This is a genomic window from Actinoplanes derwentensis (assembly GCF_900104725.1).
GTDB lineage: Bacteria > Actinomycetota > Actinomycetes > Mycobacteriales > Micromonosporaceae > Actinoplanes > Actinoplanes derwentensis.
Window position 1 is genome coordinate 7,040,001 of the sequence record NZ_LT629758.1, and the last position, 57,671, is coordinate 7,097,671.

Here is a 57,671-nt window from a genome sequence, read left to right on the forward strand (position 1 = left end):
TTTACCCGAGCTATTCCGTCTCGCCAAATCCGGGGTTTCCCTCGAATTCGGTGAGCGAGGAATTCGCTCAAGTCCCGCAGAAGATTACACGATGCTTCGTGGTGCTCTTCGTTGGGGTTCAGCAGGACGGCCGCTGCGAGTCTGTGTTGCTTGACCCGCTTGCCTCGCCCGTTTCCCTGCTGCTCCCAAAACATTACCCGGTGGTTCCCGCAACGCCAAATCGGCCCCCCTCCCTCTCACGCGGCAGTTGCGGCTGGTGCCGGCGAGCCGGATGAGGCCGATGACCATACGAAGTGGATCGCGTACGGAATGAACATGTCTCGCATCAGCCCGTGCCGTCACAAGGGCACCAGAATTGCTCCGGCCCGTGATTAACGCCCGTAGGCCGGCCCTCAGAGAGCAAGCCGCCGAAGGCCTGCCCCAAAGAGCAGGACACCGGAGGCCGGCGCCACCCCAGCGCAGGACAGTAGGAACGCGCGGGTGAACACGGCGACTCAAGACCCAAGAGAAGCCGAGTGGACAGGGAGGCTCAAGAGAACGCAGCTAGCGGGGACCGCCCAGAAGAAGCCGCGGGAGGCGGAGTGCCGGAAGGAACGCCACCGAGCGCGCGAATCTACCCCCGTACAAGATCGAATGTTGCCCAGATGTGTTTGGTCTTGGCCGTGCGATGCCAGCCGAACCCGTTGGCGAACGTCTTGACCAGCCGCAGACCGAGGCCGCCCAGTCCGACGGGCCGGGACAGGTCGAGAAGCGGCTCACCGGCGAGGTCGTGGTCGGCGACGTCGAGGATCAGAAGGCCGGGCTCGCGTAGTAGACGGATGACCGTGGGCGGGCGGCCGTGCCGGAGGGCATTGGTGGCCAGCTCGGTGGCGACGACGGTGAGGCGGTCAAGGCCGTCTTCGGTGTCGAGCGGGGTTCCGGCTACTGCTTCCCGAAGCCCGGCTCGCAGGTGGCGCAGTCCGCCGACGTCGTCGAGATTCCAGCGGCGGACCTCGGTCGCCTCCGGGTGCGGAACCGGCGTGGGAGGCGACGTCATCCGCCCATCTTGCCCACTCCGGCGGGGGAATCGGAGACCCGTAAGAGTCGTCTTCTCCGACCCGAGAGGCCTAGGTCACGGCCGCCTGAGCAGGTTTTCTACCGATTTGTCCCGCTATACACCTCATACTTTCGGCTAGTGTTCTCTAGACCTGTCGTATAGAGTCTGCATAACCGAACGGCCAAGTGCGCTCTGAAAGGCGCGTTCTACACGCCGCCTGAACGAGCTATGGATACCCACCCGACCCGGGCCCCAATCATGGGGCCGGCTCTCCGGAACGGTGCCAGGGAGGACCACGACATGACCGTCACCGAGTCCAAGACAACGGTGTCGACCGAGACCACGGCCAGCGCCAAGGCTCCCGTCGACAGTGCCGCCGAACTACTCGCCGCGATGGCCGCCATGCCGGCTGGTCACCCGTCACGCCCCGCGCTGCGGGATCGGGCGATCGAGGCCTGGCTGCCTCTCGCCCGGCACCTCGCGCACCGCTACTCCGGCCGCGGCGAGCCCACCGACGACCTGATCCAGACCGCGAACGTCGGCCTGATCAAGGCCGTCGACAAGTTCGACCCCGAGCGCGGTGTCGACTTCGCCGGTTACGCGATTCCCACGATCATCGGCGAGATCAAGCGGCACTTCCGTGACCGCACCTGGTCGATCCGGGTGCCGCGCCGCCTCCAGGAGCTGCGGCTCGCCATCACCGAAGCCAACGCCACACTGACCCACTCGCTGGGCCGGTCGCCGCTGGTCTCGGACATCGCCGTCCACCTAGGCATCACCGAGGAAGAGGTGCTGGAGGGCCTGGAGGGTGCCCGGGCGTACAACGCGACGTCCCTCTCCACCCCGATCAGCGCCGACGGCACCACCGAGCTGGGCGACACCCTCGGCGGTGAGGACCACGAGTTCGAGGTCGCCGAGACCCGCGTCGCGCTCGGACCGGCGCTCGCCACTCTCGACGAGCGCGAGCAGAAGATCCTGACGCTGCGCTTCTACGGGAACCTGACCCAGTCGCAGATCGCCGACCAGATCGGGATCTCCCAGATGCACGTCTCCCGCCTGCTCACCAAGGCGCTGACGAAGCTGCGCGGCCAGCTCGCCGCGGACTCCATCTGACTCTCTGTATGAACAGCGGCGCCGGCCTGTGGTCGGCGCCGCTTTCGTCATGAAGAAGATGCCCGTGTGACACAGGTCCGTGCGGCCGGGGATGCCGGGTGCGGCTACCGTGTAGCGGATGCCACCTTCTGCTGACCTTCCCGGGTTCCTGCACTCCGTGGCCCCGATCCTGGACCGCTGGGGTTATCTGGCGATCGGCGGCGTGATCGTGGTGGAGAGCTTCGGCGTTCCCGCCCCCGGCCAGACGATCATGGTGGCCGGGTCGATCTATGCGGGCTACGGCCGGATGAACATCTTTCTGGTCGCGCTGATCTCGTTCGCCACGGCGGTGATCGGCGACAACATCGGTTACTGGATCGGGCTGCGCGGCGGCCGCAGGATCGTGCACCGGTGGGGGAAATACATTTTCGTGACCCCGGCCCGGCTGGCGAAAGCCGAGGAGTTCTTCGCCCGGCGCGGTAACCGGATCATCGTGGTGGCCCGGTTCATCGACGGGTTGCGGCAGCTCAACGGCGTGATCGCCGGCATCACCCGAATGCCCTGGCGAACGTTCCTGCTCTACAACGCGATCGGAGCGGCGCTGTGGGTGGGGTTCTGGTGCACACTTGCCTACTTCCTCGGTTCCAACCTCGTGATGATCATGGGCCAGGTCCACAAGTACCAGTGGCCGGCCATCGGGCTGGTGGTCGTCGCCATCGCCACCTACGTGACACTGCATGTGCGGCACGTCCGGCGGCGCCGGGCCCGGTCCGAAGAGGTCGAGGAGACCCAGGCCTGACAGCTCCGGCCGACGCGCTGATCTGATGACGAAGACGGTTCCCGCCGCCCACAGCGGGAACCGTCTCCGCTTTCATCCCCCGAGCAAAGTCGATTCCGAGCCTTCTCAGGTGCCCTGCGAAGCCTGAGCGGTGGGCGCGGCCTGTCCGCCGGGTGGTGCCTGCCCGCCGGGTGCGCCCCCGGACGGAGCGGTGGGCGCGGTCGACGCGGCTCCCCCACCGACGTAGGCCACGATCCCGGCGCCCACTCCACCACCGGCCAGTGCAGCGGCGATCAGGGCCGCGACCAGGGTCAGCTTGGGGCTGCGACGGGTTCCGGGCGTGGGCGCGACACCGGGTGCGGCGGCCGGTTCCGGTTGCCCGGCGGCAGAAGACCCGGCTTCGGTACGTGGGACCTGCGCACTCCGGGCCGCCACCGACCGGGACGCACCGTTCCACGCCTGGCCCGGCGCTTCAGCGGCCTCCCACGAGCCCGGTCGGCTGTCGGGCGCCGCGCTCCAGGCGTCGGCCGGAGTCACGACCGGGCCGTTCCACGTTCCGTTCGCGGGTTCACCCGGCCCGGCGCCCCAGCCGGTGGTCGCGGGTTCACCGGGAGCCGCATGCCATCCGGTGGTCGCGGGTTCAGCCGGAGCCGCGGTCCAGCTGGCGGTGGCGGGTTCAGCCGACGCTGTATGCCAGCCGGTGGTGGCGGGTTCGGGCAGCGCACCATGCCAGCCGGTGGTCTCCTGGTCGGCTGGTGTCGCGTTCCAGGACCGGGTCGCGGGCTCGGCCGGAGCTCCCGCCCGGGGCGAGTCCCCACGGGGCGTGTGTCCACGGGGTGAGTGCCACTGTTCGGTGGCAGCCTCGGATTCCGTCGACTGCCATTCCCCGTTTGTGGATCTGCCCTGGCCGGACGGGGTGTTCCAGGTGGCGGTCGGTGGTTCGGACCGGTGCCTGGCGTCCTCGGTCCATGACTGCGGGATCGAGTCCGGGACAGCGGTGTCGTCCCACTCGGCCGGGACACGATCGGGGATCGGGGTGACGACCCAGGGGTTCCGGTCCCGGTCGGAGGTGGTGCGTTCGGCACCCATCGTGGTGTTGCCGTTCCAGGAGGCGGCCGGGTCGTAGTCGGCGCTTCGACCGGATCGCCCCGAGGTGTACCCCGTCTCGCCCGGAACATCGGCCCAGCCCTCGCCGGGACGGCTCGCGCTGACTCGGCCCTCGGAGGCGTACTCGGAGGGGGACCGCCCGAACGCCGGAGCGGGCGATCCCGGTGCGGGCGATCCCGGTGCGGCGGGAGCGTGACCGGACTGTCGCGGGGAGACGACAGCGTTGTAGCCGGTGGACTCGACCGAGGTGAAGCCGGTCGGTGCTCCGGGGGTGTAGGCGGAGACGGGTGCGTTGGCCGGTGTCCGGTAACCGTGGTCGGTGTGGCTGGAGCCGGCGTGGGCGGTCCCGGACGGGGACCAGTCGGCCGGCAGCGAGTTGGGGTCGGGCACTCCGGGTTCACCGTGGGGGGTGCGCGGACGGGACGCCGGGGCTTCCCAGTGGTCCTCGGGCCGTCTCGGAATCGCCCCGGTGTGGGCGGTCGGATCGTGCTGAGTCATCGGCGCTCCTCGGTCCGCTCGGGTGCTGACGCCGAGAAGACTGCCGAGCGTGGCTATGTGGATCCTGTGCGGTCCTTAGGCACGGGTTATCAGAAGCGGGCGAAGCGAGGGCGGATCCGGCCGCCGATGGTGGTGAAGTCGCCGCCGGCGTCGAGGGCTCCGGTGGCCGGGTCGGTGCCCAGAACGCGGACTCCGATCACGCCGTTGGCCTGGGGGTTCCACTCGGTCAGCCGGCCGGCGGCGGTGATCGCGGCCAGTTTGACGCGCGGTACCGAGCCGTCCAGGCAGCTGCCGTGCGGGCCGTTGCGGGCGGTGAGGCAGACCCGGTCGAAGTGGCCGCCGACGTAGGCGGTGCCACCGGCGAGGGTGACGGCGGTGGTGTCCCCGTCGAAGACGCGCTGCCAGCGGGTCCGGCCGTCGAGGCCATAAGCGATGGCACGTCCGCCCTGGCCACCGGTGGCGGCGTAGACCCCGGTGCCGTCGACGGCGATGTCGTTGACCTCGGCGGTGACGGTGGGCCGGAAGTGGCGGTCGAGTGTGCCGGAGCCGGCGTCGACGGCGGCCAGCCGGGCTGCGCTCCGGTCACCGTTGACGGTGGTGAAGGCGCCGCCGAGGAAGATTCGGCCACCGACGGCGGCGAGGGTGTGCACCCGGCCGTCGGTGGCGGGGTGCCAGCGGGCGTCGAGGCGACCGGTGGCCAGGGAGAACGCGGCGAGGTTGGTCTGCCGGTGGCCGCTGACGGAGGTGAAGGCGCCACCGAGGTAGAGACGGCCGTTGCCGATGACGAGGGCGTGCGGGGTACCGGTCAGGTACTGCCGGAACGGGCTGATGGTGTTGCCGGTGGGGTGCAGCCGGGCGATCGAGTCGCGTCGTTTGCCGGCGACGCGGTGGAAGTCACCGGCGACGTAGACCGCTCCGGGGGCGGTGGCCAGGGCCCGGACCGTGCCGTCGGCGGTGGGTGACCACCTCAGCAGGGCGCCGGTGCGGGAGTCGAACGCCGCGAGCCGTTCCCGTGGCCAGTTGCGCCCGCCCCAGCTCGCTCGGGTGAACGATCCGCCGACGTAGACCGTGGTGCCCAGGTAGGCGACGGCGTGGACGGTGCCGTTGAAGGTGGGGGCGGTTCGGGCGGTGTTGGTGACGGCTCGTGCCGGGGCCGCGGTGGACAGAACCAAAAGGAGAATCAGGACAAACAGGCGCACATGACGTCAACTCTCCCTGATGGGCGAAAGTCGCGCATTAGCTATTTTTTCCTGGCTTTCTGGGTGTAGCGGTGCGGACGAGTCGAGGGCCACCGTCTCCGGAGCGCGCAGGCCCAGCATGACCAGCCAGTCGATCAGTTGCCGGTGCAGCGCGTCCGGGTTGTCCAGCTCGTGGGTGACCGGCCAGGACGACGGGTGGACCAGCATCGCGTCGGTCTGCCAGCCGCCCAGGCCACCGTGCGAGCCGACCAGCTCCTCGAACGCGGACACCTCCTGCGTCTCCGGGTCCACCGAACTGATCACCACGAGGTCCCCGACGTGTGCGGCGCTCTGGTGACGGAGCAGGTCGGCGCGGGCGTGTTCGCCGTACTGCGCGAGCGGGTCGAGGCCGACGACCACCCCGTCCCGCAGATGATGCGAGCCTCCGGACCCGTATGCCATCGGCCCCTCTTCGCCCTGGACCACGACGACACCGACACCGGGATGGATGGCGAGCCCGCTGATCAGGTGTGGGTGGGCGTGCTCGATGGCGCCCTGCTTGAGCCGGGCCGGGAACCGGGTCAGGTAGATCATCGACAGGTTGCCCGAGGAGACCGTGAGCGCGTCGGCGGCGAGCCGGTTCACCACCTCGTCGAGCCCTTCACCGTGGCGCTGGCGGAACGTCGGGCCCTGACTCTGCCCGTGGTCGGAGAGCACGACCAGGTGGTAGTCGCGGGCCGCCTCCGGAGCCAGCCTCTGGAGCACGCCAAGCATCCGGTCCAGGCTCTCCAGCTGGCGCATCGACTCCGGGCGGGCCGGGCCGGCGTGGTGCGCCACCTCGTCGTAGTCGACCAGGTCGCAGTAGATCGCCGGCACTCCCCGGGCCATCTGCTCGGCCATCAGCGAGACGTTCACATCGCGCAGCAGCATCGAGGCCGGGCGCAGTGCCAGGAACGCGCCGGAGCGGCTGACCCGGGGCTGGACGTTGCGGCGGCGCTGCAGGCGGGCCTGATGCAGTTCGGTGAAGACTTCGGCGACGCCGAGCACCAGGGCGCGGGTGAATCCGTACGGAGAGGCCATGAACGCCGCCCAACCCCGGGCCGACCGGCCGGGCAGCGCCGCGTGGCTGACCGTGATCAGGCTGGTGACCGCGTCGCCGCTGAACGCGTTGCTGATGCTCACCCCGCCGTCCCGGAGCAGGCCGCGGCCGTCGCTGAGCCGGGTCTCGATGACCGCGGCGTCGCGGGGCCGGTTGGCGACCATGATTTTGCCGGTCTCCTTCTCGTACCAGCGGAAACCCGGGATCTGCCGGCTCGCCCCGTGCAGGATGCCGGCCTGCGAGGCGGGGGTGGTCGACGGCAGTCCGGTGTGCCAGCCGCGGGCGGTGTGGGTGCCGGTCCGCAGCCAGTGGCCCAGAGTCGGCAGGTTGCCGGCCCGGATCGCCCAGCGCAGCACCGGCTCGGCCACTCCGTCGAGTTGCACCATGAGCAGGCCCGGTTCGGTGCCGGGCGGCTGCCTGCGGAAGTTCAGGAGACGGCCGGCGGAGCGGCGGCGGACCGCCCGCATCAGACGCCGGGCCTCCCGCACGAACATGTCGTCGGTGCCGCTGTCGGCCATCCAGTCGATCAGCGCCGCCACGATCACCGCCAGGACCGCGGCGGTGAGCAGGCTGGGCAGGCCGCTGATCCGGTTGCCCGGGTCCAGGCGCAGCGCCACCACCATGACCACCACCTGCGCGACCACGCCGAGCAGCATGGCCGCCCAGCCGCCGAGCGCGGTGATGCCGAGCAACAGCAGCGGGCGCAGCACCGCGCCGACCAGGGCGACCAGCACCACGAGGCCGAGGGTGTCGACGATGTCGGTGCTCGCGACGCCGGGCATCAGCCACAGGGTCAGCGTCAGCACCACGAAGGTGGTCAATGCGCTGCGTAGCACGGCCCGAACCCGGGTGAGCAGGGTATGAAGGGGCACCCTTCGACGATGGCACATCGGGGCGCCGGAACCCGAACGGGTCTCAGCGGTCGATCCGCACCCAGACGTTGTCGAGGACCCCGTTGAACTGGTCGTTGTCGCGGTAGAAGCCCTTGCCGCCGATGCTCAGCGGCAGGCCGTTGGCGACGCTCAGCTTCGCCGGGACGGTGCTGCGGCCGCGGAGCACCTCGTCGACGTAGATCTCCCAGCGGGTGCCGTGGCGCTGGCAGCGCACCCGGTGCCAGCGGTTGTCGGCGACGGCGATCACACTGCGGACCACCCGTATCTTGGGCTTGCGCACGTCGACGAGCACACAGCTCGGGTGACCGGCGGCGCCGTCGATCTGGAGTTTGTACTGGCTGCTGATGGTCGAGTAGCCCTTCTGCAGCACGTTCTGGCCGGAGCTGGTCTGGCCCGGCCCGAGCAGCACGTCGGCGCCGAACGCGATGTCCCGGGTGCCCGGGTTCAGGTCGGCCGAGTCGTCGCTCTGCAACGCCACCTGCGGGCAGATCCGGTCGCTGCACTTGCCGGGGAAGGCGAGGGCGGTGCCGGGGCCGTGCACGACCGGGCGGACCCGGCCGCCCTGGAACGAGATCACCCGCAGGGTGTGCCCGTTGCCGGACTCGTCGATGATGCTGCTGGAACGGCCGTTGAAGCCGTAGTGCGCGGTCATCGTCGCCGGTTGGGGTGGCACGCCGGCCGCCGCCGGAACGCCGGAGACCAGGGTTCCCGGAACCACGGCGATGAGAACCACGGCGATGCCCGAAGTCACTGCGGACAGACACGATCTCATGCCCGAATTATGACTCGCCATGGCTTTATGTCGGTTATTTCAGGGGCGGAACTCCTCGGGGCGTACCGGCTTGCTCTCGTTCTTACGCCCGAACAGCCGCCACCCGCGCTTCTTCTTCTCCGGCACCGGGGCCGCCGTACCGTTCAGGACGTCCAGCCGATGCCGGGCCACCGGGTTCTCCGGTTCCAGCCGCAACGACGTCATCAGCGCCTGCCGGGCCTGGTCCACGTGCCCGAGAGCCGCGAGCGTCACCCCGTGCGTGAAATAGAAGTGCGCCTCGTTCGGGTCCAGCCCCACCGCGGTCCGGGCCGCCTGCTCGGCATCGCCCAACTGCCGGTCCGCGGCCATCAGCGCCCACGCCACCCGGTCGTGCCACAGTGGGTTCTTCGGCTCCACGATCACCGCCCGGTAAGCCATGCTCATCGCCTCGTCATGCCGCCCCAACAGGGTCAGCGCCCGGCTCGCGATCGCCGGTGGCCGCGGATCCTCCGGCGCCAGCTCCACCGCCCGGCTCGCCGCCTCCAACGCCGGCGGCACCTGATCCAGCGCCAACCGGATCCGCGCCATCAGAATCCACCCCGCCGCCGAATCCGGCCGGCTCGCCAACACCGGAGCCAGCATCTCCGCGGCCTTGTCCGGCTGCATGTCCTCGAACAACGCGGCAGCCCTGGCCACACCGGCGTCACTCGGATCAGCGAACGATCGTCCGGCGGGGTCGTGCGAGGCGGTCAGGTTCAGGTTCATGCCCGGCGAGGCGGCGAGTTCGGTCATCGAGCGGCTCCGGAAACACTGCGGGACTCCACACGATGCACGTCGGCAGAGACAAAAGATTTCTGAGCATTTCCGGTACGAGCTACGAACAGTCCCCTGGCGGCCCCGCGAGGTCGACGCCGGTCCGGGCCGACCCGCGACCGCCGGGCCGAATGCGGTGGCCGCGGTCCAACCAGCGTGGTCACTTACGGTGCGATCCGCACCCCAACTTGCCACACTGACCGCCGTCCGGCCCGGCGTGGACACTTACGCACACCGACTTGCCACGCGGAAACCGGGCGGGCGGTGGGAGTCTCGGGACGGCCTTGGCGGGTGGGCCGTGCCGGGACGCTTCCGCCCGGCGGTCGCGAGGCGGCCAGGCGGGAACGCCTGCCGCGCGGGGCCGCCAGAGGGCTGTTCGTCGCTCGTACCAGAAAGGGTCTAGGAAACTCGCTGGCGGCGGCGCGCGATCAGGACCAGGACCACCGCGGTGATCGCGAAGGCGAAGCCGGCTGTGGGCAGGCGCCATGGGTGCGACAGGGCGTCGGTGAAGGTGAAACCGGTGCCCAGTGCCGCGCTGACCACCACGATCCGCCACAGGGACGCGGTGCTGAGGCCTCGGCCGGAGCCGCCGGGTTCGTCGGCGGGAGCGGTGAGCAGGCGGACCGCGAAGCCGGCGAACGTCGCGGTGCCGAGCAGGACCGGAAGCCACGCAGCGGGGGCGATCAGGGCCAGGAGCAGTGGGAGGACCGCGATCGCGGTGGCGGCCAGGGCCAGACGCTGGCGGCCCTGGGTGAGCAGGCCGCGGACGTAGTGGCGCAGGCCGGGGTCGAGACGGTGCAGGAAGTAGCCGGCGTAAGCGGCGGGGGCCAGTACCGCGACGGCGGCGAAGGTGCGGGCGGTGCCGGTGGACGTCTCGGTGAAACGCCAGCCGAGGTAGGCCAGGAAAGCCAGGATGATCGCGGTCCAGACCAGGAACTGGCGCAGTGCCAGATCGAGCAGGTAGCGGCTGGCCTCCTGTTTCGGGTCGGCGCGCAGTGCGCCGACCAGGCCGGCGGCGCCCCGGGCGAGCCGGGTCAGGGCGAACGGGTTGTGGTGCACGACGTCGAAGGCGGCCAGTTCGTGCCGGGCGACCGCGTTGTCCGGTTCCAGGGCCAGTGCGTCCCGCAGTGCCTGGCGGGCCCGGTCGTGCAGGGTGAGCTGCTTCATCACCATCGCGTAGGTGATCCGGAAGTCGGCCTCCTGCGGGTCGAGCCGAATCGCCTCGCGAGCCGCGTGTTCGGCTTCGACGGAGCGCCGGCCGTCCTCCAGCAGGGCCCAGGCCAGCCGGTTGTGCCGGAACGGGTTCTCCGGCTGCCGGTCGGCGGCGGCTCGCGCGGTGGCGATCGCCTGGTCGTGCCGGCCCATCTCGGTGTGTACCCGGCTGAGGGCGGACAGGGCGTCGGGCCATTCGGGGGCGTGTTCGACGGCGCGGCGGGCCAGTTCGTCGGCGAGTTCGGGTTTCTGCAACGCGAGCTGCGCATGGGTCATCAGGACCAGGGCGGGCACGTGGTCGGGTTCGGCGGCCAGGATCGGGCCGAGCAGTGCGGCGGCCGCTGCCGGTTCGCCGCGGCCGAGCTGAAGTCTGGCCAGGTCCAGGTTCTGCGTCATGCTCCGTGTTCCCTAGAAGGTCCGGAGGTCCGGCTCCGTCTTCCCTAGCAGGTTTCCTCGACCGGCACGGTGGCGTAGGCGCGGACCGGGAACGTGCCGAATCCGGCGATCCGGGGTGGGACGGCGGTGAACCGGGCTCCGCGCGGGGGCAGTTCGCGCAGGTTGGTGAGGTGTTCGACGACCGGTATACCGGCTGCCAGCAGGAGCGTATGCGCCGGGCGTTCCCCGGCGGCGGCCGGGGAGATGTCGTCGATGTTGACGGCGTCGATGCCGACCAGGACGGCGCCTCGTTCGGCGAGCAGTCCGGCGGCGTCCCGGGTCAGGTAGGGGGCGTCGGTGCCGTAGTCCGGGGTGGCCCAGTGCCGGTCGCCGCCGGTGTGCAGCAGTACCGCGTGCCCGGTGACCACGACGTGGGCCAGCATCTCGGCGGTGACGCCGCGTTCCCGCCCGACCGCGCGGACCACCACGGCAGGCAGTCCGGCGAGCCGTTCCAGGGGCAGTCCGGCCAGGTCGGCGCCGTCGGGGTAGCGGTGGAACGGGCTGTCCAGGTAGGTGCCGGTGTTGCCGAGCATGCTGATCCGGTCGATTGCGAATTCGGTGCCGGGCGCGTAGACGGCCCGGGAGGCGTCCCGGGTCAGGTGAGCGGTGATCTCCGGGCCGGGCAGGCCCGGGTAGGTGACCAGCCCGTCGGTGATGACGTGACTGAGCTCGACGAACCGGACCCGCTCGGCCGGGGAGTCCCCGGCCGGCGAGCGCGGTTCGGCGAGGATCCGGACGTCGCTGACCTTGGCCCGTTCGACCCGCTGCGGGGCGAGCGAGGCGATCAGCATGTCGGCGATCTCGCCCTCGGTGACGTCGGCGTGCGGGATGACCAACCGGAAGCCCCGCGCCGTCAGCTCGCCCCCACCGTCGAGGGCTACTTCGGCGTCGAACTCGGCCCGGTACTCCAGCACGGTTGGCTCCCTTTTATCGCACTTCGATCACACCTTCGGTGATCAACCAGATGCCGAAGATAGCGAAGAGTGCGGCGGCTCCGTACTTGATGACCTTTTCGGGTAGATGACGCCCGAGATAGCGGCCGACCAGAATGGCGAGCGCGTCGGCGGCGACCATGCCGACCGTGGAGCCGACCCAGACACCGAACCAGCCGTGCTGAGTAGCCAGCGTGATGGTCGCCAGCATCGTCTTGTCACCCAGTTCGGCCAGGAAGAACGCGCCGCCGACGGCCCAGATCGCGGAGCCGGTGGAGCGTTCGGCCTTGGTCTTCTCGTCGTCGGTGAGCTTGTCACCGCGTAGCGTCCAGGCGCCGAAAGCGAGGAAGGCGATACCGGCGATCAGTGCGATCCAGCCGGTCGGGAGGGTGGCGCCCAGGCCGTAGCCGATGCCGACCGACACCAGGTGAACCACGGCGGTGGCCACGGTGATGCCGATCAGCACCGGAACGGTCTTGAAGCGGGTGGCGAACGTCATCGCCATGAGCTGTGATTTGTCGCCCAGCTCGGCGACGAAGATGACCGCGAAGCTGATGCCCAGCGCGGCGAGGAAACCTTCCACGAGAACTCCCGGTGAAACACGACCGGGCGTTGGGCGCAGGGCGACCTCGACCCGGCCGAAACGAATACGGCCTGGTCGAAGGTCTCGCTCGCCTCGGGATCGAGGCCGCGCGGCCGGAGCCCGGAGAACCGGGATCAGTATGTCGACCGCGACATTGGGAGCTACTCCCCTTCGCAGGACCGAGCATAACTCACGTGCTGGTCAACGGCCCGGTGACGGATGCCACCGGGCCGTCGGCGTCAACGTCCGTCGATCAGCCGGCGCAGTTCCTCGCGCGCACCGGCAGGCTTCTTGGCGTCCGGCGCCAACGGGGTCGGTTTGGCGATCGGCTCGCACTGTTTGTCGGAGCGGTCCGCCTTGACCCGGCCGGGCAGCGCGCCGGTGGCCAGGTAGTCGGCGATGGTGTTGTCGACGCAGGCGTGGCCGTAGAGCGAGCCGGCGTGGGTGGTGCCGCCGACACCTTCGACCAGCACCGACCGCGGGAAGCGCCGGCGGGTCTCCAGGGCACCGGCGTACGGGGTGGCCGCGTCGAGCGTCTCGCTGATCAGCAGGATCGGCGGGGCCTTGGCGCCGTCCACCTCGATCGGGGTGCCGGGGTCGGCGGCCCAGTGCCGGCAGGGCGCGTTGTACCAGGCGTTGCCCCAGGTCTCGAACGGCGCTTTCCGGTGCGTCCGCCAGTTGTCCCGCGCCCACTTCTTCCAGCTCGCCGGCCACGGCGCGTCGGTGCACTGAACGGCCAGGTAGACGGCGTAGCCGTTGTCGGAGCCCTCGGCCTTCGGGCGGTTCCCGTCGTAGAGCCGCCGCAGCGGCACCGCGTCCTTCCGGTTGACCAGGGCGGAGAAGGCCCTGGCGATCTCCTCCCAGTCGAAGACGTAGTAGCCGGCCTGCAGGAAGACGTCGGTCAGCTCGGCCGGCCCGATCTTCCCCCCGGCCGGTTTCCCGGCGAGGGCGGCGAGCTGCCGGTAGTAGGTCTTCGACACGGCGGCCGGGGTGCGGCCCAGGTGGTAGACGGAGTCGTACTTGGCGACCCACTTGAAGTAGACCTTGATCGCCTTCTCGAACGCGACGTCCTGGTCGAGGTTCGCCCGGTACCAGACCCGGCCCGGGTTGACCACGCCGTCCAGAACCATCCGGTGCACCCGTTCCGGGTTGCGGGTGGCGTAGGCCTGGGCGAGGTAGGTGCCGTACGAGAAGCCGTAGAAGCTGATCTTCTCCTCGGCGAGGGCCTGCCGGATGCTGTCGATGTCCCGGACGGTGTCCTCGGTGCGCATGTGGTCCAGCAGGGCGCCGCCGGCTTTGGCGCAGGCGGCCGCGTACCCGGTGGTCCGAGCGTGCCACTGCTTCTCGATCTCCGCGCTGTCCGGCACGTACGGTGGCCGCTGGTAGCCGGTGTACGTGCTGTCGCAGGTGAGCTTGGGTTTGCTGGCGCCCACCCCACGGGGGTCGAAGCCGATCCAGTCGTACGCCGCTCCGGCCTTCTTCGGCACGTTCTGGCCGAGGGTCGCCAGGTTGCGCCCGGCCCCGCCGGGACCGCCGGGGTTGACCAGGATGACACCCTGGCGTTCGGCGGCCGGCGCGGTGGCCTTGATCCGGGACACCGCGATCTGGATCTTGGTTCCGCCCGGTTCGGCGTAGTCCATCGGTACGGAGAGAAACCCGCACTCGGCACTGTGCGACTTCAGCGTGCCCTCGGTGCAAGCGCTCCAAGCGATCGGAGCCGGTCCTCCGCGCGCCGTCTCGGCTCGGGCACCGGTGACACCGGCGCCGGCCGTGCAGAGCGCGACCGCTGCGGCGGCCGCCCAGAATCTTCTCATTCCCCCATGCTGTGGTTCCCGCGGTCAGGTATCACCCGTACACGCCGGGTTACCCCCTCAAAAGGTGGTTTTTGAGGACATCACATCTCCTGACTCAGCCGGTTCAGGGCGGGCAGTGCCGCCCGGATCGCGGCCTGGTCCGCCTCGGACAGCCGCTGCAGTCGCTCCCCGAGCGCCGCGGCCCGGATCGCCCGGCGGCGAACCACCGCGAATCGGCCCGCGTCGGTGGCGGTGACCACCACGCCCCGGCCGTCCACCGGATCGGAACTACGGATGGCCAGACCGTCCCGTTCCAGCCGGGTGACCAATTGGGTCATCGCCGGTTGTGTCACTCCTTCGGGGCGGTACAGGTCGGTGAGTCGCTGCGGGCCGCGTCGATGCAGCCGTGCCAGGGTCGAGGCCGCCGCCAGGCTCAACTCGTCGCGAGGCATGATCCGGCGCAGTCCGGAGTTGAGCCGGTCGAGGGTCAGGACGATGTCCATGACCGATACTTATCATTCGAGCCGGGTAACCCACTCGGACGCGCCACCCCGGAATCCGCACCCCGAGCCGTCCGATTTGCGACCATTGCGAACCATGGACGAGTTCTGGCTCCGCCCGCGGCTGGGGACGGCAACTCGGGACGGCCGGGCGCCTCAGCACTACCTGCTGGCGCTGCGACACGCCGTACAGGCCCTGGACGCGGACCCGCGATGGCAGCAGTGGTGGCACGCGTCCGGATTCCAGGGCTGCGAACTCGGCATCGTCACCGAAGGCCGGCTCGACCATCTGCGGCCCAGTGCCGACCTGCACCGCGTCGACGACCGGTTGCGCGCCAACTTCACCTGCGCACTGCCGCCCGCCGGGACCGGCCCCGACGACCTCGCCCGGTGGGCTGCCGTCGAGGTACGCACCATGTTCGAGGTGATCCGGGAGGCGATGGCCCTCGCCGGCCTGCCGCCCACCCCGGCGTCGTCACCGCTGCCGGACGACGCTGACGAGGTCCAGGTCACCGCCAAGAGCTTGCCGTCGATCCCGCGGGAGCTGGAGACGCAGGGCTATCTGACCCTCACTCAGGTCCGGGACTTCTTTGGCTGACCCGGTCGGGCCGATGGGCACCGGGGTCACGCTGCCGGGGGATCCGGGCCGGCTCCGGGCCGGCCACCGGCTCGGCGTGCACGCCACCGGGCGGCGTGACCACCACCGCCATCCCGGCCAGGCCGACACCCGCATAGCGGACCGGTGCGAACCGGCGCAGCAACAGCGCGTGCGCCACGGCCAGCAGGACACACGACGCCAGGCAGCCCGGAATGGCCCGGACCAATGGGTACCCGGACGGCATGTCCAGCAGGGCGGGCAGGTCCCGGAACGCCAGGAAGACCAGGCTGCCCAGTGACACCGTGGACAGCACGGGCGCGACGAAGCGTCCCCAGGCCCCCTCCCGCCCGGGGACACGGTTCAGGTGCAGCAGGGCCGCCACCGAGACGAGCAGCAGCACCACCAGGATGCTCAGGGCGCCGCCGACGATCAGCCAGCGGGCGGTCCGCGGCCCGGGGTCGGCGCCGGCCAGGTAGGCGCCGGTCATCGTGGCGCCGGCGATCAGCGACTGGGTCACCGACGCGGCGCGCGGCGCGGCGGTCCGGTGGGCGGCCGCCCCCAGCACCCCCGGCAGCACCCGCTCCCGCCCGAGCGCGAACAGTTGCCGGGCGATCATCTGGTGCAGCGCCAGGATCGCCACCATCACCCCGGCGAGCAGCATGAACCGGCCGAGTGTCACGGCCCACGGGGAGAGCCGGTCGGCGGCCAGGTCGAAGAGCAGCTCGGAGCCCCGGGCCCCGGCGAGTGCGGCGACCCGGTCCGGGCCGGCCGCCACGATCAGGCTCCAGGTCAGGCCACCGAGCAGCAGGGTGATCAGCAGGACCGCCCCGTGCGCCCCGTAGCCGGCGCTGCGGCGGGGCTGGAAGCCCTCCTCGGCGTAGGCCGCGGTGGACTCGAATCCGGCGAAGGTGAGCACTGCGACGGCGAGCAGCAGGCCGAGAGCGGGCCGGTCCAGGACGATCGGGTCGGCGATCAGGATCGAGTCGGCGGTGACCCGGTCGCCGGCCGGCTGGAGCACGTTCGCGGCGCCGATGCCGGCGAGCACGGCGGCCTGCGCGACCGCGAAGAGACCGATCACTCCGGCGGCGATCTCGATCCGCATCGTGCCGCAGATCGCGACCAGCGCCCAGCCGGCGGCGGCCACCGCCCACCAGGGCAGAGTCAGTCCGAGGAAGCTGCTCAGCAGTGGGGCGGCGGCGAGACCGGCGAGCGCGTAGAGACCGAACTGGATCGCGTGATAGCCGGCCACCGACAACCAGGCGACGGCCAGCCCGGCGGGCCGGCCGAGGCCGCGGGCGACGAGTGAGTACGCCGCGCCGGTGCTGGGGAAACGACGGGACATCGACGCCAGCCCGGCGCAGAGCAGCAGCAGGGTCAGCCCGGCCGCGGCGAACGCCCAGGGCACGAGTTGCCCGGCTCCGTCGGCGAGCACCGCCGGGATCACGGTGACCAGGGTGACGATCGGGGCGGCCGCGGCCACTCCGAGGAAGGCGATCGAAGCGGCACCGACCCGGCCAGCCGCCAACCCGTGCATCTCCACGGATCTATTCAGTCGGAAACCGGCCGCCTTTGACAACCGTACGTATCGGCCCAATGACCGTTCGTGACCAGATTGGCACGAACCTCGAACTGCTTGCGGGTTTCCCTCAGGTGCACCCCACAACCGCCGACTGCAACCTCGTGCTCGCCACCCAGCAACTGACGGAGTTCCTCGCCGTCGTGGCCGACAGGCCCGACGAATCCGCCGCGCAGCACGCCGCCGTGGAGTGCGCCTTACGCGCACTCGATGCCGACCTGGCAGTTCTCATGGTCGACGGTGGCGTGGCTGCGGCTGTCGGGCTACCGGTGAACCGGATTCCCGCATACGCCCTGACCACCAGTTATCTGGCCGGCAGGCCGGCCACCCTACGAGTCGGTGACGTGACCTACACGCTCGCGGTCGCGCCGCTCGGCGGCGCGTCCTCCGGCATGCTGGTGATCGGCCGTGAGTCCGGCGACTCAAGCGACCTCAGCGACTTCACCGACGAGGAGATCTGTCTGCTCCGTGGCATGGCCCGGGTCCTCGAACTGAGTCTGCAGGCGCTGCACCTGGTCGAGGCGGAACGTCGCCAGGCCAGCGAGAACAGCCGCCTGATCGACTCGCTGCGGCGCCGGCAGCGGCTCTTCGACGAGCTGAGCCAGATCCAGCGGGCGATCGCGCGGCGGGAACCGCTGCCCGAGATCCTGAACCGGGTCACCGCCGGGGTCGCCGAACTGCTCGACGTCGACATCGCCGGGCTTACCGTGCTGGAGAACGACGACCCGGACCGGATGAGTCTGGTCTCGGCGGCCGGTGTCCCGGACGACGTTCCGGCGAAGATGCAGCGGATCCCGGTGGCCGCCCTCGGCGTGGTCGGGCTGTCGATCATGGGCGACGAGCTGGTCGCGGTGGACGACTACAGCAACTCGCCGATCGCGGTGCCGGAGCTGGTGCAGCACCGGGTCAAGAGCGTGATGGCGGTGCCGGTGCACGAGAACGGTGTGGTGGTCGGCGCGATGTTCGCCGGGATGCACACCGTCCGCCGCGACTGGGACAAGGCGTCGCAGGAGATGCTGCTGGCCTTCGCCGAGCACGCCAGCCTGGCGGTCACCGACGCCCGGACGCTGACCGAGATGAACGCGTCGTTCCACGACTCGCTGACCGGGCTGGCCAGCCGGTCGCTGTTCGTCACCCGTACCGAGAACGCTCTGGGTAATGTCCGCAACGGCGGCGCCGCCGCGCTGCTGGTCGGCCTGGACCGGTTCAAGATGATCAACGACGCGCTCGGGCACGGCAGTGGCGACCAGCTGCTCGCCGCGGTCGCCGACCGGCTACGGGAGTGCCTGCGCACCGACGACACCGCGGCCCGGTTGGGCGGCGACGAGTTCGCCGTGCTGCTACCGGAGGCCAACAACGTGGAGGCCGCCGTCCCGGTGGCCCGGCGGATCGTGACCGCGATGCGCGAGCCGTTCGACCTGGACGGCCGGGAGACGTTCGTGACCTGCAGCATCGGGGTCGCCTTCGGGGAGGCCGGCCAGCACGACGCCCAGGAGCTACTGGTCCGGGCCGACCTGGCGCTGTTCGAGGCCAAGAAGGGCAAGGACCAGTACGCGGTCTTCGAGCCGTCGATGCGCGAGTCCTTCCAGAGGCACCTGGAGATGGAGGCCGACCTGCGCCGGGCGGTGCTGCGGCACGAGTTCCAGCTCCGGTTCCAGCCGATCGTGCGGCTGGCCACCAACGAGATCTCCGGTCTGGAGGCGCTGGTCCGCTGGCAGCACCCGGAACGCGGGATGATCCCGCCGCTGGACTTCATCCCGCTGGCCGAGGAGACCGGGATGATCGTCCCGATCGGCGAGTGGGTGCTGCGCGAGGCCTGTCGCCAGGCCGCCGGCTGGAACGCGCAGCGGGAGCCGGGCAATCCGCTGTCGGTGAGTGTCAACCTGTCCGCGGTGCAGTTGGAGCGGGTCGAGCTGACCGAGCTGGTCAGCTCGGCGCTGGCCGAGAGCGGCCTGCCGGCGCAGTGCCTGGTGATCGAGTTGACCGAGTCGCTGCTGGTGGATCACCGGCAGGAGACGCTGGACCGGCTGGCGGCGGTCAAGGCCCTGGGCGTACGCCTGGCCATCGACGACTTCGGCACCGGCTATTCGTCACTCGCGTACCTGCGGCGGTTCCCGGTGGACATCATCAAGATCGACAAGTCTTTCGTGGACGACGTCGGTGACGTGCCCGCCGCGGCGGCGCTGACCCTCGGCATCATCCAGCTCGGTCAGGCCCTGCAACTCTCCACGGTCGCCGAGGGGATCGAGGACGCCGGTCAGCTCAGCGAACTGACCGACGGCAACTGTGAGCTGGGCCAGGGCTACTTCTTCGCCGAGCCGCTGACCCCCGAGGCGATGCAGGATCTGCTGTTCCCGCCGACCGCCGCGTGAAAGAGGAGTTTGTTGATTAGACCGGTAGAGTTGCCTGTGATGTAGATCCCCGACAACTTCGGTTCCCCTCGACTTCATCCAGGGGGCCGACGGTTGTGGCATGGATGTTCTGCTGACCGTCGTAGTGCCGGTCTACGCGGTCGAGGGCTACCTCTACCAGTGTCTCGAGTCGATCCGCTCCGGATTGACTCCGGAGGAGAACGCCCGGGTCGAGGTGATCGCCGTCGACGACGCCTCACCGGACTCCTGCGGCACGATGCTCGACGACTACGCAGCCCGGCACGGTGACCTGCGGGTTCTGCACCTGGACGGCAACGTCGGACTGGGGCTGGCCCGCAACGCCGGGCTGGCCGAGGCCCGCGGCGCGTACGTCTGGTTCGTCGACAGCGACGACTGGCTGCCCCGCGGTTCGGTCCGGGCCGTGCTGGACCGGCTGCGCGAGACCGAACCCGACGTGCTGCTCATCGACCACCTGCGCGTGCACGAGAGCGGCCGTCTGCAGTCCGACCCGAGTTCACCGCTGCTGGCCGGGCCGCCCGAACTGGGACACCTGATCGGCCTGCAGCACACCGCCTGGAACCGGGTGCTGCGCCGGGACTTCCTGACCAAGCACGAGCTGCGGTTCCCGGCCGGCTGGTACGAGGACGTCCCGTTCAGCAACCCGGTCCTGATCGCCGCCGAGCGTCTCGACGTGCTGAACCGGGTCTGCTACCACTACCGGGTCGGCCGGTTCGGGGCGATCACCGCGACCCGCAGCGACCGGCACTTCGAGGCCTTCGAGCAGTGGGACCGCTTCTACGCCTGGCTTGACGGGCAGGACGCCGATCCCGCGCTGCGCGTACGCGTGTTCACCTTGATGATCAGCCATCTGCTGGTGGTCGCGGGCAACGAGAGCCGGGTGCATCCGCGACGCCGCCGCGCGTTCTTCCGGGAGATCGCCGCGCTCTACCGACGGCACCGCCCGGACGGCTATCTGCCGCCCACCGGCACCCCCGGTCTCAAGCACCGGCTGGTCGCGGCGAACAGCTACGCGATGTACGCGGCACTGCGCACCGGTTACCGGGTCGCGGGTATCCGGCGCCGGTCCACCCAACGGACACCTGCGGTTTCCCGGGACATCCCGTCACCGCCACAACGGGTCAAGACCACCTCCCTACGTTGACGGCGTGCTCCGACCCGCCCGTGACTCCGATCGTGACCTGGTCCTCCCCTGGCGCAACCATCCTTCGGTACGTGCCGTCAGCCTGACCACGCACGAGATCCAACCCGCCGAGCACGCCGCTTGGTGGGCCAAGCGCAGCGACAACGTCCTGATCTACGAAGAGGACGGCGTCCCGGCCGGTGTGGTGATCTTCGATGGCACCACCTGGTCGTTCTACCTCGACCTCGAAGGGCTCGGCCCGCGCCTCCTGCCCGCCTGGATGCGACTGGAGAAGGCGGCCGTCGAGTACGCCTTCGGCACCCTCGGCCTCGACACCCTCGGCGGCGAGACACTCGCCGACAACAAGCAGGTCCTCGCACTGCACCGGCGATTCGGGTTCCGCGAGACACGCAGATACGAACGGCTGATCGACGGCGTGCCGAAGACGGTCGTCTGGACGGAGAGAAACAGATGAGCAGCAAGAAGCCGTACATCGTCGCGGAGATGTCGGGCAACCACAACGGTTCGCTCGACCGGGCGCTGGCCCTGGTGGACGCCGCGGCCGATGCCGGCGCCGACGCCATCAAGATCCAGACGTACACCGCGGACACCATGACCGTGGACGTCAAGCACCCGCGGTTCCAGATCTCCGCCGGGCACGACCTGTGGGGCGGCGACTACCTCTACCAGCTCTTCGAGCGTGCGCACACCCCGTGGGACTGGCACGCGCCGATCTTCGAACGGGCCCGCGAGCGGGGCATCACCCCGTTCTCCAGCCCGTTCGACCGGACCGCGGTCGAGCTGCTGGAGAAGCTGGACGCGCCGATGTACAAGATCGCGTCCTCGGAGATCACCGACCTGCCGCTGGTCCGGCTCGCCGCCTCGACCGGCAAACCGATCATCATCTCCACCGGCATGGCCACGCTGCACGAGATCACCGCCGCGGTCGAGGCCGCCAAGGGGGTCGGGGCCACCGACATCACCGTGCTCAGCTGCACCGCGTCCTACCCGGCTCCGCCGGAACAGACCAACCTGCGGCGCATCCCGGTGCTCGCCGAGGCGCTGCGGCTGCCGATCGGCCTGAGCGACCACACGATGGGCATCGGAGTACCGATCGCCGCGGTGGCGTACGGCGCGGTCCTGATCGAGAAGCACTTCACCCTGGACCGGGCCGACGGCGGCGTGGACTCGGCGTTCTCCCTCGACCAGGCCGAACTGAATCTGCTGGTCACCGAGTCGGAGCGGGCCTGGCAGGCGCTCGGCACCACGGCGATCGGGCCGACCGAGGCGGAGAAGGAGAGCCTGCGGTTCCGGCGGTCGCTCTACGTCGTGACCGATGTGAAAGCGGGCGACCCGGTGACCGAGGAGAACGTTCGTTCCATCCGGCCGACCGGCGGGCTCGAACCGGACGCGATCGGCACCGTGCTGGGACGTACCTTCGCCGTCGACGCGGCCAAGGGCACGCCGCTGACCTGGGATCTGATCTAGCGTTTCAGGGGGCCCGCGGGCCCCCTGAAACCTACTTCCGAACCTTCTTGTACGCCCGTTTCGCCAGCATCAGACTCCGGCCGCTCCAGCTTCGCCGCAGCAGCTGGAGTTCGAAGTCCATCTTGCTGAGCGCCGAGTCGCGCGAGCGGATCATCTGCTCGTTCCACTCCATCATCGCCAGCAGATGACTGGCCTGGTAACGCTGTCGCCACAGGGCCTCGGCCAACTCGTGATACCCAGCCACGTCCAGCGGCGCGGTACCCGGCTGCACGGCCAGCAGGGCCAGCCGGTGGGCCTGCCGTTCGGCCGGGCTGAGCCCGAACTCGGCACTGTCGATCACCATCTGGAGATCGATCGCGGCCCGCAGCTCGTCGTCGGCGAGACTGCGCCCGGCCATCCCGGCCAGGATCGCGGCCAGATCGGCGGCGCTCGCGGTGATCGGCCACGGGTGCGGACGGCCCCAGGTGATCAGCCGGACCGCGAACTGCCACAACGCCCGGACCAGCACGATCTGGGCGGGCAGCGGCTCGGCCGGCGTCCAGCGGGCGGACATCACCACCGGTCCGTCCGCGGTGATCCCGATGTCGGAGAGGTCGGCGAGCGCCTGCGGCCCACTGACCGGGCCGATGCCGAGCCACGACTCGTACTGGGTGATCTCCTGCCGCAGCCGCCGCACGTCGCCGGCCGCGCACAGTTCGAGCAGCCGGTCCTCCAGCCGGTCGGCGGCGTCCGGGTGCACGACCCGCTCGCGGCGCAGACCGTCGACGGCGCCCGGAGCCAGCGACTCGCCGGAACCCGGCACGTAGACCCCGTGCACGTCGCTGACCAGCACCTCGGGCCATTCCCGGGCCGGAGCGACGTCGCCGGGCGCGCGGGCGACGACCAGCCAGCCGCCGGCCACGGTGTCCTCGGCGCCGGCCCGCAGCGCCCGGGTGACCAGGCGGCGGGGGTCGCTGAGGACCGGCCGGCCGCGGTAGGCCGTGGTGTAGGCCTGCGCGAGGACGGTCCGCAGCCAGGGCCGCAGCGGCGACGCGACGTCACCGAGCGCCGCACCTCCGAGGAGTACGGACGGGTCGGCCGGTTCCGGGAACGCGGCGTACGCGGCATCCACCACCAGCCCCGCATCGGTCAGGTGCGCGGTCAGCTGGGCTCGGGCGGCCGGGCCCTCGGTGGCCTCGGCCGGATGCCAGGCGGCGTCGTCCCGGTGCCGGGCACCCGGGTCGAGCCGGACCGTGTGATGGGCCCCGAGCTGGTTGTCGTGCATCAGGATCAGGGCGCCGTCCGGGCGTACCGCCGCGGCCAGCCGGTCCAGCAACTCCCCGGCGGAGAGCTGGTCACCCTCGGCCGAGTTGAGGCGCTGGATACCGCCGACGGCGACCACCACGTCGTACCCGGCGGTCAGGTCGGTCTTGCCGAAGGCACCGGACAGCACAGTGACTGCGGGGTGAACGCGCGCGGCCGTCTCGGCGCTGATCAGCGAGCGCAGCAGCCAGCTCACCGAGGCGCCGCTCGCGGTGAGCGCGGCGACCAGGCCGTCCGGGTGCGGGCCCGCGACCAGGACGGTCCGGCCCGGACCGGCGTGCTCCACGACTTCCACGACGAGACGTGTCAGCAGGGCGTTGTCCCGGCCGTTGGTATCGGTCCAGTTGAACATCTCGCCACCGGACCGGATCAGATTGGTCAATGGTGCGGCGGCGACGGCCGCGGCCAGGTCCGGACGGTCCGGCATCACACGTACCCTTCCTTCGGCCAGCCCAGGAGCTTGCGCAGCTCGGCGGGACCGGCCAGTTCATCGGCGCCCAGTTGGGCCCGGGCGAGCTGGTGACAGGTGGCGAAATCGGTCTCCCGGCCGTAGACCTCCGGCCACTGACGGTGCAGGCGGGGCTCGCCACCGAACGTCATGTCTGCGTTGTCGAGCACCATCGGGTCGCCGTAGACGGCGGCTTCCCGGCCGGCCAGCAGGCCGTACCAGATGGCGCTGCACAGCCGGTTGGAGACGACCCGCCGATGGCGGCGGAGCTCGGCGAGCTGGTTCACCAGGAAGTCCCGGTTGCTGTCCCGCCACCAGAATCCCCGGTAGCCGTGGCAGATGACCCGGAACCCGGCTTTCTCGTAGAGGGCGCGCACCGGGCGCATCCGGTACTCGTTCCAGTACAGGCATGCGGTGACCGGCCCGGTCTCGGTCTCCAGCACCTCGTCGATGAGGCGCTGGTGGTCGCCGTGGACCTGCTGGCCCTCCCAGCCGTGGAACGGGTAGAAGATGGTGCCCTCGCCGGGGCCTTCGACGGCCGGGGCCGTCTCCACCAGGTAGGCGAAGGGCGCGCCGACCACCGTCACGTTGCGGCGCCCCTGTGACCAGGATCGGCGGCGGGTCTCCTCGGACCAGACGAGCAAGGGCGTGCCGGCGACGTACGGCGTACCGGGCGCGAGCCCGTCCCCGATGTTCCATCCGTGTTGCAGGTATCCCCGGATCCGCGGCGGGTGCATCGGGTCCGGGATGTCGCAGTACCGGGCCAGAATGTGCGCATGCCCGTAGTGGTGATTCGCGTGGTGCATTCTTCGTTCCGCTCCGTCGGCGTGCGGAGCCGCACGTTATCAGCCGTTCCTCCGGCTATCGTGCCCGTTTTATAGAGTGTTCGCGGCCTTTGTCACCCGAAACCGCCGACACACAATCGCGAAGTCACCACCTCGACCACCAGAATTAAGGTCGAGGTCTCGATCGGGGCCGCCCACACCATCGCCAAGATCTTGATCTAAAGTGGACTTCGGAACGCTCCCCAGCACTTGGAGCGCCCGGAACCGGCCGGGGCGGACGCCGCCACGTCCCCCCGGCCGCCCGGTTCCCCCGCTCACGACTGCAGGTAGGCCAGAACTGCCAGCACCCGCCGGTTCTGCTCGTCGTCCTGATGCAGACCGAGCTTGGTGAAGATGTTGCGGACGTGCTTCTCCACCGCGCCGTCGGTGACCACCATCTTGCGGGCGATCGCGGTGTTGGACGATCCCTCCGCCATCAGCACCAGCACCTCCCGCTCGCGCGGGGTCAGGCTGCGCATCGGGTCGTCGCGCCGGCGCCGCACCAGCAACTGGCCGACCACCTCGGGGTCCAGCACGGTGCCGCCCTCGGCCACCCGTTTCAGCCCGTCCAGGAACTCGGCGACCAGCGAGACCCGGTCCTTGAGCAGGTAGCCGACCGCACCACGGCGGTCGGCCAGGAGATCGTCGGCGTACGACACCTCGACGTACTGCGAGAGCACCAGGATCGGACTGCCCGGCACCGCCGCCCGGGCCTCGACCGCGGCCCGCAGGCCTTCGTCGGTGTGCGACGGCGGCATCCGGACGTCCACGATGGAGACGTCCGGACGATGTCTCTTGATCGACTCGACGAGCGAGGGGCCGTCCCCGACCGCCGAGACGACGGTGTGACCGTTCTCCTCGACGAGCCGGATCAGGCCCTCTCGCAACAGCACCGCATCGTCGGCAATGACCACCCGCATGCGCTCATGCTGTCAGACGAGCTCACAGGGGCAGAGCCGCGGTGAGCCGGGTGCCCTCGCCCTCCCGGCTGTCCACCGCGAGCACTCCCCCGGCGGCCCGGACCCGGTCGTCCAGCCCGGCCAGGCCGTGCCCCTTGGCCAGACTCGCCCCGCCCACGCCGTCATCGGAGACCGTCACGATCAGCCCGGTGGCGATCCGCTGCACGCTGACCTGTACCTCGTTGGCGTGGCTGTGTTTGGCGACGTTGGTGAGCGCCTCGGCCACCACGAAGTAGGCGGTCGACTCGACACCCGGGTCCAGCCGCTCCAGCGGCGGCGCGTCCAGGTCCACCGGGACGGTGCACCGGCCGGCCAGGGCGGTCAGCGCCGCCTGCAGCCCGCGGTCGACCAGGATCGGCGGGGCGATTCCGCGGGACAGGGCCCGCAGCTCGTCCAGGGTCTCCCGGGTCTGGGTGAGCGCCTCGGCCACGAGGGCCCGGGCGTGCTCCGGGTCGTCGGCGAACTTCTGCTCGGCCCGGCCCAGATCCATGGCCAGCCGGACCAGCCGCTGCTGCGGGCCGTCGTGGATGTCGCGCTCCAGCTTGCGCAGCGCCACCGCTTCGGCCGAGACGGCCGCCGCTTTCTGCTGGCGGGCCAGGTCACGAGCTTCTTCGGCGTCGGTGACCTGGCGCCGCAGCTCGTACGCGCCGATCAGCAGGCCCTGGGCGAACTTCGCCTCCAGCAGCGCCGACCAGCGGACCACCCAGAACAGGGTGCCGGCGAAGAAGACGCCCATGGCAAGGTAGAACAGCGACCGGTTGAGGTAGGTCGACCCGAGTCCGAGCAGCCCGGGCAGATCCTGGTCGTTCGGTCCCTGCGGGATCGTCCAACCCCAGAGCCACCAGGTGAGGCCGCTGAGCGTGCCGGCCCACCAGGTGAGCACGAAACAGAAGCCCAGCACGTTCGGGACCAGGCGGAACACGCCGTGCAGCAGGTCGAGCCAATACTGCCCGTCGGTGAACGGGCCGACCAGCCGCCGGAACGCGCCCTTGCCGCGGCTGTTCCGGTAGATCGGTTGCGGGATCCGCCGGCCGAGCACCGGGCTGATCCGGGCGCGCTCGGCCATCGCGAAACCGCGGGACATCATCAGCGTCCCCGCCAGCAGGGGCAGACCGATCCAGATGACCGCGGTGCTGACGCCGACGGCGAACCCGGTGAGGCCGAGGACCAGCGTCACCAGGGCGATCGGGAAGCCGAGCAGCACGTACTGGGTGTCGATGCCCAGTTGCCGCAGCTTGCCGGCCGGGCTGCGGGTGGGCGCCGCGCCGGCGTGTGTGGTCGTCATGCCACCACGCTATGCATCGACGCCCGCCCGCACGATCCGGTGAGCCGCCCACTCGACGGTGGGGTTATCCCTACCTCAGTGCTGGTGACCGCTCAGCAGCTGCGCCCGGTTCGGGAAGACCAGCAGATCGGAGACGCCGGCTGCGGAGGCGGTCGCCTTCGACACCTTCCAGTTGCTGTGGCCGGGCATCGCCGGGGTCTTCTTGCCGTAGAGCCACCTGGTCAGGAACGGCTTCAGGTTCTGGCCGGAGACCTTCGAGGCCAGCGCGATGAACTGGGCAGTGGAGGCGGACTTGCCGCGGTACTTCTTGACCCACTCGCGCTCGATCTTGGCGAACTTCTTGGCGCCGATCTTCTGCTGGAGGGCGTAGAGGGCGAGCGCGCCACCGTCGTAGACGTTCGGGTTGAAGACGTCCCAGACCGAGGCCGAGCCCTTCGGCTTGGCCACCGGGCCGAACGCCGCACGGTACCGGTCGCCCAGCTGGTAGACCGCCTTGAAGTAGGCCTCCCGGTTGGCGAGACCGGTGTACTTCTTGAAGGTCTTGGTGTCACTGGCGTAGAGCATCTCGTACCAGGTGGCGTGGCCCTCGTTCAGCCACACGTCACTCCAGACCGACGGGGCGACGCTGTTGCCGAACCACTGGTGCGCCAGCTCGTGCGCCATGATCGGGTTGAGGATGTAGCCCGGCAGGCTGAAGACGTTGGTGTCGTACAGCGAGAGGGTCTGGGTCTCCAGCGCGAAACCGAGGTCCGCCTCGATGACCAGCGAACCGTAGTTCTCGAACGGGTACGCCCCGACCTTCTTGGTCAGCCAGGTCATCTGCGACTTCTCGACCTTGGCCTTGGTCGTCAGCTTGCTCGCCAGCCGGCGCGGGAAGACGTCCCGGATCGGCACGCCGCCGACCGCTTTGCGGTTGTGCACGACGAAATCGCCGGCCACGATCTGGGCCAGCTCACTGGCCATCGGCTTGGCCTCGCGGTACGTCGAGGTGACGTACCCACCGGCCGTCGTGGTCTTCACGTGCTTTCCGCTGGCCACGGCCTTCCAGCCGGACGGGACGGTCACCGCGACGGTGTAGGTCGCCTTGTCCCGCGGGTGGTCGTTGCTCGGGAACAGGTTGTGCGCGGTGTCCGGCTGACCGGCCAGCACGGTCCCGTCCTTGGTCGCCACGAACCCGTCGGGCGCGGCGGCCTTGCCGGCCACCACCGGCGTGGCGGTGAAACCGTTGACGGTGACCCGGAAGCTCTTGCCCTTCGGCAGGTAGCTCGCCGGGGTGATCACCAGCTCCTCGCCGGAGCGGGCGAACTTGGCGACCTTGCCGTTGACGTAGACCGAGCCGACGCCGTCACCGGCGAAGTCCAGGTTGAAACGGGACAGGCTCTGGATGGCGATCGCGGAGATCGTCACGCTGCCGTTGACCTGCTGGTTCGGGTTCTTGGCCGGATGCTTCAGCCGAAGGTAGTAGTTGGTGACGTCGTATCCGCCATTGCCGAGCAACGGATAGAGCCGGTCACCGAGTCCGGCTGAGCCGGGTTTGGCGGCAGCCGCCGCGCTGGCCGGAACCGCGGTCCCAGCGATACCGACCAACGCCGCCGTGGTGACGGCCAGCGCCCCCGTGAGCCGGTTATTGATGGTTGTCATGGCCGGGACGGTACGCCCCCGACGCAACGAGGGGCAATCACCTATATGTGCAGCGTGGTAAGCCTGGTGAACTCGGCCGGAAGGTCGTATCCGTCCCAGATGGAGCCGAAGGTCAGGGCTGACCCGAAAGGCACGATCCGGTCCACACCGCGGCCACCCAGCTCGGTCGCGAAGGCCCGCAACTCGGCCGGAGTGAAGCCGAAATGGCTGACCGTCTGGTCCTGCCGGTTCATCGCCGGCACCAGATCGATCAGCGAGCCGGCCTCGGCGAACGGGAACGCGCCCGCCCCGATCCAGCGCCGCGGCACCGACCCGGGCCCGGCCAGGGTCACCGCGGTCAGCCGGTTGTCCGGGAAGTCCACGGCGGTGGCGGCACCGGTCGCGGCCAGCCCGTACGCGTTGACCCGCTTCTCCACGGCCATCGCCGCGTCCACCGTCCAGCCCCGCTGGTCCACCACCGTGAGCAGCAGGTCCAGGAACTCGGACCGGACCGCGGCGGCGTCCCCGGCACCGATCAGGAACACCGTCCGCGGTGAGGAGCAGGCGGCCTGGTCGAACCAGTACGCGTCGTTGGCGAAACCGGTCACGGCGGCTTTGCGCGCGGCCGGGTCGGCGGCCTGCCAGCCGGGCACGGACAGGACCGCCCAGGACGTACGGTCCGGGAAGGTCAGGTCCCGGGCGGACGGCCGCAGCGGCTGTTTGCGGATCGTGTCGACGGCCGTGTCGCCGCCCCAGATCACCCGCAGGTCACACCACCGGCTGAGGGCCGCGGTGACGGCGTCGTCGTAGCCGTACGTGACCATCTTCTGGGTCCGGCCGATGACCGGGTCGGCTTCGGTCTCGTTCAGCGCGTCCAGGATGACCTCGGCCGCGCCCGCCGACCGGGACGAGATCCGGACCACGTTGTGGTTGCCGGCCAGCGCGGACAGCGCCCACGAGTAGACGAAGATGGTGTCCACATTGGCCGGCGGCAGGTGGAAGACGTTCCCACGCGGGAAGACCAGCGCGTCGGTACGTTCCATCGCGGCGACCGCCCGGTGCAGCTCAGCCGGTCGCAGGAAGTAACCGAGCGATCCCAGCTCCGGGAACCTCCGGGCCACCGCAGGCGCGAGCAGTTTCCGGGCCAGCTTGGCCAGGAAGTCGACGACCCGGGGGTCACCGACGGTGAGCCGATCCTCCGACGGCGCGGTGAGATCGCCCTCGACACCGAAACGAAACTGCATCAGGCTCCCTTGTACGTGTCCGAGCAGCCCCGTGCCTCGGCGCGGGGCAGGCGGCCGAGCACCGAGAAGCGCTTGCCGGGCCAGTCCCCGTCGTCGATGCCGTGCACCACACCGAGATCCTCGGTGAGCAGCACGTGGCCGGGATAAGAGGTAGACAGGGTGCTCACGACTTCCAGGAGGCCCGGTTTTCCGGGCGGCAGCTCCGCCCAGGTCTCCGGGTCACGAACCACGACGTCCGCGAAATCCGGGCAGTACAGCGAACCGCCGTCCGGGCCTTCAAGAAAGATCGTCCCGATCTGCTCGACCATGCCGTAATAGTTGTGGACCCGGGTGAGCCCGACCTTCTTCAAATGAGACCGGAACTCCTCCGGCGAGACGGCCTGGTCGATCAGCTTCTTCCAGCCGCCGGAGTGGATCAGGGTGCCGTTGCTCAGGTCCAGGCCGTGTTCCAGGGCGACCTCGTAGAGGTGCAACCAGACCAGGAAGGTGAACCCGAAGATCAGGAACGGCTGGTCACCGTGTTTCTCCAGGAAGCCGCGCAGTGCCGCCAGGTCGACCTGGCCGTTCATGTCGAGTGCCCACACGTGATCGCGCCCGAAGGTCGACATGCCGAGCACCCCGGCGCCGCGGGCACTGAACGAGCGGCGGTCCTTCAGCATCGCCTTGGTGTCGACCAGGATCATCGGCAAGCGTTTCGGGCCGAGCACGGTCTGCACCGTGGCGGCGAGCCGTTTCTGCTGCTCGGCGGCGGCCGCCTTGTCCAGGTAGATCTTGCTGACGTCACCGGTGGTGCCGCTGGACGTGAGGACTTTGAAGACCTCGTCGTCCGGGATGCTCTTGAGTTCGAGCGTCTTGAAGAGCCGGACGGGTAGCCACGGCAATTCGGGGATGCCGGAAGCGTCGGTGTAGCCGGAAGCGCTCAGGATCCGGTCGTACGGCTCGCAATGGGCCCGATGAAAAGCGGTCAGAGCCGTCAGTTCCTGGACGAGTCGTTCTTCCTTGACGGCTTGCGGCAGGGTGAAGACACTCACAGCGACGCCTCCAGGGCGCGGTAGTCGGTCTTGCCGTTCGGCAGCAGCGGCAGGGCCTCGATCGTGCGCACGTCGACACCGGTGAAGTGGGTGCCCAGCCATTCGGCGATCTTCGTGCGCAGTGCCCGGGTGTCGGTGTCCAGGGTGAAGACGTGCAGCTTGTCGTCACCGGCCACGGCCACCACCGGGAACTCGCGCTCCACGTCGTCGAGGTTGATCCGGACGCCGAAGACCTTGCCGATCCGCTTGATCCGGCCGGTGAGGAAAAGGAAGCCGTCGTCGTCGAGCCGGCCCAGGTCACCGGTGCGCAGCACGCCGCCCTGGTCGTCGCCACGAGCCAGGTCAGCGGCGGTCTCGGCGTACCCCATCATGACGTTGGGCCCGCGATAGACGACCTCGTCGTCCTCGATCGCGAACGTCGCGCCGGGCATCGCCAGACCGACCGAGCCGGACTTCGCCGTCAACGAGGACGAAGGCAGGCAGGCCATCCGGGGGCCGGCCTCGGTCTGGCCATACATCACGAACATCCGGCCGTCCACAGTGCTCATCCGGGCCGCGAAGTCGTCGATCAGTTCGGCGCGTAACCGGCCACCGGCCTGGGTGAGGGTCCGCAACGACGGATACTTCGCCGGGTCGAAACGCAGTCGGCGCAGCATCTCGTACTGCGACGGGACGAACGCCATCGACGTGACCGCGTGCTCGTTCACCGCGGTCCAGAAGTCCTTCTGCATGATCCCGGTTCGTTCCAGGATCACGGTCGCACCCCGGAGAAGATGCGAATGCAGGACCGAGAGGCCGTACGAGTAGAAGAGCGGCAGCGTGGTGATCGCGACGTCGTCGCCGGTGATCCCGAGGCTCTCGGCCACCTGCTCCGCGTTGGCGAGCACCGCCGCCCGGGACAGCCGGACGAGTTTCGGGTCCCCGGTCGATCCACTGGTGGTGAGCAGCAGCGCCAGATCCGGGTGCACGTCATCGGTGGTGAACCGGGCCCGCAACGAGGTCTGGTCCAGCTCCGGGTCGAGCAGCAGCACCGGTTTCCCGGCGCGCAACGCGGCCAGATAGGTGGCGATCGCCGGCACGGTCGTGGTCATCGCGAGGAACACCGGTGACTTCTCCGGGAGTTCCCGCTCCGCCGCGTCGATCAGCTCTCGCGTCAGGATCTCGCCGGTGGCCGCGTCGACGACCCTCGCGGCCGGGTGCAGCAGGTTCACAGTTTCAGTCCCCCGTCGACCCCGATCACCTGGCCGGTGACGAATCGGGCCTGGTCGGAGAGGAGGAAGGCGATCACGTCGGCGACGTCCTCGGCGGTGCCGAGCCGGCCCAGAGCGGTGTCCACGATCCGGGCGGCACGGCCGGACTCGTCGAGCGTGTCCAGCATGTCGGTGGCGATGAAACCGGGGGCGACCGCGTTGACCCGGATGCCCTTCGGGCCGAGTTCCTTGGCCGCCGACTTGGTGAGCCCGATGACCGCGGCCTTCGAGGCGGCGTAGACCGCCTGACCGGCGACACCGTGGGTGCCGGTGATCGAGGCGGTCAGCACGACGGCCGGGTTCTGGCCGCGGGCGAGCAGGCGGACCGCGTTCTGCAGGGTGTACGCGGCACCCGCCGCGTTCACCGCGAACAGCCGCTCGACCGTCGCGTCCGGTGTCATACCGAGCATCCCGGCCGCGTGCGTGCCGGCGTTGACCACCAGCGCGTCCAGCCGTTTGAACGTGTCGAAGGCCAGTCGGACCAGGGCCTTGCTGGTGGCCGGGTCGGCGATGTCACCGGCCGCGTGCACGACGGTGCCGCCGAACTTGCCGGACAGCGCGGCCGCGGTCTCCGCGACGGCGTCCGGGCCGTGGCCGTGCAGAACCAGATCGAAGCCCTGCTCGGCGAGGCGGTGCGCGGTGGCCCGGCCGATGCCGCGCGACGCACCCGTCACGAGGGCGACACTCACTTGACGTCCACCCCGTATTTACCGAGGATTCGCACGGCCTCTTCAAAACTGGACAAACCGATGACATCGTCGGTGTCAATCATTACCGAGAATTCATCTTCAATCGTCGCGACGAGTGACATGTGCGCGAGCGAATCCCACTTCTCGTTGTCCTGGTAGCGCAGATCGTCCACGGGGGCGTCCACCGGAAGATCGAGGGCGGTACGGAACGCCGCACGTAGTCTCTGCAGCTCAGTCACGGTGTTACTCCAGGGTGGGGGTGATCGGAGGAGTCCTACCTTCCCGCAGCTTCCCGGTCGTCCCGACCAATCCCGGCTGAACTGGAAATGAACTGCATTTGGCATTCTTCCGCGCCCCTGGAATTAGCGAATCCGCTGGTTATGCTTCCGGCTCGTAGCCAGCCTCTCGCTGATCCCGACGGAGAAAACCTTGTCTGAAATCGCCGGCTCCTCGATCCTTGTCACCGGCTCCACCGGTTCCTTCGGCAAGGCATTCCTGAGGTACGCGCTGACCCACCTCGACCCGGCCCGCATCGTCGTGTTCTCCCGCGACGAACTGAAGCAGTACGAGGTCCGCCAGATGTTCGGCGACGACCCCCGCCTGCGCTTCTTCATCGGCGACATCCGGGACGAGAAGCGTCTCGCCCGGGCCATGCACGGCATCGACCACGTGGTGCACGCCGCAGCCCTGAAGCAGGTCGACACCGCCGAGTACAACCCGTCGGAGTTCGTCGCGACGAACATCAACGGCACCCAGAACGTGATCGACGCGGCCATCAACGCCGGTGTCAAGAAGGTCGTCGCGCTCTCCACCGACAAGGCGTCCAGCCCGATCAACCTGTACGGCGCGACCAAACTCGCCGCCGACAAGATCGTGATCGCCGGCAACCACTACGCCGCCACCCACCCGACCCGGCTCGCCGTGGTCCGCTACGGCAACGTGATGGGCAGCCGCGGCTCGGTGGTCCCGTTCTTCCGCAAGCTCGCCGAAGAGGGCAAGAGCCTGCCGATCACCGACAAGCGGATGACCCGGTTCTGGATCACCCTGGACGCGGCGGTCAAGTTCGTCGTCGACTCGTTCGACGTGATGCAGGGTGGCGAGCTGTACGTCCCGCGCATCCCCAGCATGCGGATCATGGACCTGGTCGAGGCCGTCGCGCCCGGCGCCACCACCCACGAGATGGGCATGCGTCCCGGCGAGAAGCTGCACGAGGAGATGATCGCCTCCGACGACAGCCGCCGCACGCTGCGCTTCAAGGACCGTTACGTGGTCCAGCCGGTGGTGGCCAGCTGGGGTTACGAGTCGCCGGAGGGTGGCGAGGCGGTCGCCGACGGCTTCAACTACCGCTCGGACAACAACGACCTGTGGCTCTCGGTCGACGAGATGCGCGAACTGCTCGCGGAGTCCTGATGCTGCCGTACGGACGACAGTCCATCGACGACTCCGACGTGGCGGCGGTCGTCGAGGCCCTGGGCAGTGACTGGCTGACCACCGGGCCGCGGGTCGCCGAGTTCGAGGCCCTGTTGGCGGACGTCGCGGGCGCACCCTGCGTGACGGTTACCAACGGGACGACGGCGTTGCACGCGGCCTACGCCGCAACGGGCGTGACCAGTGGAGACGAGGTCGTCACCACGCCGATGACGTTCGTGGCCACCGCCTCGGGCGCGGCCATGCTCGGGGCGAAGGTGGTGTTCGCGGACGTCGAACAGGACTCCGCGAACATCGACCCGGCGGCCGTGGAAGCGGCGGTCACATCACGCACCAAGGTCATCGCGGCGGTGGACTACGCGGGTGTGCCCGCCGACTACGACCGGCTCCGCAAGATCGCTGACAGCGCCGGGTCCTACCTGCTGGGCGACGCCGCCCACTCGATCGGATCGTCGTACCGGGGCCGGCCGGTGGGCACGCTCGCCGACCTGACCACGTTCTCGTTCTTCCCGACCAAGAACTTCACCACCGCCGAGGGCGGAGCGATCGCCTCGACCCGGCCCGAGCTGGTCACCCGGCTGCGGGAGTTCCGGACCGTCGGGCTGGTCCGGGACCGGGCGAAGATGCGGTACCCGGACGAGGGCGCCTGGCATCAGGAAGTGCACGAGTTCGGCCTGAACTACCGGCTGCCCGACGTGCTCTGTGCCCTGGGCAGCTCCCAGTTGCGGCGGCTCGGCGCGTTCAAGGCGCGGCGGCAGCAACTCGTCGCCCGCTACGACGCACTGCTCGACGACGTGCCCGGCCTGCGCCTGCCGGTGCACGGCGAGGGTGTCGACGCGATGCGGCACCTCTATCCGGTGCGGATCCTCGACGGCCGCCGCCGTGAGGTGTTCGAGCGGATGCGCGCCGACGGGATCCTGGTCCAGGTCAACTACGTCCCGGTGTACTGGCACCCGGTCTTCGAGGACCTCGGCTACCGGCGGGGCCTGTGCCCGAACGCCGAGGCGTTCTATGCCGAGCAGCTGTCCCTGCCACTCTTCGCCGACCTCACCGACAGTGACCAGGACCGTGTGGTCGAGGCTCTGCGCGGCATCCTCAGGAGCTGACGGGTGCACCACGGCAACCACTTCTACGGACACGCCCACGTCCTCGCCGAATACTGCGGACTGGACCCGGCCGACCCGCCCCGGGTCGACGGGTACCTGCAGCACGGCTGGAACGTGGTGGACGGGTTGGGCGCGGGCACCCCGTACGCGCCCGGCCGTCCGATCTTCGTGTGGTCCGAACGCACCCGCCGCCGGGCCTGGTCGATGAACCGCCCACTGGCCACAGTGACCGGTGCCCCGTTCCTCTACCTGCTGCGTTCCGCGGCCGGCGCCGGAACGAACGAGCCTCGGGAGGGGACCATCTGGTACCCGTTCCACGGGTGGGAGGGGCAGAAGGTCAGCGGGGATCATCATCGGCTGATCGACGAGATCACCGCCACCGAGAGCGGGCCGATCACGTTCTGTCTCTACTGGAACGAATTCGAGGACGGCCGGATCCGGGCCCTGTACGAGCGGTCCGGACGGGTCATCTGCCACGGGTACCGGGGTTACATGCGGCAGCGCACCGACGCCCGGTTCCTGCACCGTCAGCTCGCCGAACTGCGCCGGCACCGCCGGGTGGCGTCGAATCGGCTGAGCACCGCGATCCTCTACGGCACCGCCGCCGGTTGTGAGCCCGCGGTGTACGGCGACCCGATGTACCTGGACCGCGAGGACACCACCACACCCGACCGGATCCGCCGCGAGTGGCCGGAACTGCACGGTGCCGCCCCCGACCCGGCGCTGGCCCGTGAGACGGTACTGGCCGAGTTGGGTGACGGCCATCTGGCGTCCCCGGCCGAGCTGCGCGCGATCCTGGGCTGGCCGGCGTGATCACCATGATCGGCGGCGAGATGCCGGAGTACGCCGAGGAGCATCCGCCCGCCTCCGGCCCGCTCTACCGGCACCTGGCCGACCGGCTGCCCACCGGCATCCGGGTTCTGGTCGCCGGGCCGCACGACGCCGGGCTGGTCCGGGCACTGGCCGACCGGCGCGAGGTGACCTGTCTGCTCCGGTCCCGGCCGGACGCCGAGGCACTGGCCGATACCGACGTCACGGTGCTCTGCGGCACCCTGTCCAAACTGACCGACGCGGACCGGTACGACACGGTGATCGCCTTCGACGGTGTCGGCCGCCTCTGCTCGCCGGAGGACACCCCGCTCGACTGGGCCGAATCGGTCCGGGTCCTCAAGCGGTCACTGCGGCCCGGTGGCACTCTGCTGCTCACGGTCGAGAACGAGCTGGGCGTACACCGCCTGGTCGATCCGGGAACACCGGCCGCCGACCGGGCCGCCGACGCCTGGAACGCGGCCGCCGAGTTCGGGACCGCACCGGGCCGGGCCGATCGGGTGGCCGCGGTGCTCGGAGCCGAGGGCCTGCCGGTCTCCGGGATGGCCGCCCTCTGGCCACTGCCCGAGAGCCCGGCACTGCTGGTCGACTCCGAGACGCTGCGGTACGGGCCGCTGGACGCGCTCGCCGCCCTGGCCGCGAACGTGACCGCGGCGGCGTACCGGCAAGGGTCTGTCCTCAGTGATCCCCGGCGGCTCGCCGCCGCGTCGGTGCGTCGCGGGATCGGCGCCGAGCTGGCCCCCGCCTGGCTGGCCGTCGCCCAGCGAGCCGCCCGTCCGGGTCAGGGACTCCAGCTGCCGCCGGTGCTGTTCGCCAGCAGTTCGGTAGCCGGCGGATCAGGAACCGGCGGCTCGGGGACGGTCACCGAGATCGTCGGCACGCCGGAGGGCTGGCTGCGCCGGACGGCGAACGGGGCCGCCGAACCGCTGCCGGCCGGGCACCTGCTGGAGGAGAGGCTGCTCGGGGCGGCGCTCGGCCACGATCTGCCGGAGTTGCGGCGGCTGCTCACCGGTTGGATGACCGAGCTGCCGATGGCGACCGCCGGGAACGTCCTCGTCGACGGCGAACGGTTCACGGTCCTGGACCCGAACGAGCCGGACCGTTCGGACGTGTTGGCTCGATTCGCCCACACGCTGATCGACGGCGGATATCACCACCCGTGGCCGGGTATCACCGACGTGGTCCGGCTGATCGCGGTCCTGGCCGGAGCCGCTGGACACCCCACCCCTTCCGACATCTCCGAAATGCCGGAGGGGTTCGAGCCGCTGGGCCGCCGCGAACAGCAGAACCAGATCGCCGCACTGCGGCGACAACTCGCCGACGCCGAGGAACGCGCCCGGTTCTTCGAAGTCGAACTGGAGAAACGCGAGGCCGAACTGGGCCGCGCCAAGACACAGATCGCCGCGTTCAGCGGCAACCTCGGCTTCCGCGCCGCCAAAGCCGGGCTCGTCCTGGCCCGCGCGGCCCGCAATCGCATCCGAAAAGGACGATGATGACCACCCTCGGGATCATTCAGGCCCGGATGGGCTCCACCCGGCTGCCCGGCAAGGTGCTGCGCGAACTCGGCGGCCGGACCGTTCTCGACCGGGTGGCCAGGGCCGCCCGGGAGAGCGGCGTCCTCGACGACCTCGTGGTGGCCACCACGATCGAACCGGACGACGACGCGGTCGCCGCCGAATGCGCGCGGATCGGGATCGACTGCTACCGCGGGCCGGTCGACGACGTGCTGACCCGGTTCCTCGGGGTGCTGGAGACCCGGTCGGCCGAGCACGTCATGCGGTTCACCGCGGACTGCCCGCTGCTCGACCCGCGGCTGGTCGCCCGCGCCTACCGGGTGTTCGCGGCGGCCGGGGCCGACTACCTGACCACGTCGATCACCCGGACCCTGCCGCGCGGGCTGGACGTCGAGGTGGTCCGGGGAGCGGTGCTCAAAGAGATCGACAAGATGGCGTACGACCACCACCGCACGCATGTGACCTCGTACATCTACTCGCACCCGGCTGATTTCGACGTGGTCGGGATGACCGTGCTGCCGGATCTGTCGTACCTGCGGCTCACCCTGGACACCGAGGACGACTGGCGGCTCATCGAGACGATCGTCGACCACTTCGGGGACGCGCCGGTGGCCGTCCGGGAACTCGCCGGCTGGCTCGCCGACCGCCCCGAACTCGCCAGCTTGAACGCGCACATCGCCCAGAAGGAACTCGAGCAAGCGTGATCGTCGGGATCAGGTGTGACGCGGGGCCGAAGACCGGGGTCGGGCATCTGGTGCGGTGCGTGGCCCTGGCTGAGGAACTCGTCAGCCGTGGGGTGGACGTGCACTTCCTCAGCGACCTCGGCGGCGTGACCTGGGCCGAGGCGCAACTGCGGCAGCGCGGGCTGCCGTGGCATCCGGCCCCCTACGACGAGGTCGGGCTGGTCGCGGCGGCCGAACGGCTGGGACTGGACGCGCTGGTGGTGGACTCGTACACGCTGCCGCCGTCGCACGCCAAGGCGGTTCGGGCCACCGGGCGGACCGTGCTGGCCATCGTGGACGGTGACACCCGTGGGCAGGACGCGGACGTCTACGTCGATCAGAACCTGGACACCACGCTCGACGCGGACGGAACGCTGCTGACCGGAATCGATTACGCGCTGCTGCGTTCGGCGGTGCGACGGCTGCGTCCGGCCACTGCTCCGGTGCACCTGTCCGGGCGTACGCCCAAGGTGGTCGCCTTTTTCGGTGGAACCGACGCCTATCGGGCCGCGCCGCAGGTCGCGCGACTGCTCGCGGGCACCGCGGCGCCTTTCGACGCGACCGTGATCGCCGCCGACCCGAGCCTGCGCGCCGAACTCCTCACGATCCCGGCCGGCGAGAGCCAGCGATTCGCGATCATCGACCCGACCGACCGGCTGCCGGAGTTGCTCGTCGAGGCCGACCTGGTGGTCAGCGCCAGCGGCACGTCGACCTGGGAACTGCTCTGCCTCGGTCGGGCGGCGGCCCTGGTCTGGGTGATCGACAATCAGATTCTCGGGTACGAGAAAGCAGTCGCCCGTGGTTACGCCGCCGGGATCGGCAGGCTCGGTGAGTTCGGCCCGGACGCCGTCACGACACTGCGCCGGCTGCTGCTGAATCCGGCCGACCGCACCGCGCTCGCCGTCCGGGGCTGGGCCGCTGTCGACGGCCGCGGGGTCGAACGAGTGGCAGACGTCCTGGTCAGGGAGTCGTCACCTCGATGATCACCTTGCCGATCACGTGGTTCTCGACCGCCTCGTGCGCCTCAGCGATGCGATCCAGCGGGAACCTGATGATCGGCAGCCCGGCCTGTTCGCCGACCCGGAAGGCACCCGTGTTGACCGCTTCGGCGACGGCCTCGACCGCGTTCGCCTTCTCCTGCGGGCTGGTCGTGTAGGTGAGCACGAAGTCGAGGCTGACGTTCTTCAGCATCGCCTTGAAACTGGGCACACTGAACTTGCCGCCGACGTAGATCGCGATGTTGCCGCCCGGGGCGATCACGTCCAGGTCCAGATCGAGGTTTCCGGTGTCTACCTCGACGATCAGCTCCGGGCCGTCAGGGCTGATCTCGCGCACCCGGGCGGCGACGTCCTCCTCCCGGTAGTTGACCACCGCATCGGCACCGGCCGCGAGCGCCAGGTCCGCCTTCTCCTTCGAACTGACCGTGGCGAGCACCGTCGCACCGGCCCACTTGCCGAGCTGGATCGCCGCGTTACCGACCGCGCCCGCGCCGCCGGCCACCAGCACGGTCCGGCCGTCCAGCGCGCCCGGTTCCAGCCGGGCCGGACCGTCCGCGGCCAACGTCAGGCACCGGTGCGCGGTCAGCGCCGGAATGCCCAGAGCGGCGCCGACCTCGAACGGAACGTCCTCGTTCATCCGGACCACCTGCCACCGGGGAAGCACCACATATTCCTGGGCGGTCCCGTTCGCCCGGCCGAACCCGGCGTCCCACACCCACACCGGGTCACCGGGCTCCAGATCGTGCACTCCTTCACCGAGCGCGTCCACCACTCCGGTGCCGTCCTGGTTCGGCACTCTCGGTGGCGTCACCCCGTCCGGCACACCCCGCCCGGCCCGGGTCCCGGTGTCGGTCGGGTTCACCGCCGAGTACACGATCCGGACCCGCACCTCTCCCGCCCCGGCACCCGGAAGGTCCCGGTCGACGATCTGAAGAACGGAAGCGGGACCCGGCTCGTGAAAAACGGCAGCACGCATACCCCCACCCTATTTCGCGCTCAGGCGTTCGTCCGGGTTGCCGAACAGGAGTAGTGCCGAGTTGGGGGGAGGCGACCGTGTCCACCGTGCTGATCGCTGACGATGAGTTCGACCACCGTGAGCTGATGACGCTCGTGCTGCACCGGCTCGGATACGACGTGGTGACCGCCGGAGACTCGGGTGCCGCGCTGGAGTTGCTGACCGCCGGTGGGATCGACGCGTTGCTGACTGACGTACGCATGCCGGGTGTCTCGGGAATCGAACTGTGCCGGATCGTCCGGAACTCCCCGGCCATCGCTGCCACACCGGTGATGGTGATCAGCGCCGACGTGCACCGTCATCACATCATGACCGCGTTGCACGCCGGCGCCGACGACTTCCTGCCGAAACCGTTCAGCCGGGTGCAACTCGGCACCCGGCTGGAGGCGTTGCTCGGTATCCGGGCCGGCAAAGCGGCCCGTTCGGCGACGGCGGCCCGGGCGGCCCTGCTGGCCGCCCGGCAAGCTCTGGTTCTGGAGCAGAAACCGGAGCGACCGCCGTTCCGTCGTACCGCCTAGCTCAGCGGATCGTGATCAGCTGAGCCTCGGTGGTACTGGTGTTGTCGTGACTCAGGACCAGCAGGCCCTTGGCCGGGCTCTTGGCGAACTCGGCCTTGTCGAGCGTGACCTTCGAGGTGAGCGACTTGTTCGGCGCGACCTCGCCGATCAGGCCGATGGTGAGCGCCGGCGTGAACGGGTTGAAGGTCGCGGTCCCGGCGATCTCATCGTCGTTGCCGTCGATGATGCCGACACTCTCCACGTGGTAGGTCAGGCGCGGGCTGGCCGCCGACAGGCACGGCGACCCGGCCTCACAGAGCTGCGAGACCAGCACCGGGAGCACGATGGTGCTGCTGTCGAACGGGGCGTCGGCGAAGAACTCCAGCGTGGCGCCGCCGGTCCGCAGGTCGAAGACCGCCGTGACCAGCTCGCCGGTCAGGTCACCGGTGGTGAGCAGGCCGTAGTCGGCGCCGACGACCAGGTAGTCGTCGATCTTGTCGCCGTTGACGTCGACGTACACGTCGAACTCGTTGCGGGCGGCGTTCGACAGCCGGTTGTGGGTGCTGACCGCGAACGCGATGGCGTTGTCGGCGGGCAGGCTCTGCACCCCGACGGCCTTCAGGTCGGCGGCACCGGCCGCGTCCTTCGCGTCGGACAGGCCCCACGCGAACACGTCGGCGGTCCCGGCGACCGCACCCTTCTTGTTGGTCACGGTGGCCGTGGCCGCGCCCTTCTTCTTGAGGGCGTTGACGTCCAGCGCCGTGCTCACCTTCGACACGGCCTGCGGCACCAGGTAGTACGGCACCCGCAGCTTGACACCGTCGTTGCTCTTACCGGTCGGGGTGAGGGTGATCAGGCCCGCGACGTCGTTGAACGCGCTGGAGTCACCCGCGGTCCCGGCCGCCACCTCGAGGGTGACACCGACCTCGGTCTCGCCCTTGCCGGCCAGGGTCACCTTGGTCTTCGACAGCTTGACCTTGTGCGGGCTGCCCGCGGGCAGGGTGGCCGCGACGGTGAAGGTCTGCTTGGTCCTGCTCAGGTTCTTGACCTTGATGACCTTGCGCTTGCTGTACGTCTTGTCCAGCTCGGCGAACCCGTAGTTCAGCGTGGCGGTGCCCTTGTCACCGAGCGCCACCACCTGGGTGTTCACCGCGCCCGGCGCCTGGATCAGACCGGCCCCGTTGACGCGGGTGGTGTAGTCGGAGACACCGGACGGGTCGGCCGTGTTGACCATGGCCGCCTTCCAGTACTCGACCTTGCGCCAGTCCGGGTGAGCCTGCTTGACCAGGGCCGCCTGACCGGCGGTCATCGGGGCGGCCATCGAGGTGCCGGACATGGCGACCGTGCCGTTGCCGGTGCCGACGCCCGCGGAGAAGATGCTGACGCCCGGAGCCGTGACGTCCGGCTTCAACCAGCTGTCACCGGTCCGTGCGCCACCCGACGAGAAGCTCGCCGTCGCCTTGTAGCCCGGGTTCTCCAGGTTGATGTTCTCCAGCGAGAGGCTGGATCCGTTCGCGGCCAGCAGGGTCGCGCCGGCCGATGACGGCACACCCAGGAACGGGATGGTGACGAGCGCAGCCTCGCCGGTGTCCGGGTTACTGGTGATCGGGCCCTCGTACGGCGGCAGCGAGTCCACGTTGTTCACCTGGATCACCGCGACCGCACCGGCGGCCTGACCGTAGACCGCCTTGGCGACCCGGGCACAGGTGCCACGAGCCACCACCGCGATCGAGCCGGTCACGCCGGCCGCCGCGAACTCCGCGGTGCTGCAGCCCAGCGCGATGCCACCGGCACCGTTGCCGACCACCTTGATCGGCGCGGTCAGGCCATTGGCGAAGGTCGCGCCGTTGGCGTTGATCGCGTTCAGGCCCAACGACAGCTTCGCACCCGGGAAGGCCGGGGTCGGGTCGCTGGCGGCGACGCTGATCGTGCTGGTCGAGGACGCCGGGCTACCGGTGATGTACGGCGCCGGGCCGGAGTTGCCGGCCGAGGCGACCACGATCACGCCGTTCTTGGAGGCGTTGTCCGCGGCGACCGACTCCGGCGCGTCCGCGGTGCCGAACGGCGAGCCGAGCGACATGTTGATGACGTCCATGTCGTTGGCCACGGCCCAGTTGATGGCGTCCACCGTCATGTCGGTGGAGCCCTCACAGCCGAAGACGCGGACCGCGTACAGGTCCACCTTCGGAGCCACGCCCGGACCGACGATCCACGACTTGGAGTTGATCGTGGCGCTGTCGTACGCACCCTTGTAGGTGCTGCCGTCAGCCAGCACACCGTAGCCGCCGACCGTACCGGCGACGTGGGTGCCGTGGCCGCCGCAGTCCAGCGGGTTGGCGTCGGGGTGCGGCACCGGCTGGTACGAGTCGCTGGCCGGGTCGGCGTCGTAGCTGTCACCGACCAGGTCGATGCCGCCCTTGACCTTCGGGGCCTTCGGGCCGAACAGCGCCGGGTCGGCCGCCGTGGTCTCCGTGGCGTGTGCGGCCTCGTACGCGGCGGTGGTGCCCGGTCCACCGAAGTCGGCGTGGGTGAAGTCGATGCCGGTGTCCAGAATGGCGACCTTGACGCCTTCGCCGCGCAGGTTGTCCGGCGCGCTCCACACCGCCGGGGCGCCGATCATCGCCACCCCCCGGACGTTGTCCGGTTTGACCAGCTGGAGCGCGTGCACCTTGACCACGCCGGGCGCTGCGGCCAGCGACTCCAGTTCGTCGGCGGCGACCCGGACCTTGATGCCGTTGTAGGCGTCCTGGTACGCGCCGAGCACGGTGCCGCCGAGCTGACGGGCCTTCTTCTCGACCGGCACCTGCTCCGTGCGGATCCGTTCCCGGCGCTGCTTCTTCTGCGTCGTGGTCAACGGTTGCGCGGCGGCCGCGTCGACCACCGCGACCGGGTCCTCGCTGAGCTCGACCATGACGGTGACCTGACGGTCACGCATCCCGGCCGGCAGATTGTTGATCTTGGAACCGGCGGGTACCGGCTTGAACGCCGGCGAGTCCCCGGGGGCGGCGGCCGCTCCCGAGGCGCTGCCGACGCCCGTCACGGTCAGCAGAACGCTGATCCCGGCCATCGCGGCGAACCGCTTGCTGAATTTTTCTGAGCCCACGCGGGCTTGCCTCCTCCGTGCCGCACGTGAGTCCGGCCGGGCACGGTGGTGCGGGGCCCGGACGTCGCGTGCCTCCCTCAGGACAGGGTTCGACCCATGACGAATAATCGCCATGGGTCGATCTGATCAAGGAGTTTGCCCCGGAATTGTTTCCAGCACCAGCCTAGTAATGGGCGATGATCCGCCGAGCTGATCCATCGACGGTCACTTGACCTCCGTACGGAAGAATCCACTGCGGCGACGTGTGTCCGAAGTCGATTCCAAACACCAGCATCGCCTCGGGGTTGTACGTGGCAAATGCCATAAGTACCGCCTCCCGCTGTTCATCCCGGTATTTCTCCCGTTCCGCCACCGGCCGCTGTCCGAAAAGGGACGTGGCCTTGGCGGTCGCGACAAGCGCCGCCGGGAACTGCTCCAGCAGGCCCCGCTCGCCGAAGTTGCGCAGCATCCGGAACACCTCGCCGCCGGAGGGCTGCTCCTCGGAGGTCTCCAGCAACAGAATCGACCCGGTGTACCGCTCGTTCGGCAGGATCCACCGGCCGGCCGCCAGGTTCCAGTGCAGGATCTCCAGGTTGCCGCCCCAGGTCTTCGCGGTGACCACCCGGCCGGGCTGGTGCCAGTGCCGTCCGGGGCTCGGCACCGACGGCGGCGCCTCGGTCAGCGCCCGCGGGTCGTCCCAGGCCATCTCCTCCTCGCAGAACTCGGCGACCGGCGTGATCTCCAGGTCACCACCGTCGAAGAGGGCGGCGCGCAGCGACGTCGCGTGGATCTCGTCGACGCCCGCACCCCGGCCCAGATGCACCTGAGTGGACCCGCCGTGGAACGCCTGGACACCGTGGCCCCAGAGCCAGTTCAGCAGGTTGGTGTTGTCGGAGTAGCCGAAGTACGGCTTGGGGTCGGCCCGGAACGGCGCCGGGTCGAGATGGGGCAGCACGGTGAGCTGGTCGTCGCCGCCGATGCTGGCCATCACCGCCCGGATCGACGGGTCGGCATAGGCGGCCATCAGGTCCGCGGCCCGGTCCTCGGGCGAGGCGCCGAAACTCCGGGTGGTCGGGAACTCGACCGGCTCCAGGCCGAACTCCTCACGCAGCCGCCGCATGGCGAGTTCGTGGACCTCGGGGAAGAGAGCAGGTGCCGCAAACGACGGCGACACGACCGCGACGCGGTCACCGGGGCGAAGTCTCATGATCCCATTCAACCCGCCCCGGCAATCGCTTTCAGGCCATCGATGCCGTTCCGAGGACCTTCCCGTCCCGGTCGGTGATCAATATGGCCGCGACGTCGGACATCTGTGCCGAGCTGGCTCCGGTCAGTTTGGCCTCGCCGTCGGCGGTGTCACCCCAGGCCGCGGCCTGCTGGGTGCTGCCGTCCTTCATCCGGACCAGGCACAGGAACGGACCGTTTCCGGACATCCGGGTGACCGCCAGGGACACCTCGACGCCCCACTTCTTCGGGACCACCGCGGCCGCGCCGGTCAGCCCGCTGCCGGGGGCCGGCTGGAACTGCGCGCTGACCGGACTGGGCAGCGCCACCACCGGCGGGTTCTGCGTCCCCGGGGTCTGACCGGTATTGGTCATGACCCCGTAGCCGATGGCTGCGGCCGCGATCAGCGTGACCGAGGCGGCGGCCAGCCAGCGCACCCGGTTGACCCGGGTCTCCTTGTACTTCTCCGCCCGCATCCGGCCGAGCAGGCCCTCGATGTTCTGTGGACTGGGCCGGGCCGTCGGGCCGACCGCGAGGGCGGCGCCACCGGCGAGGTTCCGCGCGTCCGGCACATGCTGCAACATCTCTGGTACGGGTGCCAGCCGGTCCAGTTCGGCCCGGCAGTCGGCGCAGTCGTGCAGGTGCTCGTCGAGTTTCTCGGTGTCGGCTTCATCGAGTCCACCGAGGAGATAGCCGCCCAACAGCCGGTGCAGCGATCCGTGTTCGTCGAGGTCGCTCATCGAAGCATCCCCATCTCCTCAAAGACCGTACGTAACGCTCGGACCGCGTAATAGGCGCGCGACTTGACCGTGCCCTCCGGCACCGACAGTTTCCGCGCCGCGTCCGCCACGCTCTGCCCCTCGTAGTACATCGCCTGGATGACCGCCCGGTGTTCCGGCGAGAGGCGCTCGAGCGCCTCCGCCACCAGCCAGCCTTCCACCATTTGATCAACATTGTCAGCCGACGGCACCGAGTTGACCGCGTTCTCATCGGCGACCAGGCGTGGTCTGCGCTGTTCGGCGCGCCAGGCGTTGGTCACCACGTTGCGGGCGATGGTGAGCAGGTACGACCTGGTTCGTCCCGGTTCTGGGTCGAGGTGGTCGATGTGCTTCCAAGCCCGCAACAGCGTCTCCTGAACCACGTCCTCCGCCTTGTGCCGGTCCGACACGTAGCGGGAGACAAAGTTGATCAAGACGGAATAGTGTTCGGTGTACAGCGCGGTCATCAGTTGCTCGTCGGGGCTCACCCGTCGCTTCATCGGCGCCAGTTCTCCCTCGGGTTCGGCCCGTCCACCCGGATGTACATCGTGGCACGTGGACCGGTTCAACCACTGCCCGGCAAACCGGAAAACGTCGATGCCCGGCACCCTTTCGGGTACCGGGCATCGACGATGAAGATCCAGGTCAGCAGACCCCGGGACCGCCGTACCGGAAGGTTCGGGCGGTCAGCTTCGACGCCGCGTACGCCTCGGTGGTGCTGCGCACGGCCAGGTCCACGGTGGGCCCATTGAGATAGGTGACGCTGCTGAACCGGGCGGCAGTGGTGTCCTCCGGGGTCAGGCCGTTGCCCATCTGGGTGCACGGCTTGAGGGACGCCGCAGCCACCTCGCCGAAGATCTGGATGTTGCCGGTCTTGGCGAAACCGCTGCTCCAGAGCTTGTCCGGGTAGTAGCCGACCCACTCGGAGTCGTAGGCGACCCACCAGGCTCCACCGGAGTACTGAAGGCCGACCTTCTTCACGGTGTCCTGCGGCAGGGTGTCACCGGGGCGGATGTTCGCGCTGTACTGCACGAATCCACAGCCGTTGTAGCAGGTGGGCTTGCCGTCGACCCAGTGGAAGACGAACAGGTGCGGGTCGTCGTCGCCGTTGACGGTCCGGTCCACGGTCCAGCCGACCTCGACGACCTGGAGCGTGTCGGCCGACTGCACGGCCAACTCGGCGAGCGTGTGGTAGTCCGCCTTGTCCAGGGTGGGCTTGGCGATGGTCATGTTGGCGTAGACGCCCTCGGTGACCGCCGGCTGCGCGCCCACGTTGTAGTGGAAGAAGACGGTCTCGCCGTCGGCGGGGACGGCCGACTTGACGAGGCTCGGGGGGACCGGCGGGATCACCGTGGTCTGCTCGGTCGTACGGAAGGTACGACCGGTGGTAGCCCCTTTGGGGGCGTACTCCTCACCGGCTTGCTCGCCGCTCGCGTCGGGGGCGGCGGCGTCCAGCCCGGACGCTTTGAGGGACCGGCTGCTCGCACCGTCACGCCCGGTCTGAAGATCCTCCGGCTCCGCGCCCCACGGGAGTGTCGTCGGCGGGGTCGGTTCGGGTGCCGTCACGGCGGGGTCGACAGCCGGCGCGACGGCCGGCACCGGGATCTGCTCCGCACCCGCGTTGAGCGTCGAGACGACTCCGATGGAGCCGACGACTGCTGCGGTGATGCCGGCGGCGAGCAGTCCGCGGCGGGACTTCAACACGGGTCCGTCCTCGGTGTGTCATGGCCTCGCGGCCTGAACATCGGAGGCGGCCACGTGGCGCACTCCGGCAACCGGTTCACGGCGGCGCGGTCACCATATAGCGTTCTCAATTGGGTAGGGACCGCCTGAGCAGCGTATTTCGCCGGAACAGCCGACCAGCGTAGGCCGATCCGGTGAACCCTCGGCCGATTTACTCGACGCAGCGTGCTCACCCGATTGCGCAACGATGTTTTTCGCACCAGCTTTCGAAAGAGGCAAAGTTCGCCAAGCCTCTTTCGAGTTCAGTAGTGGATCACGAAATCGCCACACCCCCGCAAGGATCTTGTGGTAAAACCTATCAAGTCTATAGGATAACTATCCTAAACCTGGAGGGGCACCGTGGCCGTCACCGGCGTTCGACTCGACCATCTCGCCATCGCTCAGAGCTTCTCGGCGGCCGCCGACGAGTGGGCGGTGGCACCGCGCTTCAACCCGGTCGAGAGGTGGTACCACCGGCTCGCCGTCGCCGACGACCACGAGGTGTGGCTGCTCACCTGGCTGCCCGGGCAGGCCACCGAGATCCACGACCACGGCGGCTCGGCCGGCGCCTTCCACGTGCACGACGGCACCCTCGCCGAGGACACCGTCTCGGTCACCGGCGGCGTCCCCCGTGTCATCTCCCGGGAGCTGGGCGAAGGCGCCGGCCGCCGCTTCGGCAGCCACCACGTCCACCGCATCGAGAACCGCTCGGCCCGTCCCGCGGTCAGCGTGCACGTCTACGGCCCGGCACTGACCAGGATGACGAAATACCGGCTGTCCCCCGCCGGACTGGAGGTCCTCACCGTGGAGCGCGCCGGCGCCGAGTGGTGACCTACTTCGGGTAGATCACGCCCGAGCGGCCGCTGTAGAGGTGCCGGGTGCCGTCCACGTCCCGGCCGGTGTTCGGCGCGTCCAGCCACACGATGTAGGGGGCGCCCGAGGTCAGCCCGGTGATCGTGGTGGTCATCGTGCACCCCGTCCCGGCGGCCACGGCCTTCCAGGTGGGTTCCGGCTGGGCACCGGAGATCAACTGCTGCGGTACGGCGGTGACACGGTAGTTCGAGTCGTACTGGGTCGGCCATTCGATCTTGACCGAGCCGGTCCCCACAGTCACCTCGATCGGGATGAACACCCGCCAGTCAGTCCGCGGCCACAGCTTGGTGCAGCCCGGATCCGGAGTCGGCGTGGCGGACACCGAGATCGACGGCGAGACCGTCGGCTTACCGGTCGTCGTGCTCGGTGCCGGGGTGGCCTTGCCCTGGTCCACCAGGATCCACGGCTTGCCCAGTTCCGCGGTCGTCCCCGCACCGTCGCCACCGCTGCCGGAGCCGTTCATGCTCAGCGCGGCACAGCCGCCGAGCGCCAGCGATGCCGTCGCCAAGGTGATCGCGATACCGGTGCGCCGCATGTACGTCCTCTCGATGGGTGGTCCCCTACCGTTCGGCCACGTACTCCCGCTTCTTAGGCCTCTATCCGGCCGGCCGCAGCCGGTGCCCGGCCATCTCCAGTTCGCCGTCGTACACGTGGACCGGGGTCTGCAGGCCGGAGTCGTCGCGCAGCACGACCGACTCGCCGTCGACGTCGTAGGTGCCCCGGGCCGACCGGCGGCGCCCGGCCACCTCACCGGCGAACGTGCCGTCGGTGTGCAACCGGAGTCGCACCGTCCCGTCCGGGCTACGCCACGCACCGACCACGGGCGTGTTGATCGCCACCTGCGACTGGATCGCGGCGGGACCGTTGTAGGCCGTGCCGCCCATCGCGATGGCGAGGAGCGATGCGGCGTCGAGGACGGTGAAGTCGACGTGCGGGTCGAAGGCAGTGTGCATCGGGCTCGGCTTCCGGTCGGGGCGCGCTTCCGGTCGGGGCGCGGGGACGCCCTTTCCGGTCGGCACCCGATGGACCGGGTCGCTGGGTTCCGTCAGTTGCGAAGCGGAGCGATTCGGTTCCCGTACGGGTGCTCGGTCCCCGCACGGGTGCCCGCTCAGACCGTGGCGCGCAACGCCGCGGTGACCGCCACGGTGAACTTCTCCAGGTAGTCCTCCTCGATCGGCTGCCGCGCCACGGCGAGACGCCAGTAGAGCGGGCCGAGGATCATGTCGACCGCGACGTCCGGATCGGTGCCCTCGGGCAGTTCCCCTCGGGCGACGGCCTGGCCGATGAGTTTCTCGCCGACGGCCTGCTGATGGGTGCGCAGGGCCCGCTGGAGGGTCTCGGCGATCTGCGGATTGCGGGCCGCCTCGGCCATCAGGTCCGGAATGATCTGCGAGGCCATCCGGTGCTGAAGGGCCGTGCTGACGATCAGCAGGAGGAGTTGGAGGTCGCCAGGGAAACTCCCGGTGTCCGGAAGTGGAACCTTTCGGTCCGCGACATCCTTGACTATCTCCATTACCATTTCGAGTTTGTTGCTCCACCGGCGATAGATCGCGGTCTTGCCGACACCGGCGCGGCGGGCGACGGCTTCAATGGACAGCCTGCCGTAACCCACCTCCGCCAGCTCACTCATGACCGCTTTGCGAATCGCCACGGTGATGTCGCCTCGGAGCACCGCCGCTCCGGCTGGTGCGCGCTTGATTGTCGCCACATGGCCACTATAGCGCTACGACGTAACGGTTGCGTTCCGCCGTTCGGTCGGCTACCTTTCAGTTCACGTCGATACGAACCCGTTCCATCGACGTCGGCGGGAGCCTGGCATGCTGCACTCTGTGACCGCGCATCAGGCCTCGGATTCCGCCGTCCCCAGCGGGCCGACTAGATCGGAGCACGACCCCATGCCAGAGACGGCGGTCGCCCCGGCCGACACCGGGCTCTCCCTCAAGGAGATGGCCCGGCAGAACGGCCTGAGTGCCTCCGGTCGGCTCCCCAGCCTTCCGGAGTACACCCGGCAGCTTGTGGCCTACCGGCACTTCATCCAGGCGCACGCGAGCGCGAAGATGACGTCCGCACTGGGCAACACCAAGCTCGGCGCGGTGTGGCAGGTCCTCACCCCGGTCATCAACGCAGCGGTCTACTTCGTGATCTTCGGGCTGGTGCTCAACACGCACCGCTCGATGGAGAACTTCATCGCGTACCTCTGCATCGGTGTCTTCGTCTTCCAGTTCACCCAGTCGGTGGTGCAGACCGGGACGAACGCGATCACCGGCAACCTGGGCATGATCCGCGCGCTGCACTTCCCGCGGGCCAGCCTGCCGCTCTCCGCGGCGGTGGTGGAGATCCGCAACTTCCTGGTCGCGATGGTGGTCCTGATGGCCATCGTCCTGGCGACCGGCGAGCCGATCACCCTCCAGTGGCTGCTGCTGGTCCCCCTGGTCCTGCTCCAGTCGTTCTTCAACGTCGGGCTGGGCATGTTCATGGCCCGCTACGGCTCCAAGGTCCGCGACGTCAAGCAGCTGATCCCGTTCATCATGCGGTTCTGGCTTTACGGGTCGGCCGTGCTCTACCCGGTCACCATGTTCGAGAACGTACTGAAGGGCTGGCAACTCCAGATCGTCGAGGCGAACCCGCTGCTCATCTTCATCGAGCTGGCCCGCCACGCACTGCTGGAGAACGTCGTGCTCGCCAATCCCCCCGCCGTGCTGTGGATCCAGGCCACCGTCTGGAGCCTGGTCGTCGGCATCGGTGGTTACGTCTACTTCTGGCGCGGAGAGAAGGGCTACGGCCGTGGCTGACAGCGAACGCACCCCCACCGTCATCGCGGACAACGCCCACATCATCTATCGGGTCCAGCAGGGCGGCGCCCCCAACTCCAGCCCACTGGCCAGCCTCAAGCGGATGGTGACCGGCTCCAAGGCCGGCAACATCCGCGAGGTGCACGCGGTCAAGGGTGTCAGCTTCGTCGCCTACAAGGGCGAGGCGATCGGCCTGATCGGCACCAACGGCTCCGGCAAGTCGACCCTGCTGCGCGCGGTGGCCGGCCTGCTGCCGGTCTCCAAGGGCGCGATCTACGCGGCCGGCCAGCCGTCGCTGCTGGGCGTCAACGCGGCCCTGATGAACGAACTGCCCGGGGATCGCAACGTCGAGCTGGGCTGTCTCGCGATGGGCATGTCCCCGGCCGAGGTGGCGACCAAGAAGCAGGAGATCATCGACTTCTCCGGCATCAACGACAAGGGCGACTTCTCCTCGCTGCCGATGCGGACCTACTCCTCCGGCATGTCGGCCCGGCTGCGGTTCTCCATCGCCGCCGCGAAGCAGCACGACGTGCTGCTGATCGACGAGGCGCTGGCCACCGGTGACGCCAAGTTCCGCAAGCGCAGCGAGCAGCGGGTCCGTGAGCTGCGCGGCCAGGCCGGCACGGTCTTCCTGGTCAGCCACAGCGAGCAGTCGATCCGGGACACCTGCGAGCGGTGCATCTGGCTGGAGGCCGGCACGATCCGCGCCGACGGCCCGACGACCGAGGTGATGAAAGAGTACGAGGCCTTCACCCGCAGGTAGAAGGCCTCGCGACTCCGGTTCGTCAGTTGACTGACAGGTGCACGTGGTTGGTGTGGTCGCTGGACGGGTCGCCACCCGCGCCGCTGTACGACTTCCAGCCACTGCTCGGCAGCCAGATCCGGCGGTACCAGATCACGTAGAGCACGTCGAGGCTGTCGGCGTTGTGGATGAAGTAGTTCGCCAGGTTGTTGCCGTAGGTCTTGTCCGATCCCGTGGCGTCTCCGCCGAAGGTGCCCTTCTCGGCGGAGAAGTCGCAGGCCCGGCCCTTGGGATGCTCACCGCTGTTCTGGGTGCGCCAGCACTTGGTGAACCGGGTGAACCCGGCGGCCTTCGCCTGGTTCAGCGCGTGCAGGGTGCGCGGGGTGAGACAGCCGCCGGTGCCGGTCGGGTCGGTCTCGCTACAGCCCGAACCGGAGCCGCTGGGGGCCGGGGCCGCGTCGGCACTGTCGCCGGTGCTGGTGGCCGAGCTGGCGGCGCCCTGATTGGCGGCCTTGAGTGCTGCCTCGGCGTTCGTCTTCTGCTTCGCCATCACGGTGACCTGCTTGGTCTGGTCCTTGATGGTGAGGTCGAGGGCGACCTTGGCCTTCTGCTGGGTGTCCAGGGTGGACTTGATGTCCTCGATGGCCCGGTTCTGGTCGGTCGCGACGAGCGCCAGGGTCTCGGCCCGGCCCAGGAATCCCTCGGCCGAGTCGGAGCTGAGCAGGGTGGCCATCGTGCCGGCGCGACCGGCGGTGTACGCCTGGGTCGCGAGCATGTCGAGGGTGTCCTGCTTCGGGCCGACCTCGGAGTCCAGTCGCTTGATCTCGGCGACCAGTTTGACCTGCTGGTCCTTGGAGGTCTTGAGCTGCTTCTTGGCCTTCACATAGCCGCTGGAGGCCTTCTCGAGCTGTTCGATGAGGGTCCCCGAACCACCCTCGCCGTCATCTCCGGAGTCACCCGGGGCGGCGAGCAGCGGAGGGGCCGCAGAGGCCGCCGTAGGGGCGACGACCAATCCGCACGCGGCGACGAACAGCGCCAGCAACGCCGCCAACCGCCGCGCAGTGTTCTGCTGCACAGGCATTTCCTTCCGTCGGCCGCCGACCGAGTTAGCTGACGGGTTCGGGACGAAGGAAATCCCTACCGCTGGGTGCGGATTCACCCCGAGGGAAAATGGATCCCCGGCTCGTCATTGATGACGATTAGGCGGCGGCTCCCGTGCGGGAACCGCACCGACCATACCCACTCGATCCAAGTATCGACAGTTCTCGTACGCGACGCATTTGGCCTGACACAAACGGTGACAGCAATTACGGATAGTCATTGGACGGTAACTGCATTGGCCCTTACCGGGGCCTGATCCACAGCGATATCTCGGGTAAACTGGCCGCCGGTCCTGCCAGGACGGCACCGCCCCCGAGTTGCCGGCAGGCCACCGCCCAATCGTCGCGAGACGAACCGGGGAACCAGGTCACTGGGGTGTATCCGCAGTTGCGGTAGGGATTGCTTCCGTCCCGAACCCGTCAGCTAACTCGGTCGGCGGAGTCACGGAAGGAACTGTTGATGACAGCACGTCCCCGCCGGTGGCTGATACTGGCCCTGGCACCGCTGGTAACCGCCGCGATGCTCCTGGCACCGGCCTCACCAGCGTCCGCCGCACCCGGTGACGAGACCGAGAACCCGGCACCGGCTTCGGAGACGAAGTCCGACGGGCTCATGTCGACTCTGATGGAGTCGACGAACCGGCGATTCGTCTCCGCGAAGGCAGCGGTCGCTGCCTCCACCAAGAACCAGAAGAAGCTGAACGTCGACATCAAGGCCGCCGAGGCCCGCCGGGACGTGCTGATTCCCGAGGTCAACTCGATCGCCCGGCAGCAGTACCTGACCGGGAACCTGAGCACCCTCACCTTCCTGCTCGACAGCAGCTCCTCAGACGACTTCCTGAGCAAGGCGGTCTCACTCGAGGAGATCAACACGCTGCACGACCGGAAGCTCAACGAGCTCAACGAGGTGATCGACGAGGTCACCACCAAGAAGGCGGCCCTCGACGCCGAGCTCAAGAACGAACAGCAGCAGCTCTCGGTCCTGAAGAAGCAGAAGGAATCCGCCGAGAAGCAGCTCGACCTGGTCGGCGCCAGCACCGGCATCAACCAGACCGTCAACCAGGGTCTGGTGGACTCGAAGTCGGCCGAGGCGAAAGCCGCCCCGCGCAACTCCAGCGGCGGGTTCTCGGCCGAGGGTTGCACCGAGGACGACCCGACCACTGGTGGCTGCATCACCAAGCGCACCCTGAACATGTACAAGGAAACGAAGAAGGCCGGCTTCAATCTGTTCGTCGGCTGTCACCGCACTGGTGGGCCCTTCGAACATCCCAAGGGCCGAGCCTGTGACTGGTCGTTGCAGAAGAGCGGATTCTCCTCGGCGAGTCTCAGCGACACCAAGAAGATGAAGTACGGCAACAACCTCACGGCCTTCCTGGTACGGAATGCCGACGAGCTCGGGATCTACTACGTGATCTGGTACAAGCAGATCTGGTTCCCGGCTTCGGGCTGGAAGTCGTATCACGGTGTCAGTGATCACACCGACCACGTGCACGTCTCGATGCTCTAACAGCACGTAGAAAAGCGCCCCCGCCCTGAGTCAGGGCGGGGGCGCTTTTCTATGACCTCAGTGCACCGAGCGCCGGACCGGAGCCCGGCCGTGCGGCTGGACCGGCGCCGGACCGGCCGGCACCGCGGCGGGGATCGGCACGGTCACCGGACGGACCTGGGTGACCTCGATCTCCTTGCCGTGGTGCAGCAGCGTCAGCCGGGCCTGGCCGCCACCGTTGCGCAGCGAGTACGTGACCTCGTCGGCGGTCACGATCACCCGCAGGCGCAGTCCCCGCCAGAGCAGCGAGAACTCCAGGTTGTTGATCCGGCTGGGCAGGCGCGGCGCGAAGCTGAGCTGCCCGTTGAAGTCACGCATGCCGCCGAGCCCGGCGACCAGCGACATCCAGGTGCCGGCCAGCGACGCCACGTGCACGCCGTCCCGTGCGTTCTGGTGCAGGTCGTGCAGGTCCATCAGGGCGGCCTCGCCCAGATAGTCGTGCGCCAGCTCCAGGTGCCCGGTCTCGGCCGCCATCACGGCCTGGACACAGGCGGAGAGCGACGAGTCCCGGACGGTCCGCGCGTCGTAGTAGGCGAAGTTGCGCGCCTTCTCCTCCGGCGTGAACGCGTCGCCCCGGATGTACATCGCCATCACCAGGTCGGCCTGCTTGATGACCTGCTTGCGGTACAGGTCGAAGTACGGGTAGTTCAGCAGCAGCGGGTACCCCTCCGGCGGGGTGTTCTCGAAGTCCCACTCCTGCAGCCGGGTGAAGCCCTCACTCTGCTGGTGAACACCGAGTTCCTTGTCGTACGGCAGGTGCACGGCGGCCGCCGCGTCCCGCCACGACGCCGTCTCCTCGTCGTCCACACCCAGGTTGCGAGCCAGGTCCGGATGCCGCTTGCAGGATTCGACGGCGGTCATCAGGTTCTGCTGCGCCAGCAGGTTGGTGTAGATGTTGTCGTTGACGATGGCGGTGTACTCGTCCGGCCCGGTGACACCGTCGATGTGGAACCGCCCGTGCCGGTCGTGGTGCCCCAGCGAACGCCACAGCCGCGCGGTCTCCACCAGCAGCTCCAGGCCGACCTCACGCTCGAAGTCGTAGTCGCCGGTGGCCTGCACGTACCGGCGGACCGCGTCGGCGATGTCGGCGCCGATGTGGAAGCCCGCCGTGCCGGCCGGCCAGTACCCGGAACACTCCTGGCCCCGGATGGTCCGCCACGGGAACGCCGCGCCCTGGAAACCGAGGGTCTGCGCCCGCTCCCGGGCCAGGTCCAGCGTCGAGTGCCGCCAGCGCAGCACGTCGGCCGCCGCGGACGGCTGGGTATAGGTCAGCGCGGGCAGCACGAAGGTCTCGGCGTCCCAGAAGGTGTGCCCGTCGTACCCGGGCCCGGTCAGGCCCTTGGAACCGATCGGGCGCTGCTCGGCCCGGGCGCCGGCCTGCAAGGTGTGGAACAGGCCGAACCGGACCGCCTGCTGCACCTCCGGGTCACCCTCGACCTTGACGTCGGAGTGGTCCCAGAACGCGTCCAGGTAGTCCTTCTGCTGCTGGACCAGACCGTCCCAGCCGTCCAGGCGAGCACTGGCCAGCGCCGCGCCGACCTGGTCCCGCAGAGCCGGCAGCGAACGCATACTGGACCAGCCGTAGGCGGCCAGCTTGACCACCCGCAGCTTCTGTCCCGGCTCCAGCCGGCAGGCCACCGTGGTGCGCAGCCAGTCCGGGTGGCCCTCGGTGGTGATGGCGTGCCGGCCCGGGGTCTCCACCAGGTGCTCCATGGCCGCGGCCATCCGCAGGTCACTGGCCTTGGTCTTGTGGATCAGGATGCCGCCGGTGCGCTGCTCCAGCATCTCCTCGCCCAACAGCGGGCGATCCAGGACGGCGGCCACCCGCGGGTCCTTGCTCATCGGCGGCAACTGCTCGTTCGCCACCAGCTCGGACTGCAGGATCAGCCGGGCCGACGTCTCCAGCGGCTCCACCTCGTAGAGGAACGCCACCACGGCCCGCTGGGTGAACGACACCAGCCGCACGGTCCGGACCCGGACGCCCTGGCCGGACGGGGAGACCCATTCGACGACCCGCTCCAGCAGGCCGCCCCGCAGATCCAGGCAGCGTTCGTGGGAGCGCAGTTCGCCGTACCGGACGTCGAACGGCTCGTCGTTGACGAGCAGGCGCATCAGCTTGGCGTTCGTCACGTTCACCATGGTCTGGCCGGACTCCGGGAACCCGTACCCGCCCTCGGCGTGCGGCAGCGGCCGCAGCTCGTAGAACGAGTTCAGGTAACTGCCGGGGAGGCCGTGGGGCTCGCCCTCGTCCAGGTTCCCGCGTATCCCGATGTGCCCGTTGGAGAGAGCGAACACCGATTCGGACTGGGCCAGCAGGTCCAGGTCGAGCCGAGTCTCCCGGATGTGCCATGGGTCGACGGGGTAAGCCCGTTCACGGATCACGGTCGTGCCTCTCGTAACTTATCTGGAGGTCTTTATGAAGAAGGAAACGTAGCTAGCCGGGCAACAGTTCGGACAGGTCGGTGACCACCACGTCGGCACCGTGCGCGCGCAGCTCGTCAGCCTGGCCGACACGATCCACGCCGATCACGATGCCGAACCCACCGGCCCGCCCCGCGGCCACTCCGGCCTGAGCGTCCTCGAACACGGCACAGTTCGCCGGATCGATGCCGAGCAGTTTCGCACCGAGCAGGAACGTGTCCGGCGCCGGCTTACCGGGCAGACCGCGCTCACGCGCGACGACCCCGTCCACCCGGGCCTCCAGTAGGTCGGCGATCCCCGCCGCCTCCAGGACGTCCTTGCAGTTGGCACTCGCCGACACCACCGCGCGGCGTAGACCGGCGGCCTTGACGGCCTTCAGGTACTCCACCGATCCGGGGTAGACCTGGACGGCGCCTTCCTTGATCTTCTGTAGCACGAGGATGTTCTTGCGGTTGCCGACGCCGTTGACGGTCTCCTGATCGGGGCCGTCGTCGGGATCGCCCTCGGGCAGGGTGACGCCCCGGGAGGCGAGGAAGGTCCGCACTCCGTCGGCACGCTGCCGGCCGTCGACATATCGGTGATAGTCGGCGCCGGAATCGAACGGCACGAAAGGCTGGCCGTCACGTTCAGCTCGCGATTCCAGGAACGAATCGAACGTCTGTTTCCATGCGGCTCCGTGCACCAGCGCGGTGTCCGTCAGCACACCGTCGAGATCGAAGAGGCAAGCGGTCACATGTGAAGGAAGTCCGAGCACGCGCCCAATGTAGCCGGAGCCG

52 protein-coding genes and 2 riboswitches are annotated in these 57,671 nt (G+C 69.3%); of the genes, 18 read left to right on the plus strand and 34 right to left on the minus strand.

The genetic code is table 11. From position 1 onward, the window contains the following. Positions 1-613 precede the first annotated feature (613 nt). On the minus strand, positions 614-1,036 hold the full coding sequence (locus tag BLU81_RS30950; RefSeq protein WP_092549144.1) for an ATP-binding protein: 423 nt from the start codon (positions 1,034-1,036) through the stop codon (positions 614-616). A 300-nt stretch (positions 1,037-1,336) separates the two neighbouring features. Between BLU81_RS30950 and BLU81_RS30955 the strand changes: the two genes are divergently transcribed. Together BLU81_RS30955 and BLU81_RS30960 are read left to right on the plus strand one after the other, a co-directional pair. After that, positions 1,337-2,149: a SigB/SigF/SigG family RNA polymerase sigma factor gene (locus BLU81_RS30955; RefSeq protein ID WP_092549147.1), complete on the plus strand. Its 813-nt coding sequence runs from the start codon at positions 1,337-1,339 to the stop codon at positions 2,147-2,149. 118 nt (positions 2,150-2,267) lie between these two features. Further along, positions 2,268-2,927, plus strand: coding sequence for a DedA family protein (locus BLU81_RS30960; protein WP_092549150.1), 660 nt, complete (start codon positions 2,268-2,270; stop codon positions 2,925-2,927). Between the two features lie 105 nt (positions 2,928-3,032). On the opposite strand, the gene BLU81_RS30965 is transcribed toward BLU81_RS30960, so the two are convergent. The 10 genes from BLU81_RS30965 to BLU81_RS31010 all read right to left on the minus strand — a co-directional run bounded on the left by BLU81_RS30965 (position 3,033) and on the right by BLU81_RS31010 (position 14,703). Further along, positions 3,033-4,511, minus strand: coding sequence for a hypothetical protein (locus BLU81_RS30965; protein WP_092549153.1), 1,479 nt, complete (start codon positions 4,509-4,511; stop codon positions 3,033-3,035). An 89-nt stretch (positions 4,512-4,600) separates the two neighbouring features. Then, positions 4,601-5,710: an NHL repeat-containing protein gene (locus BLU81_RS30970; protein WP_092549156.1), complete on the minus strand. Its 1,110-nt coding sequence runs from the start codon at positions 5,708-5,710 to the stop codon at positions 4,601-4,603. Positions 5,711-5,716: 6 nt separating this feature from the next. Then, positions 5,717-7,660 carry an alkaline phosphatase family protein gene (locus tag BLU81_RS30975; protein ID WP_231953598.1) on the minus strand — a complete coding sequence of 648 codons (1,944 nt, stop codon included), beginning with the start codon at positions 7,658-7,660 and terminating at the stop codon, positions 5,717-5,719. A gap of 43 nt (positions 7,661-7,703) precedes the next feature. Next, entirely contained in the window at positions 7,704-8,453 is a 750-nt protein-coding gene (locus BLU81_RS30980) for a LamG-like jellyroll fold domain-containing protein (protein WP_092549162.1), read from the minus strand. 39 nt (positions 8,454-8,492) lie between these two features. After that, entirely contained in the window at positions 8,493-9,224 is a 732-nt protein-coding gene (locus tag BLU81_RS30985) for a tetratricopeptide repeat protein (RefSeq protein ID WP_092549165.1), read from the minus strand. A gap of 420 nt (positions 9,225-9,644) precedes the next feature. After that, complete coding sequence (locus BLU81_RS30990; RefSeq protein WP_092549168.1) at positions 9,645-10,853, minus strand: tetratricopeptide repeat protein; 1,209 nt, start codon at positions 10,851-10,853, stop codon at positions 9,645-9,647. Positions 10,854-10,897: 44 nt separating this feature from the next. Beyond that, entirely contained in the window at positions 10,898-11,806 is a 909-nt protein-coding gene (locus BLU81_RS30995; RefSeq protein WP_092549171.1) for a cyclase family protein, read from the minus strand. Between the two features lie 13 nt (positions 11,807-11,819). Beyond that, positions 11,820-12,407, minus strand: a complete 588-nt coding sequence (locus BLU81_RS31000) for a TMEM165/GDT1 family protein (protein WP_092549174.1) — start codon at positions 12,405-12,407, stop codon at positions 11,820-11,822. A 239-nt stretch (positions 12,408-12,646) separates the two neighbouring features. Beyond that, positions 12,647-14,221 carry an alpha/beta hydrolase gene (locus BLU81_RS31005; RefSeq protein ID WP_092549177.1) on the minus strand — a complete coding sequence of 525 codons (1,575 nt, stop codon included), beginning with the start codon at positions 14,219-14,221 and terminating at the stop codon, positions 12,647-12,649. Positions 14,222-14,301: 80 nt separating this feature from the next. Then, on the minus strand, positions 14,302-14,703 hold the full coding sequence (locus tag BLU81_RS31010; protein WP_092549180.1) for a MarR family winged helix-turn-helix transcriptional regulator: 402 nt from the start codon (positions 14,701-14,703) through the stop codon (positions 14,302-14,304). 94 nt (positions 14,704-14,797) lie between these two features. Between BLU81_RS31010 and BLU81_RS31015 the strand changes: the two genes are divergently transcribed. Then, the gene (locus tag BLU81_RS31015) at positions 14,798-15,298 is read left to right on the plus strand and encodes a hypothetical protein (protein WP_172890651.1); all 501 of its coding nucleotides are present in this window, start codon (positions 14,798-14,800) and stop codon (positions 15,296-15,298) included. On the opposite strand, the gene BLU81_RS31020 is transcribed toward BLU81_RS31015, so the two are convergent. Beyond that, positions 15,270-16,832, minus strand: a complete 1,563-nt coding sequence (locus BLU81_RS31020; RefSeq protein WP_092557875.1) for an amino acid permease — start codon at positions 16,830-16,832, stop codon at positions 15,270-15,272. The two genes, BLU81_RS31015 and BLU81_RS31020, sit on opposite strands and share 29 nt — an antisense overlap. A 116-nt stretch (positions 16,833-16,948) precedes the next feature. On the opposite strand from BLU81_RS31020, the gene BLU81_RS31025 reads away from it, so the two are divergent. The 4 genes from BLU81_RS31025 to pseI all read left to right on the plus strand — a co-directional run bounded on the left by BLU81_RS31025 (position 16,949) and on the right by pseI (position 21,875). After that, complete coding sequence (locus BLU81_RS31025) at positions 16,949-19,246, plus strand: putative bifunctional diguanylate cyclase/phosphodiesterase (RefSeq protein ID WP_231953599.1); 2,298 nt, start codon at positions 16,949-16,951, stop codon at positions 19,244-19,246. Between the two features lie 100 nt (positions 19,247-19,346). After that, positions 19,347-20,408, plus strand: a complete 1,062-nt coding sequence (locus BLU81_RS31030; RefSeq protein ID WP_092549189.1) for a glycosyltransferase family 2 protein — start codon at positions 19,347-19,349, stop codon at positions 20,406-20,408. Positions 20,409-20,412: 4 nt separating this feature from the next. Continuing rightward, entirely contained in the window at positions 20,413-20,862 is a 450-nt protein-coding gene (locus tag BLU81_RS31035) for a GNAT family N-acetyltransferase (RefSeq protein WP_092549192.1), read from the plus strand. Beyond that, complete coding sequence (gene pseI / locus BLU81_RS31040; RefSeq protein WP_092549195.1) at positions 20,859-21,875, plus strand: pseudaminic acid synthase; 1,017 nt, start codon at positions 20,859-20,861, stop codon at positions 21,873-21,875. Before BLU81_RS31035 ends, pseI begins: the two co-directional genes overlap by 4 nt. Positions 21,876-21,906: 31 nt before the next feature. Here the strand turns inward: pseI and BLU81_RS31045 are convergent, their stop codons facing one another. The 10 genes from BLU81_RS31045 to BLU81_RS31090 form a co-directional block, all read right to left on the minus strand. Next, the gene (locus BLU81_RS31045; protein ID WP_092549199.1) at positions 21,907-23,604 is read right to left on the minus strand and encodes a hypothetical protein; all 1,698 of its coding nucleotides are present in this window, start codon (positions 23,602-23,604) and stop codon (positions 21,907-21,909) included. Next, positions 23,604-24,431, minus strand: a complete 828-nt coding sequence (locus BLU81_RS31050) for a hypothetical protein (protein ID WP_092549202.1) — start codon at positions 24,429-24,431, stop codon at positions 23,604-23,606. The genes BLU81_RS31045 and BLU81_RS31050 overlap by 1 nt, the downstream gene beginning before the upstream one ends. A 293-nt stretch (positions 24,432-24,724) precedes the next feature. Next, on the minus strand, positions 24,725-25,369 hold the full coding sequence (locus BLU81_RS31055; protein ID WP_092549205.1) for a response regulator: 645 nt from the start codon (positions 25,367-25,369) through the stop codon (positions 24,725-24,727). Positions 25,370-25,391: 22 nt separating this feature from the next. Further along, a complete protein-coding gene (locus BLU81_RS31060) occupies positions 25,392-26,693 on the minus strand; it encodes a sensor histidine kinase (RefSeq protein ID WP_092549208.1) in 1,302 nt (433 codons plus the stop codon). A 75-nt stretch (positions 26,694-26,768) separates the two neighbouring features. Then, positions 26,769-28,334, minus strand: coding sequence for a M1 family metallopeptidase (locus BLU81_RS31065; protein ID WP_092549211.1), 1,566 nt, complete (start codon positions 28,332-28,334; stop codon positions 26,769-26,771). 41 nt (positions 28,335-28,375) lie between these two features. Then, complete coding sequence (locus tag BLU81_RS31070; protein ID WP_092549214.1) at positions 28,376-29,557, minus strand: acyl-CoA reductase; 1,182 nt, start codon at positions 29,555-29,557, stop codon at positions 28,376-28,378. Then, entirely contained in the window at positions 29,557-30,588 is a 1,032-nt protein-coding gene (locus BLU81_RS31075) for a LuxE/PaaK family acyltransferase (RefSeq protein ID WP_092549217.1), read from the minus strand. Before BLU81_RS31075 ends, BLU81_RS31070 begins: the two co-directional genes overlap by 1 nt. Next, positions 30,585-31,799, minus strand: coding sequence for an AMP-binding protein (locus BLU81_RS31080; protein ID WP_092549220.1), 1,215 nt, complete (start codon positions 31,797-31,799; stop codon positions 30,585-30,587). Before BLU81_RS31080 ends, BLU81_RS31075 begins: the two co-directional genes overlap by 4 nt. Beyond that, a complete protein-coding gene (locus BLU81_RS31085; RefSeq protein ID WP_092549223.1) occupies positions 31,796-32,527 on the minus strand; it encodes an SDR family NAD(P)-dependent oxidoreductase in 732 nt (243 codons plus the stop codon). Before BLU81_RS31085 ends, BLU81_RS31080 begins: the two co-directional genes overlap by 4 nt. Continuing rightward, a complete protein-coding gene (locus BLU81_RS31090) occupies positions 32,524-32,766 on the minus strand; it encodes an acyl carrier protein (RefSeq protein WP_092549226.1) in 243 nt (80 codons plus the stop codon). Before BLU81_RS31090 ends, BLU81_RS31085 begins: the two co-directional genes overlap by 4 nt. Positions 32,767-32,956: 190 nt before the next feature. On the opposite strand from BLU81_RS31090, the gene pseB reads away from it, so the two are divergent. Genes pseB through BLU81_RS31120 form a run of 6 tightly spaced genes read left to right on the plus strand, consistent with a single transcriptional unit; the run spans position 32,957 to position 39,108 of the window. Continuing rightward, entirely contained in the window at positions 32,957-33,937 is a 981-nt protein-coding gene (gene pseB, locus BLU81_RS31095; RefSeq protein ID WP_092549229.1) for a UDP-N-acetylglucosamine 4,6-dehydratase (inverting), read from the plus strand. Then, positions 33,937-35,061 (plus strand): DegT/DnrJ/EryC1/StrS family aminotransferase, encoded by a 1,125-nt coding sequence (locus BLU81_RS31100; protein ID WP_092549232.1) that lies wholly within the window; start codon positions 33,937-33,939, stop codon positions 35,059-35,061. The genes pseB and BLU81_RS31100 overlap by 1 nt, the downstream gene beginning before the upstream one ends. A gap of 3 nt (positions 35,062-35,064) precedes the next feature. Further along, positions 35,065-35,874 carry a hypothetical protein gene (locus tag BLU81_RS31105; RefSeq protein ID WP_092549235.1) on the plus strand — a complete coding sequence of 270 codons (810 nt, stop codon included), beginning with the start codon at positions 35,065-35,067 and terminating at the stop codon, positions 35,872-35,874. Positions 35,875-35,879: 5 nt separating this feature from the next. Next, positions 35,880-37,382, plus strand: coding sequence for a class I SAM-dependent methyltransferase (locus BLU81_RS31110; RefSeq protein ID WP_231954840.1), 1,503 nt, complete (start codon positions 35,880-35,882; stop codon positions 37,380-37,382). Further along, positions 37,379-38,107 (plus strand): cytidylyltransferase domain-containing protein, encoded by a 729-nt coding sequence (locus tag BLU81_RS31115; RefSeq protein ID WP_092549242.1) that lies wholly within the window; start codon positions 37,379-37,381, stop codon positions 38,105-38,107. Before BLU81_RS31110 ends, BLU81_RS31115 begins: the two co-directional genes overlap by 4 nt. Further along, entirely contained in the window at positions 38,104-39,108 is a 1,005-nt protein-coding gene (locus BLU81_RS31120) for a PseG/SpsG family protein (protein WP_092549245.1), read from the plus strand. Before BLU81_RS31115 ends, BLU81_RS31120 begins: the two co-directional genes overlap by 4 nt. On the opposite strand, the gene BLU81_RS31125 is transcribed toward BLU81_RS31120, so the two are convergent. Further along, positions 39,086-40,099: an NADPH:quinone reductase gene (locus tag BLU81_RS31125; protein ID WP_092549249.1), complete on the minus strand. Its 1,014-nt coding sequence runs from the start codon at positions 40,097-40,099 to the stop codon at positions 39,086-39,088. The two genes, BLU81_RS31120 and BLU81_RS31125, sit on opposite strands and share 23 nt — an antisense overlap. Before the next feature lie 77 nt (positions 40,100-40,176). Here BLU81_RS31125 and BLU81_RS31130 point away from each other — a divergent pair, with 77 nt between their 5' ends. Further along, positions 40,177-40,656 (plus strand): response regulator, encoded by a 480-nt coding sequence (locus tag BLU81_RS31130; RefSeq protein WP_092549252.1) that lies wholly within the window; start codon positions 40,177-40,179, stop codon positions 40,654-40,656. Between the two features lies 1 nt (position 40,657). On the opposite strand, the gene BLU81_RS31135 is transcribed toward BLU81_RS31130, so the two are convergent. The 5 genes from BLU81_RS31135 to BLU81_RS31155 all read right to left on the minus strand — a co-directional run bounded on the left by BLU81_RS31135 (position 40,658) and on the right by BLU81_RS31155 (position 47,403). Beyond that, positions 40,658-43,738, minus strand: coding sequence for a S8 family peptidase (locus tag BLU81_RS31135; RefSeq protein ID WP_157751847.1), 3,081 nt, complete (start codon positions 43,736-43,738; stop codon positions 40,658-40,660). Positions 43,739-43,901: 163 nt separating this feature from the next. Beyond that, on the minus strand, positions 43,902-44,924 hold the full coding sequence (locus BLU81_RS31140) for a S66 family peptidase (RefSeq protein ID WP_092549258.1): 1,023 nt from the start codon (positions 44,922-44,924) through the stop codon (positions 43,902-43,904). A gap of 31 nt (positions 44,925-44,955) precedes the next feature. Beyond that, a complete protein-coding gene (locus tag BLU81_RS31145; RefSeq protein WP_092549262.1) occupies positions 44,956-45,681 on the minus strand; it encodes a zf-HC2 domain-containing protein in 726 nt (241 codons plus the stop codon). Next, a complete protein-coding gene (locus BLU81_RS31150) occupies positions 45,678-46,187 on the minus strand; it encodes a sigma-70 family RNA polymerase sigma factor (protein WP_231953600.1) in 510 nt (169 codons plus the stop codon). Before BLU81_RS31150 ends, BLU81_RS31145 begins: the two co-directional genes overlap by 4 nt. 157 nt (positions 46,188-46,344) lie before the next feature. Then, entirely contained in the window at positions 46,345-47,403 is a 1,059-nt protein-coding gene (locus tag BLU81_RS31155; protein WP_231953601.1) for a neprosin family prolyl endopeptidase, read from the minus strand. Between the two features lie 378 nt (positions 47,404-47,781). Between BLU81_RS31155 and BLU81_RS31160 the strand changes: the two genes are divergently transcribed. Beyond that, positions 47,782-48,252: a cysteine dioxygenase gene (locus BLU81_RS31160; protein WP_092549265.1), complete on the plus strand. Its 471-nt coding sequence runs from the start codon at positions 47,782-47,784 to the stop codon at positions 48,250-48,252. Between the two features lies 1 nt (position 48,253). Here BLU81_RS31160 and BLU81_RS31165 read toward each other — a convergent pair whose 3' ends face one another. The 3 genes from BLU81_RS31165 to BLU81_RS31175 form a co-directional block, all read right to left on the minus strand. After that, the gene (locus BLU81_RS31165; RefSeq protein ID WP_092549268.1) at positions 48,254-48,829 is read right to left on the minus strand and encodes a hypothetical protein; all 576 of its coding nucleotides are present in this window, start codon (positions 48,827-48,829) and stop codon (positions 48,254-48,256) included. Positions 48,830-48,890: 61 nt separating this feature from the next. Then, a complete protein-coding gene (locus tag BLU81_RS31170) occupies positions 48,891-49,247 on the minus strand; it encodes an Atu4866 domain-containing protein (protein ID WP_092549271.1) in 357 nt (118 codons plus the stop codon). A gap of 155 nt (positions 49,248-49,402) precedes the next feature. Continuing rightward, entirely contained in the window at positions 49,403-50,002 is a 600-nt protein-coding gene (locus BLU81_RS31175; protein ID WP_092549274.1) for a TetR/AcrR family transcriptional regulator, read from the minus strand. A gap of 187 nt (positions 50,003-50,189) precedes the next feature. On the opposite strand from BLU81_RS31175, the gene BLU81_RS31180 reads away from it, so the two are divergent. After that, complete coding sequence (locus BLU81_RS31180; protein WP_092549277.1) at positions 50,190-51,086, plus strand: ABC transporter permease; 897 nt, start codon at positions 50,190-50,192, stop codon at positions 51,084-51,086. Beyond that, complete coding sequence (locus tag BLU81_RS31185; protein WP_092549279.1) at positions 51,079-51,849, plus strand: ABC transporter ATP-binding protein; 771 nt, start codon at positions 51,079-51,081, stop codon at positions 51,847-51,849. The genes BLU81_RS31180 and BLU81_RS31185 overlap by 8 nt, the downstream gene beginning before the upstream one ends. Before the next feature lie 22 nt (positions 51,850-51,871). Here BLU81_RS31185 and BLU81_RS31190 read toward each other — a convergent pair whose 3' ends face one another. Next, positions 51,872-52,909 carry a coiled-coil domain-containing protein gene (locus BLU81_RS31190; RefSeq protein WP_172890653.1) on the minus strand — a complete coding sequence of 346 codons (1,038 nt, stop codon included), beginning with the start codon at positions 52,907-52,909 and terminating at the stop codon, positions 51,872-51,874. Beyond that, a riboswitch (cyclic di-AMP (ydaO/yuaA leader) is annotated at positions 52,908-53,044 on the minus strand. It overlaps the preceding gene by 2 nt. 207 nt (positions 53,045-53,251) lie before the next feature. Beyond that, a riboswitch (cyclic di-AMP (ydaO/yuaA leader) is annotated at positions 53,252-53,384 on the plus strand. Positions 53,385-53,388: 4 nt separating this feature from the next. Here BLU81_RS31190 and BLU81_RS31195 point away from each other — a divergent pair. Then, entirely contained in the window at positions 53,389-54,435 is a 1,047-nt protein-coding gene (locus BLU81_RS31195; protein ID WP_092549285.1) for a coiled-coil domain-containing protein, read from the plus strand. A gap of 57 nt (positions 54,436-54,492) precedes the next feature. Here the strand turns inward: BLU81_RS31195 and BLU81_RS31200 are convergent, their stop codons facing one another. Together BLU81_RS31200 and BLU81_RS31205 are read right to left on the minus strand one after the other, a co-directional pair. Beyond that, entirely contained in the window at positions 54,493-56,856 is a 2,364-nt protein-coding gene (locus BLU81_RS31200; RefSeq protein ID WP_092549288.1) for a glycoside hydrolase family 65 protein, read from the minus strand. Between the two features lie 52 nt (positions 56,857-56,908). After that, positions 56,909-57,649, minus strand: coding sequence for a beta-phosphoglucomutase family hydrolase (locus BLU81_RS31205; RefSeq protein ID WP_092549291.1), 741 nt, complete (start codon positions 57,647-57,649; stop codon positions 56,909-56,911). Between the last annotated feature and the right edge of the window lie 22 nt (positions 57,650-57,671).

Excerpts from the sequence above, each read along its gene's own strand:
- BLU81_RS30950 (WP_092549144.1), bottom strand. The coding sequence starts at position 1,036 with ATGACGTCGCCTCCCACGCCGGTTCCGCACCCGGAGGCGACCGAGGTC.
- BLU81_RS30955 (WP_092549147.1), top strand. The coding sequence starts at position 1,337 with ATGACCGTCACCGAGTCCAAGACAACGGTGTCGACCGAGACCACGGCC.
- BLU81_RS30960 (WP_092549150.1), top strand. The coding sequence starts at position 2,268 with ATGCCACCTTCTGCTGACCTTCCCGGGTTCCTGCACTCCGTGGCCCCG.
- BLU81_RS30965 (WP_092549153.1), bottom strand. The coding sequence starts at position 4,511 with ATGACTCAGCACGATCCGACCGCCCACACCGGGGCGATTCCGAGACGG.
- BLU81_RS30980 (WP_092549162.1), bottom strand. The coding sequence starts at position 8,453 with ATGAGATCGTGTCTGTCCGCAGTGACTTCGGGCATCGCCGTGGTTCTC.
- BLU81_RS30985 (WP_092549165.1), bottom strand. The coding sequence starts at position 9,224 with ATGACCGAACTCGCCGCCTCGCCGGGCATGAACCTGAACCTGACCGCC.
- BLU81_RS30990 (WP_092549168.1), bottom strand. The coding sequence starts at position 10,853 with ATGACGCAGAACCTGGACCTGGCCAGACTTCAGCTCGGCCGCGGCGAA.
- BLU81_RS31005 (WP_092549177.1), bottom strand. The coding sequence starts at position 14,221 with ATGAGAAGATTCTGGGCGGCCGCCGCAGCGGTCGCGCTCTGCACGGCC.
- BLU81_RS31010 (WP_092549180.1), bottom strand. The coding sequence starts at position 14,703 with ATGGACATCGTCCTGACCCTCGACCGGCTCAACTCCGGACTGCGCCGG.
- BLU81_RS31015 (WP_172890651.1), top strand. The coding sequence starts at position 14,798 with ATGGACGAGTTCTGGCTCCGCCCGCGGCTGGGGACGGCAACTCGGGAC.
- BLU81_RS31020 (WP_092557875.1), bottom strand. The coding sequence starts at position 16,832 with ATGCACGGGTTGGCGGCTGGCCGGGTCGGTGCCGCTTCGATCGCCTTC.
- BLU81_RS31030 (WP_092549189.1), top strand. The coding sequence starts at position 19,347 with ATGGATGTTCTGCTGACCGTCGTAGTGCCGGTCTACGCGGTCGAGGGC.
- pseI (WP_092549195.1), top strand. The coding sequence starts at position 20,859 with ATGAGCAGCAAGAAGCCGTACATCGTCGCGGAGATGTCGGGCAACCAC.
- BLU81_RS31045 (WP_092549199.1), bottom strand. The coding sequence starts at position 23,604 with ATGCCGGACCGTCCGGACCTGGCCGCGGCCGTCGCCGCCGCACCATTG.
- BLU81_RS31050 (WP_092549202.1), bottom strand. The coding sequence starts at position 24,431 with ATGCACCACGCGAATCACCACTACGGGCATGCGCACATTCTGGCCCGG.
- BLU81_RS31055 (WP_092549205.1), bottom strand. The coding sequence starts at position 25,369 with ATGCGGGTGGTCATTGCCGACGATGCGGTGCTGTTGCGAGAGGGCCTG.
- BLU81_RS31060 (WP_092549208.1), bottom strand. The coding sequence starts at position 26,693 with ATGACGACCACACACGCCGGCGCGGCGCCCACCCGCAGCCCGGCCGGC.
- BLU81_RS31065 (WP_092549211.1), bottom strand. The coding sequence starts at position 28,334 with ATGACAACCATCAATAACCGGCTCACGGGGGCGCTGGCCGTCACCACG.
- BLU81_RS31070 (WP_092549214.1), bottom strand. The coding sequence starts at position 29,557 with ATGCAGTTTCGTTTCGGTGTCGAGGGCGATCTCACCGCGCCGTCGGAG.
- BLU81_RS31100 (WP_092549232.1), top strand. The coding sequence starts at position 33,937 with ATGCTGCCGTACGGACGACAGTCCATCGACGACTCCGACGTGGCGGCG.
- BLU81_RS31110 (WP_231954840.1), top strand. The coding sequence starts at position 35,880 with ATGATCGGCGGCGAGATGCCGGAGTACGCCGAGGAGCATCCGCCCGCC.
- BLU81_RS31115 (WP_092549242.1), top strand. The coding sequence starts at position 37,379 with ATGATGACCACCCTCGGGATCATTCAGGCCCGGATGGGCTCCACCCGG.
- BLU81_RS31125 (WP_092549249.1), bottom strand. The coding sequence starts at position 40,099 with ATGCGTGCTGCCGTTTTTCACGAGCCGGGTCCCGCTTCCGTTCTTCAG.
- BLU81_RS31140 (WP_092549258.1), bottom strand. The coding sequence starts at position 44,924 with ATGAGACTTCGCCCCGGTGACCGCGTCGCGGTCGTGTCGCCGTCGTTT.
- BLU81_RS31145 (WP_092549262.1), bottom strand. The coding sequence starts at position 45,681 with ATGAGCGACCTCGACGAACACGGATCGCTGCACCGGCTGTTGGGCGGC.
- BLU81_RS31165 (WP_092549268.1), bottom strand. The coding sequence starts at position 48,829 with ATGCGGCGCACCGGTATCGCGATCACCTTGGCGACGGCATCGCTGGCG.
- BLU81_RS31170 (WP_092549271.1), bottom strand. The coding sequence starts at position 49,247 with ATGCACACTGCCTTCGACCCGCACGTCGACTTCACCGTCCTCGACGCC.
- BLU81_RS31180 (WP_092549277.1), top strand. The coding sequence starts at position 50,190 with ATGCCAGAGACGGCGGTCGCCCCGGCCGACACCGGGCTCTCCCTCAAG.
- BLU81_RS31190 (WP_172890653.1), bottom strand. The coding sequence starts at position 52,909 with ATGCCTGTGCAGCAGAACACTGCGCGGCGGTTGGCGGCGTTGCTGGCG.
- BLU81_RS31195 (WP_092549285.1), top strand. The coding sequence starts at position 53,389 with ATGACAGCACGTCCCCGCCGGTGGCTGATACTGGCCCTGGCACCGCTG.